The organism is Lacrimispora sp., from assembly GCF_032078915.1.
Classification (GTDB): domain Bacteria; phylum Bacillota; class Clostridia; order Lachnospirales; family Lachnospiraceae; genus Lacrimispora.
Genome location: NZ_DAMAUN010000009.1, coordinates 57,672 through 106,370 on the forward strand (window position 1 = coordinate 57,672; position 48,699 = coordinate 106,370).

45 protein-coding genes (1 of these 45 cut by a window edge) are annotated in these 48,699 nt (G+C 46.7%); 37 read left to right on the forward strand and 8 right to left on the reverse strand.

The genetic code is table 11. The annotated features are described in order from the left end of the window. The 16 genes from RT269_RS05710 to RT269_RS05785 form a co-directional block, all read left to right on the forward strand. A protein-coding gene (locus RT269_RS05710; protein ID WP_313181155.1) for an L-threonylcarbamoyladenylate synthase crosses the window boundary here: on the forward strand, window positions 1-436 show its end. It extends 653 nt beyond the left edge of the window; only the last 436 of its 1,089 coding nucleotides appear in the window; its start codon lies off the left edge, out of view; it ends in the stop codon at window positions 434-436. Between the two features lie 129 nt (window positions 437-565). Further along, on the forward strand, window positions 566-1,060 hold the full coding sequence (locus RT269_RS05715) for a deoxycytidylate deaminase (RefSeq protein WP_313181157.1): 495 nt from the start codon (window positions 566-568) through the stop codon (window positions 1,058-1,060). A 1-nt stretch (window position 1,061) separates the two neighbouring features. After that, the gene (locus RT269_RS05720) at window positions 1,062-2,822 is read left to right on the forward strand and encodes a B12-binding domain-containing radical SAM protein (RefSeq protein ID WP_313181159.1); all 1,761 of its coding nucleotides are present in this window, start codon (window positions 1,062-1,064) and stop codon (window positions 2,820-2,822) included. Further along, the gene (nth, locus tag RT269_RS05725; RefSeq protein WP_313181160.1) at window positions 2,822-3,499 is read left to right on the forward strand and encodes an endonuclease III; all 678 of its coding nucleotides are present in this window, start codon (window positions 2,822-2,824) and stop codon (window positions 3,497-3,499) included. The genes RT269_RS05720 and nth overlap by 1 nt, the downstream gene beginning before the upstream one ends. Window position 3,500: 1 nt before the next feature. Then, a complete protein-coding gene (locus tag RT269_RS05730; protein WP_313181162.1) occupies window positions 3,501-4,208 on the forward strand; it encodes a 3'-5' exonuclease in 708 nt (235 codons plus the stop codon). A 185-nt stretch (window positions 4,209-4,393) separates the two neighbouring features. Then, window positions 4,394-5,884 (forward strand): VanW family protein, encoded by a 1,491-nt coding sequence (locus tag RT269_RS05735; RefSeq protein ID WP_313181164.1) that lies wholly within the window; start codon window positions 4,394-4,396, stop codon window positions 5,882-5,884. Between the two features lie 18 nt (window positions 5,885-5,902). After that, entirely contained in the window at window positions 5,903-6,487 is a 585-nt protein-coding gene (locus RT269_RS05740; RefSeq protein ID WP_313181165.1) for an AIR synthase-related protein, read from the forward strand. A gap of 74 nt (window positions 6,488-6,561) precedes the next feature. After that, entirely contained in the window at window positions 6,562-7,044 is a 483-nt protein-coding gene (locus RT269_RS05745) for an Lrp/AsnC family transcriptional regulator (RefSeq protein WP_025231079.1), read from the forward strand. After that, entirely contained in the window at window positions 7,041-8,210 is a 1,170-nt protein-coding gene (locus RT269_RS05750) for an aminotransferase class I/II-fold pyridoxal phosphate-dependent enzyme (RefSeq protein ID WP_313181166.1), read from the forward strand. Before RT269_RS05745 ends, RT269_RS05750 begins: the two co-directional genes overlap by 4 nt. Window positions 8,211-8,215: 5 nt before the next feature. Then, a complete protein-coding gene (gene trmL, locus RT269_RS05755; protein WP_313181168.1) occupies window positions 8,216-8,710 on the forward strand; it encodes a tRNA (uridine(34)/cytosine(34)/5-carboxymethylaminomethyluridine(34)-2'-O)-methyltransferase TrmL in 495 nt (164 codons plus the stop codon). A gap of 618 nt (window positions 8,711-9,328) precedes the next feature. Beyond that, complete coding sequence (locus tag RT269_RS05760) at window positions 9,329-10,267, forward strand: ABC transporter permease (protein WP_313181169.1); 939 nt, start codon at window positions 9,329-9,331, stop codon at window positions 10,265-10,267. 27 nt (window positions 10,268-10,294) lie between these two features. Then, window positions 10,295-11,164, forward strand: coding sequence for a carbohydrate ABC transporter permease (locus RT269_RS05765; RefSeq protein ID WP_313181170.1), 870 nt, complete (start codon window positions 10,295-10,297; stop codon window positions 11,162-11,164). 132 nt (window positions 11,165-11,296) lie between these two features. After that, window positions 11,297-12,475 (forward strand): Gfo/Idh/MocA family protein, encoded by a 1,179-nt coding sequence (locus tag RT269_RS05770; RefSeq protein ID WP_313181172.1) that lies wholly within the window; start codon window positions 11,297-11,299, stop codon window positions 12,473-12,475. Then, a complete protein-coding gene (locus RT269_RS05775) occupies window positions 12,472-13,554 on the forward strand; it encodes a Gfo/Idh/MocA family protein (protein WP_313181174.1) in 1,083 nt (360 codons plus the stop codon). Before RT269_RS05770 ends, RT269_RS05775 begins: the two co-directional genes overlap by 4 nt. A gap of 17 nt (window positions 13,555-13,571) precedes the next feature. Then, on the forward strand, window positions 13,572-14,396 hold the full coding sequence (locus tag RT269_RS05780; protein WP_313181176.1) for an AraC family transcriptional regulator: 825 nt from the start codon (window positions 13,572-13,574) through the stop codon (window positions 14,394-14,396). 111 nt (window positions 14,397-14,507) lie between these two features. After that, window positions 14,508-16,220, forward strand: a complete 1,713-nt coding sequence (locus RT269_RS05785; RefSeq protein WP_313181177.1) for an extracellular solute-binding protein — start codon at window positions 14,508-14,510, stop codon at window positions 16,218-16,220. Window positions 16,221-16,422: 202 nt separating this feature from the next. On the opposite strand, the gene RT269_RS05790 is transcribed toward RT269_RS05785, so the two are convergent. Beyond that, on the reverse strand, window positions 16,423-17,829 hold the full coding sequence (locus tag RT269_RS05790) for a HAMP domain-containing sensor histidine kinase (protein WP_313181178.1): 1,407 nt from the start codon (window positions 17,827-17,829) through the stop codon (window positions 16,423-16,425). A gap of 305 nt (window positions 17,830-18,134) precedes the next feature. Here RT269_RS05790 and RT269_RS05795 point away from each other — a divergent pair, with 305 nt between their 5' ends. Continuing rightward, entirely contained in the window at window positions 18,135-18,299 is a 165-nt protein-coding gene (locus RT269_RS05795; protein ID WP_313181181.1) for a hypothetical protein, read from the forward strand. Between the two features lie 64 nt (window positions 18,300-18,363). Here RT269_RS05795 and RT269_RS05800 read toward each other — a convergent pair whose 3' ends face one another. Further along, window positions 18,364-19,074, reverse strand: coding sequence for a response regulator transcription factor (locus tag RT269_RS05800; protein ID WP_313181182.1), 711 nt, complete (start codon window positions 19,072-19,074; stop codon window positions 18,364-18,366). Between the two features lie 89 nt (window positions 19,075-19,163). Further along, the gene (locus tag RT269_RS05805; RefSeq protein WP_313181183.1) at window positions 19,164-21,554 is read right to left on the reverse strand and encodes an endonuclease MutS2; all 2,391 of its coding nucleotides are present in this window, start codon (window positions 21,552-21,554) and stop codon (window positions 19,164-19,166) included. Between the two features lie 259 nt (window positions 21,555-21,813). Between RT269_RS05805 and RT269_RS05810 the strand changes: the two genes are divergently transcribed. The 5 genes from RT269_RS05810 (at window position 21,814) to nagA (ending at window position 28,802) form a co-directional block, all read left to right on the forward strand. Beyond that, window positions 21,814-23,121, forward strand: coding sequence for a S1C family serine protease (locus tag RT269_RS05810; protein WP_313181184.1), 1,308 nt, complete (start codon window positions 21,814-21,816; stop codon window positions 23,119-23,121). Window positions 23,122-23,169: 48 nt separating this feature from the next. After that, window positions 23,170-24,114: a 3'-5' exoribonuclease YhaM family protein gene (locus tag RT269_RS05815; RefSeq protein ID WP_313181185.1), complete on the forward strand. Its 945-nt coding sequence runs from the start codon at window positions 23,170-23,172 to the stop codon at window positions 24,112-24,114. 430 nt (window positions 24,115-24,544) lie between these two features. Continuing rightward, the gene (locus tag RT269_RS05820) at window positions 24,545-25,258 is read left to right on the forward strand and encodes a response regulator transcription factor (RefSeq protein ID WP_025231087.1); all 714 of its coding nucleotides are present in this window, start codon (window positions 24,545-24,547) and stop codon (window positions 25,256-25,258) included. Then, window positions 25,230-27,518 (forward strand): sensor histidine kinase, encoded by a 2,289-nt coding sequence (locus tag RT269_RS05825; RefSeq protein WP_313181187.1) that lies wholly within the window; start codon window positions 25,230-25,232, stop codon window positions 27,516-27,518. Before RT269_RS05820 ends, RT269_RS05825 begins: the two co-directional genes overlap by 29 nt. Before the next feature lie 144 nt (window positions 27,519-27,662). Continuing rightward, window positions 27,663-28,802: an N-acetylglucosamine-6-phosphate deacetylase gene (nagA, locus tag RT269_RS05830; protein WP_313181188.1), complete on the forward strand. Its 1,140-nt coding sequence runs from the start codon at window positions 27,663-27,665 to the stop codon at window positions 28,800-28,802. Window positions 28,803-28,997: 195 nt separating this feature from the next. Here nagA and phoU read toward each other — a convergent pair whose 3' ends face one another. From phoU to RT269_RS05855, 5 genes are all read right to left on the reverse strand, one after another. Next, window positions 28,998-29,660, reverse strand: a complete 663-nt coding sequence (gene phoU, locus RT269_RS05835) for a phosphate signaling complex protein PhoU (RefSeq protein ID WP_313181189.1) — start codon at window positions 29,658-29,660, stop codon at window positions 28,998-29,000. Window positions 29,661-29,695: 35 nt separating this feature from the next. Next, window positions 29,696-30,460 carry a phosphate ABC transporter ATP-binding protein PstB gene (gene pstB, locus RT269_RS05840; protein WP_313181191.1) on the reverse strand — a complete coding sequence of 255 codons (765 nt, stop codon included), beginning with the start codon at window positions 30,458-30,460 and terminating at the stop codon, window positions 29,696-29,698. After that, a complete protein-coding gene (gene pstA, locus RT269_RS05845; RefSeq protein ID WP_313181192.1) occupies window positions 30,457-31,365 on the reverse strand; it encodes a phosphate ABC transporter permease PstA in 909 nt (302 codons plus the stop codon). Before pstA ends, pstB begins: the two co-directional genes overlap by 4 nt. Then, window positions 31,355-32,293, reverse strand: a complete 939-nt coding sequence (gene pstC / locus RT269_RS05850) for a phosphate ABC transporter permease subunit PstC (RefSeq protein WP_313181193.1) — start codon at window positions 32,291-32,293, stop codon at window positions 31,355-31,357. Before pstC ends, pstA begins: the two co-directional genes overlap by 11 nt. A 97-nt stretch (window positions 32,294-32,390) precedes the next feature. Further along, window positions 32,391-33,311 carry a phosphate ABC transporter substrate-binding protein gene (locus RT269_RS05855; RefSeq protein ID WP_313181195.1) on the reverse strand — a complete coding sequence of 307 codons (921 nt, stop codon included), beginning with the start codon at window positions 33,309-33,311 and terminating at the stop codon, window positions 32,391-32,393. Window positions 33,312-33,697: 386 nt separating this feature from the next. On the opposite strand from RT269_RS05855, the gene RT269_RS05860 reads away from it, so the two are divergent. From RT269_RS05860 to RT269_RS05930, 15 genes are all read left to right on the forward strand, one after another. Then, window positions 33,698-35,266, forward strand: a complete 1,569-nt coding sequence (locus tag RT269_RS05860; protein WP_313181196.1) for a plasmid pRiA4b ORF-3 family protein — start codon at window positions 33,698-33,700, stop codon at window positions 35,264-35,266. Window positions 35,267-35,397: 131 nt separating this feature from the next. Beyond that, window positions 35,398-36,447, forward strand: coding sequence for a zinc-dependent alcohol dehydrogenase (locus RT269_RS05865; RefSeq protein ID WP_313181197.1), 1,050 nt, complete (start codon window positions 35,398-35,400; stop codon window positions 36,445-36,447). Between the two features lie 14 nt (window positions 36,448-36,461). After that, window positions 36,462-37,448: an SMP-30/gluconolactonase/LRE family protein gene (locus RT269_RS05870; protein ID WP_313181199.1), complete on the forward strand. Its 987-nt coding sequence runs from the start codon at window positions 36,462-36,464 to the stop codon at window positions 37,446-37,448. 10 nt (window positions 37,449-37,458) lie between these two features. Continuing rightward, window positions 37,459-39,018, forward strand: a complete 1,560-nt coding sequence (gene xylB, locus RT269_RS05875; RefSeq protein ID WP_313181201.1) for a xylulokinase — start codon at window positions 37,459-37,461, stop codon at window positions 39,016-39,018. Beyond that, window positions 39,018-39,983 carry a glycoside hydrolase family 88 protein gene (locus RT269_RS05880; protein WP_313181218.1) on the forward strand — a complete coding sequence of 322 codons (966 nt, stop codon included), beginning with the start codon at window positions 39,018-39,020 and terminating at the stop codon, window positions 39,981-39,983. The genes xylB and RT269_RS05880 overlap by 1 nt, the downstream gene beginning before the upstream one ends. After that, a complete protein-coding gene (locus tag RT269_RS05885) occupies window positions 39,970-40,692 on the forward strand; it encodes an SDR family NAD(P)-dependent oxidoreductase (protein WP_313181204.1) in 723 nt (240 codons plus the stop codon). The genes RT269_RS05880 and RT269_RS05885 overlap by 14 nt, the downstream gene beginning before the upstream one ends. A gap of 16 nt (window positions 40,693-40,708) precedes the next feature. Further along, window positions 40,709-41,332 (forward strand): hypothetical protein, encoded by a 624-nt coding sequence (locus RT269_RS05890; RefSeq protein ID WP_313181205.1) that lies wholly within the window; start codon window positions 40,709-40,711, stop codon window positions 41,330-41,332. Next, a complete protein-coding gene (locus RT269_RS05895; protein WP_313181206.1) occupies window positions 41,326-41,967 on the forward strand; it encodes a ThuA domain-containing protein in 642 nt (213 codons plus the stop codon). The genes RT269_RS05890 and RT269_RS05895 overlap by 7 nt, the downstream gene beginning before the upstream one ends. A gap of 1 nt (window position 41,968) precedes the next feature. Continuing rightward, window positions 41,969-43,132 (forward strand): iron-containing alcohol dehydrogenase, encoded by a 1,164-nt coding sequence (locus tag RT269_RS05900; protein ID WP_313181208.1) that lies wholly within the window; start codon window positions 41,969-41,971, stop codon window positions 43,130-43,132. Between the two features lie 12 nt (window positions 43,133-43,144). Continuing rightward, on the forward strand, window positions 43,145-43,840 hold the full coding sequence (deoC, locus tag RT269_RS05905; RefSeq protein ID WP_313181210.1) for a deoxyribose-phosphate aldolase: 696 nt from the start codon (window positions 43,145-43,147) through the stop codon (window positions 43,838-43,840). Window positions 43,841-43,844: 4 nt separating this feature from the next. Next, a complete protein-coding gene (locus tag RT269_RS05910; RefSeq protein ID WP_313181211.1) occupies window positions 43,845-44,645 on the forward strand; it encodes a carbohydrate-binding protein in 801 nt (266 codons plus the stop codon). 149 nt (window positions 44,646-44,794) lie between these two features. Continuing rightward, on the forward strand, window positions 44,795-46,177 hold the full coding sequence (locus RT269_RS05915; RefSeq protein ID WP_313181213.1) for an ABC transporter substrate-binding protein: 1,383 nt from the start codon (window positions 44,795-44,797) through the stop codon (window positions 46,175-46,177). Window positions 46,178-46,258: 81 nt separating this feature from the next. Beyond that, window positions 46,259-47,134, forward strand: a complete 876-nt coding sequence (locus tag RT269_RS05920; RefSeq protein WP_312443990.1) for a carbohydrate ABC transporter permease — start codon at window positions 46,259-46,261, stop codon at window positions 47,132-47,134. A 3-nt stretch (window positions 47,135-47,137) separates the two neighbouring features. Continuing rightward, a complete protein-coding gene (locus RT269_RS05925) occupies window positions 47,138-47,974 on the forward strand; it encodes a carbohydrate ABC transporter permease (RefSeq protein WP_025231108.1) in 837 nt (278 codons plus the stop codon). A 26-nt stretch (window positions 47,975-48,000) separates the two neighbouring features. Further along, the coding region (locus RT269_RS05930) for a hypothetical protein (RefSeq protein WP_313181214.1) at window positions 48,001-48,699 on the forward strand (699 nt) is incomplete at its 3' end.

Below are 48,699 nucleotides of genomic sequence, written 5' to 3' on the forward strand. Positions count from 1 at the left end.
CCCTGCCATTGTCTCAGGGCCTATGAAATCGGATGTGAGGCCAAAGGCCCCTGGAATGAAATATAAGCATTATGCGCCTAAAGCAGAATTAACTCTGGTAGAGGGCGAAACAGAGGATGTAATACGGACCATAAACCGGCTGGCAGAAGAAAAGCTTTCCAAGGGGTTCCGTGTTGGAATTATCTGTACCGAGGAAACGAAAGAGAGATATCCTGAGGGAATGGTACAAAGTATGGGATTACGTGCCAGGGAGGAGACCATTGCCCATAACCTTTACGGAGTGCTGAGGGAATTTGATGATCTGGAAGCGGATTTTATTTTTTCCGAAAGCTTCTCCAGAAACCATTTGGGACAGGCGATTATGAACCGGCTGACCAAGGCGGCAGGATACCATATTTTAAATGCAGGCTGTAAATCAGACTGTGTACATGATTAAGGAGAAAAGCGGATTGCGGATATCCGCTTTTCCAATTCAGAGGAGGAAATACCCTTAGGGTATCCCTGTACACCTGATGAAGCGGGGTGGGCCCTGCCCATAAAGCAAGGGCAAGAAGGAGGAAAACAAATGGCGGGAAAAAGAGAAGATTATATTACATGGGATGAATATTTTATGGGAGTAGCGGCTCTTTCCGCAAGGCGTTCCAAGGATCCCAGCACCCAGGTGGGGGCCTGTATCGTAAGCCGGGATAATAAGATTTTATCCATGGGTTACAATGGTTTTCCCATGGGCTGCTCGGATGATGAATTTCCGTGGGACAAGGAAGATGAGCAGGCGGATCCTTACAATGCCAAATATTTCTATTCCACCCACAGTGAATTAAATGCTATCCTTAACTACAGAGGGGGAAGCTTAGAAGGCAGCAAGCTTTATGTTACCCTGTTTCCCTGCAACGAATGTGCCAAGGCCATCATACAGGCCGGAATAAAAACCATCGTTTATGGTTCGGACAAGTATGACGGTACTCCTGCAGTCAATGCTTCCAAGCGGATGCTCAATGCGGCGGGGGTCCGGTATTACCAGTATCAGCCTACCGGAAGAAAGATAGAGATCGAGGTTTGAGATGAAATTTTTGCTGGTGGCGCTTAACGCCAAATATATTCATTCCAATCCCGCAATTTACAGCTTAAAGGCCTATGCGAAAGCCCATGTAAGAGAACCGGAACTGGAGGATGGAAGGTTTCAGATTGAAACGTTAGAATACACCATTAACAATCAGCCCGATGAAATCTTAAAGGATATTTTCTTAAGGAAACCAGATGCCATTGGGTTTTCCTGTTACATCTGGAACTTTTCCTATGTATTAGAGCTGATCCGGGACCTTCCGAAGGTTCTCCCTCATGTGGAGATCTGGCTGGGAGGTCCCGAGGTTTCTTATGACGCCCCTGAAATCCTTTGCCGGGAACAATCGGTTTATGGAGTCATGATGGGAGAGGGGGAGGAAACCTTTTCTGAAGTGGTGCGATGCTATCTGGAGAAGTGCAGGGGAAACCTTAATGAAAGGAGTTCCTCTTTTCAGGCTATAGATGGTACTGCCGTAAGAGATGAGGCAGGAAATGTGGCAGTGAATCCGCGAAAGACAGCGGTGGACATGAACTTAATTCCCTTCTTCTATAAAGATCTAAAGGATTTTGAGAATCGTATCATTTATTATGAAAGCAGCCGCGGCTGTCCTTTTTCCTGCAGTTACTGCCTCTCTTCTCTGGATAAGTCCGTGAGGCTGCGCGATAGTTCCCTGGTTTTAAAGGAGCTTAATGTGTTCCTTGAAAAACGGGTTCCCCAGGTAAAATTTGTGGACCGGACCTTTAACTGCAGCAGAAAGCATACCATGGAGATCTGGCGCCATATCATAGAACATGATAACGGGGTGACCAATTTTCATTTTGAGATTTCCGCGGATCTTTTAAACGAGGAGGAGTTAGAGCTTATGTCCCGCATGAGGCCGGGACTGATCCAGCTTGAGATCGGAGTCCAGAGCACCAACCGGACAACCATTAAGGAAATCCGCAGGACCATGGATTTGAAGCGTTTAAAAGAAAGGGTTGACAAAATTAACAGCTTTGGAAATATCCATCAGCATCTTGACCTGATCGCCGGGCTTCCGGGAGAAGATTACCAAAGCTTTCGTAATTCCTTTAATGAGGTATACGAGATGAAGCCGGAGCAGCTTCAGCTGGGATTTTTAAAGGTGTTAAAAGGTTCCTATCTGTGGGAAAAGGCAGGAGAATACGGGGTCGAGTTTAAACAGAAGGCGCCCTACGAGGTGCTGTCAACCAGATGGATTGACTACGGCGGGATTTTGAAGCTGAAAGCTTTAGAGGAAATGCTGGAGGTCTATGGAAACAGCGGACAGTTCCGGACCACCTTAAATGAACTTCTTAAAGAGTTTGAAACGCCTTTTGATATGTTTGAGGCATTGGCTGAATATTATGATAAACAGGGGTACTTAAGAATCAGCCATAACCGAATGGCCCGGTATGAGATCCTGGAAGGGTTCATTTACAGCCTGGTACCGGAAAAACGTTCCCTGTACCGGGATCTTCTGGTGTATGATCTTTACCTGAGGGAAAATTTAAAGAGCCGGCCTGTTTTTGCGGCAGACCAGGAGCCATATAAGGACCAGGTAAGGGCATTTTTTGAGGCAGAGGCAGCAGCTTTCCGGTATTTGAAGGAAGGTTACGGCGGTTATGAGGCCAGACAGCTTATTAAGATGGCTCATGTGGAGGTATTCCGGGACGGAAGGGCAGTTCTTTTTGATTACAAAAAACGGGATATCCTGTCTCATAATGCAGCGGCTTATGAAATCGGTGTATGGAGGAAATAATGGCAAAGAGAGAGACAAAAGCGGAACGTCAGGCCAGGGTATTAAAAGTGCTTGAGGCCCTTGACCGGGAATATGGAACGTCATATATATGCTATTTAAACCACGAAAATCCATGGCAGCTTTTAATAGCGGTCATTTTAAGCGCCCAGTGCACCGATGCCAGGGTGAACATGGTGACACCGGACTTATTTAAGAAGTATGATTCCCCTAAGAAATTTGCACAGGCGGATTTAAAGGAATTGGAGAAAGATATCCATTCTCTTGGTTTTTATCATATGAAAGCGAAAAACATCATATCCTGCTGTCAGGACCTGGTGGAAAAATTCGGAGGCGAGGTTCCGCGGACAATGGAGGAACTGACCTCTCTTGCAGGAGTGGGGCGTAAAACAGCCAATGTTATCCGGGGAAACATCTACCATGAGCCAAGCATTGTAGTGGATACCCACGTAAAGCGGATCTCCAGAAAGCTGGGCTTTGCAAAGGAAGAGGATCCGGAGAAAATTGAGTATGAGCTGATGAAGGTACTTCCAAAAGAGCACTGGATCTTATGGAATATTCAGATCATTACTCTTGGCAGATCCATTTGTATTGCAAGAAATCCTAAGTGCAGCCAGTGCTTTTTGGAAAAGCTTTGTCCCAGCGCCGGACTGGAACCAAGTCAGAAGAGGGAGGCTTAATGTGGTATCATCCTATATTGCCGTAGATTTGGAAACTACCGGTCTTGACCCAAAGCAGGATAAGATCATTGAAATCGGAGCGGTGAAGGTTATAGAGGGGCAGGTTACAGAGAGCTACGAAACCTTTGTTAATCCTTACAGGAAGCTGGAGCCTAAGGTAGGCATGCTCACCGGCATTACCAACCGCCAGTTAGAGGCTTCCCGGGGAATCGCAGAGGTGATTGGCGGATTCTTGGATTTTGCAGGAGACTTGCCGATTCTGGGACATCACGTAATATTTGATTACAGTTTTTTAAAGCGTGCGGCAATCAATGAGGGCTATGACTTTGAACGTCGGGGAATCGACACGCTAAAGCTTGCAAGAAGGTTTATGCCCCCTGATGAGAAAAAAAATCTAACAGCAGCCTGCGGATATTTTGGGATCGTTCAAACCTTAAGCCACCGTGCGCTTGCAGATGCAATGGCAGCCCAAAAGCTTTATCAGGAATTGGCAGAGTGGTATGAGAAGGAATCGCCGGAAGCCTTTGGCTCTCAGGCTTTGATTTATAAGGTAAAAAAAGATCAGCCGGCCTCAAAAAGGCAAAAAGAACACTTGCAGGATTTATTAAAATATCATAAAATAGTTTTATCTGTGCAAACAGAATATTTGTCCAGAAATGAAATATCAAGAATCACGGATAAAATCATAGCACAGTATGGAAGAATATAAGAGAGGTGATACGATATGATTAACTTCAATAATAAAAACAACAGAAAATTTTTATCAGTAGTTTTGATCCTAGTAGTTATTTTACTGATTGCTGCTATGGTGCTTCCTATGATGCTTCAGTTTCTATAAGTAATTGTGGGGGTGTATTGGCAGCGTACAGGCACAGCAGAGCATGAGGAATGATTATGAAAAAGAAAACTTTGTCCATGAGCCTGGCAGCGATCGTAATTGCGGCGGGAATTGGATTTCTTTCTCCCGCATATGCCATGGCTGATACTCTTCCAGATGGAATATATGTGGGAGAATATAATCTGGGAGGTATGACAGAAGAAGAAGCCAGCCAAAAGATACAGGACCTGGTGAATGAAATGGAAAACCAAAAGATAACATTGATCGTTGACGGACAGCCGGTGGAAACCATTGCAAAAGATCTTGGCTTCCATTGGAGCAACCCGGAGGCTGTGTCCCAGGCCGCATCTTCCTGGCAGGGAGGCAACTTGATCAAACGGTATCTGAATAAGAAGGATATTGAGCAAAACCATGTGATCATCCCTCTGGAAACAGCTCTTGATGATGGAAGTGTGGCGTCATTTGTGGCAGAAAAGTGTGCACAGGGAGTAATGGAGCCAAAGAATGCGTCCATTACCCGTGATAAGGGGGTATTTGTCGTAACTCCTTCTGCCATTGGAAAAACCGTTGATGTGGCGGCTACAAAGCAGGCTTTAGATGCTGCTCTTGCCAATGGGCTTAAGGAGCCGGTAACAGCCACTGCAGTGGTTGTAGAGGTAAATCCTGCAATTACCACGGATGATTTGATAACCATAAAAGATGTGCTTGGAACCTTTTCCACCAGCTTCTCTTCCAGCGGTGCTTCCAGATCCAAGAATCTGGAAGTAGGCGCGGGCAAGATCAACGGCCACGTACTGATGCCGGGGGAAACTCTGTCTGGTTATGAGTGCATGCATCCCTTTACCGTAGCAAACGGCTATGCAACAGCATCAGCCTATGAGAACGGCCAGGTTGTAGACAGCATTGGCGGAGGAGTCTGCCAGATCGCTACCACCCTTTACAATGCCGTGCTCAGGGCAGAGCTGGAAGTTGCCCAGAGGCAGAACCACTCCATGATAGTTGGCTATGTGAAACCCTCTGAAGATGCAGCCATAGCCGGTACGTATAAGGATATTAAATTTACCAACAATTACAGCACGCCTATTTTTGTTGAGGGCTATACTTCCGGAAAGACCCTTACCTTTACCATCTATGGGAAAGAAACCAGACCTGCAAACAGGACCTTTGATTTTGTTTCTGAGACCTTGAGCGTAACGGATCCTGGTGCGCCAAAGGAAATCGTGGATCCGGCCATGCCTCCTGGAAGCAGAAGCCAGGTCCAGTCTGCTCATAAGGGAATGAAGTCCAGGCTGTGGAAGGTTGTATATGTAGATGGTGTTGAACAGAGCCGGGAGATCCTTCATACGGATACCTATAATCCATCAAAGGCCATTATAAAGGTCGGGCCGGCCGCTCCTGCGGTTGCTGTACCGGCTGAAACTCCTGCAATTCCTGTGGAAACGCCGCCGGTTGTGACCCCGGAGGAGACAGTTCCTGCAGATACCGGAAGCGCAGTACAGGAAGGACCCCAGATACCGGAAGATGCCTCGTTAGAGGCAGGACCGTAAGCGCTGGCAGGTAAGCATATGAGACGGATCGAAAGGGAGAATACCGGAACCGTAAGGCCTGGGCAGGATCTTGTTATTGCAGGATATGCCGGGCTGTCCGGAACGGTGGAAACCGTAAGAAATAAACAGGAAGAATTATATCAATGGTTTTCCAGAGACTATGTAGACCGGATCTTGGAATCCGGGAACATGGAACTGGAAGGAGATTTTGAAAAGTGGAAGGAATTCGGTGCATCTGAATGTGAACCGGCAGGTGAGGGCGGAGTCTTAAAGGCTCTTTGGGATTTATCCGGCGCTTATATGACGGGGATCCGGTTTTCCCTTCTCAGGATTCCGGTGAAACAGGAAACCATCGAAATTTGTGAGCGGTACGATTTAAACCCGTACCGCCTTTTCTCGGCAGGCTGCCTGCTTTTTTCGGCTGATAACGGAGGGGATCTGGTACATGCTTTAAAAGAGCAGGGAATCCATGCAGCTGTGATCGGGAAAGTAACTGGAGGCATCAAACGGATCATTGACCACGGGGAGAGCGTCGGTTATCTTGACCGGCCCACAGAGGATGAACTTTATAAGGTTTTATGTCCAGAAAGCGTGGACAAATAATAAGGAACGCCCTGCGGGCATACCTCTATGTCCAAAATACATGGACAATGAATAAGGAAATCAGGAGGCAGGATATGAGAGAAAAAATATTGGCAATTATTGAAAAAAACAGCAGGATCGATTTAAAGGATCTGGCGATTCTTTTAGGGGAAAATGAGGCCGCCATTGCCAATGAAATCGCTGAAATGGAAAAAGAGCATATCATATGCGGCTACCACACCCTGATTAACTGGGATAATACCAGCGACGAAAAAGTTATGGCTCTGATTGAAGTTAAGGTCACTCCCCAGAGAGGCATGGGTTTTGATAAGATCGCGGAGCGCATTTATCAGTACAGTGAGGTAAATGCCGTTTATCTCATGTCCGGCGCTTTTGACTTTACGGTTTTCATAGAAGGGAAGACCATGAGGCAGGTAGCACAATTTGTATCGGAAAAGCTGTCTCCCATGGAATCGGTACTAAGCACGGCGACCCATTTTGTCTTAAAGAAATACAAAGATCATGGAACCGTTCTTGCCGAAGGGACAACCGATGAAAGGATGTTGATTACGCCGTGAGAAATCCATTATCAGATCGGATCGTAGAGATCCAGCCTTCGGGAATCCGTAAGTTTTTTGATATAGTAAGTGAAATGAAGGATGCTATTTCCCTTGGAGTGGGGGAACCTGATTTTGACACGCCCTGGCATATCCGGGAGGAGGGGATTTATTCCCTGGAAAAAGGCCGTACGTTTTATACCTCCAATGCTGGTCTAAAAGAATTAAAGCAGGAGATATGCAGCTACTTAAGCAGGCGCTTCGCGGTTACATATGATCCCGACCACGAAGTAATAGTGACGGTGGGCGGCAGTGAGGCCATTGATATTGCCCTCCGCGCCATGTTAAATCCCGGGGATGAAGTTTTAATCCCTCAGCCCAGCTACGTTTCCTACGTTCCCTGCACTATTCTGGCAAATGGCGTTCCGGCCATCATTGACCTGGAAGCAAAGGATCAGTTTAAGCTGACAAGTGAAAAGCTGCTGGAGAAGATCACCCCAAAGACCAAGGTACTGGTGCTTCCATTCCCCAATAACCCTACAGGAGCGGTTATGAAGGCGGAGGAGCTGGAGGAGATCGCTAAAATCGTCATAGAGAAGGATCTGTTTGTGATTTCAGATGAGATTTATGCGGAGCTTACCTATGGAAGCGACCATACTACCATTGCTTCTTTTCCCGGAATGAGGGATCGGACCGTACTCATCAACGGCTTTTCAAAGTCCTATGCCATGACCGGCTGGCGCCTTGGCTATGCCGCGGCTCCGAGAGTGATACTGGAGCAGATGTTAAAGATCCATCAGTTTGCCATTATGTGTGCGCCGACTACCAGCCAGTATGCCGCAGTGGCGGCTCTGCGTGACGGAGATAAGGACGTTCAGATGATGAGGGAATCCTATGACCAGAGGCGCCGTTATCTGATCCACGCGTTTAAAGAAATGGGAATGGAGTGTTTTGAGCCTCATGGTGCATTTTATACCTTCCCATCAGTCAGGCGGTTTGGAATGACTTCTGATGAATTTGCTACCAGGCTCCTTCGGGAAGAAAAGGTTGCGGTAGTACCGGGTACGGCTTTCGGAGATTGTGGAGAAGGATATCTTCGTATTTCCTATGCATACGCTCTTAAGAATCTTAAGGAGGCCTTAAGCCGCATGGACCGATTTGTCAAGAAACTGGATGGAAAGGCGTAAGAGGTATGAATATTGTATTATTGGAACCAGAGATGCCGGCCAACACCGGAAATATCGGCCGAACCTGTGTGGCCACAGGGACGAAGCTGCATCTGATCGAGCCTCTGGGCTTTAAACTGAATGACAAACTGATTAAACGGGCCGGGCTGGATTACTGGGACAAGCTTGATGTAAAGGTATACAGCGATTATCAGGATTTTCTGAACCGAAACCCTGGAGCGAAGATCTACATGGCTACCACAAAGGGGCTTCATGTCTATTCCGATGTGGAGTATGAACCCGACTGCTTTCTCATGTTTGGAAAGGAAAGCGCCGGGATTCCGGAAGAGGTCCTGTTGGAGAATCAGGAACAGTGTGTCAGAATCCCTATGTGGGGTGATATCAGGTCTTTAAATCTATCCAACTCTGTATCGATCGTGCTTTATGAGGCGTTGAGACAGAACGGATTCGAACGTATGACCATGACGGGTGAACTTCATCACCTTCAGTGGAAGGAATAAAAAAATACCGGTACAGTTTTTCTTGTCTGTCTAGAGGAAAAATGTATCGGTATTTTTTTATGCACCATTTGTAAGCAAACAAGAAGTCCTTGATCATGGTGATTCCTCTATCACTTTTTTCAATTGCGATTCGACGAAATTCGTCAAGGGAAAGGTTTGGTTCATTAAAATCATCTGCAGTGGATTGGCCCCCAGGTACCTTGATGATTCAATATTTTCATTATTTAAAAGACTCGAAATCGGGCGGGGTCGGCCTGGTTACGAGTCTTTTTAAAACAGAGTTTTCCTATCCCGACTACAGTAAATACTATCGCGATTTAATGTGTGAGCGGATTATGAAGAGTACAAGCTTAATGATTTAGAAATATCAAGAAGATGAAAATGGAAAGCAAAAAGTCACTTTTCGCAATATCCAAGTATGGATAAGAATAGATAAAGAAATAAAGTTTATATATAATTTACATAAAGGTTTCTGGGTAAATGGAGTTTGTATGTAAGATATTACCATATATTCATTTGCACCAGGAAAAACACTATATTATGGTGATGGAGAGATATAGTGGCGGTTACTCCGCAAGTTTTGCAAAACACATAAAAATACATGAGAAGGAGGTTGTTATGACTAAGGAAAGAGTTGTAAGATCGGGGAAAATGTACCTGTATTTAAAAAGGTACTGGGGGCTTTACTTATTGTTGTTATTGCCGATTACATATTTTATCGTTTTTAAATACATACCTATGACTTACATCCAGATCGCTTTCAAAAAGTATAACATTATGCAAAGTGTATGGGAGATGGAAAACGCGAAACAAGGCGGCTTTGAATACTTTATCAAGGCATTTGCCAATCGGGATTTCTTTTATGCGGTGCGCAACACACTGCTCTTGAACTTCCTGGATTTGCTTTGCGGATTTCCGGCGCCGATTATCCTGGCACTTTTGCTAAATGAGCTGGCTTTTAAGAAATTCAAGCGCCTGACGCAGACCGTGGTTTACATGCCGCATTTTCTGTCATGGATTATTATTTCCGGCATAGCACTTCAACTCTTCGCTCCTACTGACGGTCTGGTAAATAATATCATCACCGCCGCAGGAGGCCAGCCGGTCCATTTCCTGGATGATCCTGCCCATTGGGTGGTTATGTACGTGATATTGGGGATCTGGCAGAGCGTAGGCTGGAATACAATCATTTATCTGGCGGCCATCACCGGTGTTAATCCTGAACTGTATGAAGCGGCGTCTATCGACGGTGCGAACCGATTAACGCGGATCTGGCACATTACGCTGCCCAGCATAAAACCAACCATTATTGTACTGTTGATCATGAATTTAGGCCGTATCTTAGGTAGCGAGTTTGACCGTCCCTACGCCTTGGGGAACAATCTGGTGACAAGTGTGGACAATGTAATCGCCACCTTTGTTTATACCAACGGCATACGCGGTTCACAGTTTTCCCTAACCACTGCCGTGGGACTCTTCCAGTCTGTGATCTGTGTCATCTTCCTGCTGGTTTCTAACTCTCTGGCTGAAAAATTCGGTGAGCAAGGGGTATGGTAAAGAGAAACGAAAGGAAGTAAATAAATCATGGTAAAAAGCCAAAAAACAAAATTTATTGATTATCTTATCGCCGCTGTCTGCGGCCTGATTATTATCATCTGCCTGCTTCCGATTATCCATGTGGCGGCGCGTTCGATCAGTTCTCCTGAGGCGCTTATCAGAAAAGAAGTGCTGCTGCTGCCGAAAGGGCTGAATTTTGATGCATACGTCAAGGTCCTGGGCGACTCAAAATACATCTGGTCTCTGTGCTTTACAGCAATCTTGACCATTGTCTGCACCTTTGTGAGTATGTGTATGACAATCTTTTGCGCTTATCCTTTTGTCTACAAGGACTTAAAAGGGCGCAAGGTTTTAAATGCTCTGATTATTTTCACGATGTACTTCAACGCTGGGACCATTCCGAACTATCTGCTTTTAAAAGATATCGGCCTGTTGGAAAATCCGTTGGTATTAATACTTCCGAACTGCCTGAGTGTCTTTAATGTTATTATTATGAAGAGCTTTTTCTATGAAATTCCTGAGAGCTTACGGGAGGCGGCGCAGATAGAGGGGTGCGGAGTGCTGCGCACGCTATGGTATGTATACCTGCCGCTGTCCAAACCGGTCATGGCGACGCTGGCCCTTTTTTACGCCGTGGGCCGCTGGAATGGATTCTCCGATGCCCTGATGTTTATCACCCGCCGCCGGGATCTGTTTCCCATTCAGCTTCTCTTATACAATCTGCTGAAAAATGTGTCATCAATAGAAGCGGTCTCAGAAGGGTTCACGGTGCCAGGGGTCTCTGAGTCTGTGAAGGCTGCCACTGTGATGATCGCCATGGTACCAATCTTAGCGGTCTATCCGTTTTTGCAGAAATACTTCATCGCCGGTGTCACATTAGGAGGCGTGAAGGGTTAATTAAGCAGGAGCTTGTCCCCTGTGTGCTTGTAGGTGCTGTTTCGCCTGCGGGAACGATGGATTCACTCTCGGATTCCGGCGAATAGGCGAAAATTCCCATACAATACTTTATACATAGAGAAGGAGGAAAATATGATTCACATAGCTGTAGTAGGACTGGGCAATATTTCAGGAAAACATCTGCATGGGCTTTTGCTGTTTCCTGAAAGGTGTAAAATCGTCGCTCTTTGTGACATTTATCCCGAAAAAGCCGAATCCGCTAAAGAAAAATATGGATTGAAGGAGGCGCGGGTTTTTGACGACCATATAAAAATGCTCTCTTCTGAGCTGAAAATTGACCTGGTACATATCTGTACCCCGCCCTCGACTCATGCCGAAATCGCCATAAACGCTATGAATGCCGGAGTAAATGTGCTGGTAGAAAAACCCATGGCTCCCGGTCTTAAAGAATGTGACGAGATGCTGGAGGCTGAAAAAAGAAATGGCGTTGTGTTGTCTTGTATCTCTCAGAACCGCTTCCGCAATCCTGTCTGGCGCTTAAAAAAGCTCGTGGACAGTGGTCTGGCTGGAAAGATACTGGCCGCCCATGCGGATTCCTTATGGTATCGTGGACATTGCTACTATGATCTGTGGTGGCGGGGGACCTGGGAAAAAGAAGGCGGCGGTCCTACCCTGAACCACGCAGTACACCAGATAGACATACTTAACTGGATTAAAGGGGAATTGCCCGAAGAAGTGACCTCTTTGCTGGCCAATGTGGCCCACGACAATTCCGAGGTGGAAGATCTTTCATTTTCGGCATTCAAATACGCTGATGGTACGGCGGCGGAGGTTACAGCTTCGGTGGTCCACCACGGCGAGGGTCAGAGCATTGTCCTTCAATGTGAAAAAGCCAGGATCGCTGCACCCTGGAGCATTGTTGCCGATGTTACCCAGGACAACGGATTTCCCGTACCGGGGGGCAATGCTGTTCTCGAAAAAGAATTGAATGAGTATTACGATAAGATAGAGCCCTTAGTTTACGAGGAGCACGATGGAGAAATAGATGATGTGCTTACTGCTTTAGAAAAGGGAACGCGGCCGCTGATTAGTGGTGAAGACGGAAAACGGACGGTGGAACTGATTACCGCCATGTACAAGGCAGGGTTTGAAAAGCGAACAGTCATGATGCCCATTACGCCAGAGGATGGATATTATACCGCCAATGGACTGATGAGGCACGCACCGCATTTTTACGAAAAAAATGCCAGTATTGAGAATTTTTCCTATACTAATATTATTCCTACAGGAGACATGGGGAGGTCAAAATGAGTGTAAATAAAGCGGATGGAATGAATTATGCACCAAAAGGAAAACCGAGTCCCGTAGTAAAAGAGGGGGAGTTTGTCATAGCGGCGATTGCATTAGACCATGGGCATATCTACGGGATGTGCAACGGACTGACAGAGGCGGGAGCTACCCTCAAATGGGTATACGATCCCGATGAAAAAAAGATAGAGGTGTTTTTGGCGGCATTCCCCCAGGCGAAAGCCGCAAGGAGTGAGGAGGAAATCTTTTGTGATCCTGAAGTGAAGCTGATCGCCGGGGCGGCCATTACTTCCAAACGCTGCGAATTGGGCTTGCGGGTACTGGCTGCAGGGAAGGATTATTTTACGGATAAAGCGCCTCTAACCTCACTTTCTCAGTTGGAAGCCGCCAAAAGGGCTGTGGTGGAAAGCGGAAAAAAGTATATGGTCTACTATAGTGAGAGGCTGCATGTGGAATCAGCGGTGTACGCAGGACAGCTCATTGAGCAGGGTGCGGTCGGTGAGGTGGTCCAGGTCATAGGAATGGGACCCCATCGTTTAAATGCCCCCTCCCGCCCGGACTGGTTTTTCTTAAAGGACCAATACGGCGGAATCCTTTGTGACATCGGCTCTCACCAGATTGAACAGTTCCTCTTTTTTTCCGGGGCGAAGGATGCGAGAGTGGTCCGCAGCCAAGTGGGCAATTACGGCAACCGGGAGTATCCGGAGCTGGAAGATTTTGGCGATGCCATGCTGGTGGCCGATAACGGCGCTGTTCATTACTTTCGCGTTGACTGGTTTACGCCGGACGGACTGCGCACCTGGGGAGACGGCCGCACCTTTATTCTCGGTACGAAGGGATATATTGAGATCCGAAAATTCGTCAATGTGGGTACGGATGATGAGGTTGGAAATCACGTCTATTTGGTCAATGAGGAGGGAGAATTTCACTATGCGGTAGAAGGGCAGGTAGGATATCCGTTTTTCGGACAGTTGATCTTAGACTGTGTAAACCGCAGCGAAAACGCCATGACGCAGGCACATGCTTTTAAGGCGGCGGAATTAAGTATACTGGCGGAGCTGAATGCCGAAAAGATCAAGTGACGCAAGGGGAGTTTCCTATGAACAGGATTTATGAGAAGTTTGAAGAAGACTGCAAATGCGATTTTAAGGATATAGTGGCTGTGGAGCGGGCTTACCACAGTCACGACGGCTTTGAGGTCTATTTATTTTTAGACGGTGAGATTAATTATTACATCGAGCAGTATTGCTATCCCTTGATGGGGAGTGAGCTATTGCTCATCAATCCGGGAGAATATCACCGCGCCGTCCTCTTAGATACTGTGAAATACAAGAGAATGACACTGAACGTGAGCGCAGGTATACTAAGAGAGCTCTCGGACTTTGAGACGGATTTGACTGCTTGCTTTTCAAACGCTAAAGGGACAGGAAAGGTCCTGCATTTGAATACCCAGGAGCGGCAAAGCTTCATCTTTGCCGCAAAACAACTGGAGATGGCCCTGAATGGAGGGACTGCTTACGGGCATAGGCTGTTGGCTAAATCCTGTCTGCTTCAAGTTCTTGTGCAGTTAAATCGGCTGTTCTTAATGGCGGGGAAGCAAAAAATTGAGAACACTATGCCTGCGCTGGTGCAGAAAGTTATCGAATACGTTGAGCAAAATTTGACGGATCATATCAAGCTGGACGACATATCAAGCAGCCTTTGCTTTAACTCTGCGTATATAAACCGGCAGTTTAAGAAAATCACAGGGCTTACCATTGGGCAGTATATCCTGTGCAAGAAGGTGGATTTGGCTAAGCGGTATCTGTGTGAAAACCACTCTCTAATGGAGGTTTGTGAACTTTCCGGCTTTAACGATTACTCAAATTTCTCGCGGACTTTTACAAGCAGGGTTGGCTGTTCTCCCAGTGAATATCGAAAATAAGACTTAAGGAATAAATGGAAGGTGACCTGGCGCGCAGCCGCATTTTGCGTGAACGTGCCCGGGGGGAAAGTCCGCTATGGGGGCTGTTTCGTTATAAAAAGGAGGAGCAAAATGAAGAAAAAACAGTGCTTAATGATAGCAGGAGTTGTATTGGCTTTTGCGTTGACCGCATGCAGCAAGGGAGGGGAGAAAACGTCTGGGAATGAACCGGATCCGGCACAGAAGACTGCCGCAGCTATGGACAGCGGCAAGGCAGGGATCCACCAGGAACTGGATGGTGTGCGCATGAAAGAGACGACAAAGATCACCGTGGAGGTCTATGACCGCGCCAATGACGGCGGTTCCAAACCGGAGGATAATTTTTATACCAATTATATCAAAGAAGGAATGCTGCGGGATCATAATATAGAGGTAGAGTTTATACCCGTACCTCGCTGGACGGAGACAGAGCAGATCAACAATCTTTTAGCAGGTGGTTCTGCTCCAGACATCTGTGTATCCTACTCCTATCCGGTGGTTTCCACTTACTCAGCTATGGGTGCAGTCGTGGATATGGCGCCGATCCTTGAAGATTACAAAGATGTTTTACCAAATCTTTGGGAACTTTTGGGTGAAGAAAATTTGTATTATAATAAGGACCCGAAAACCGGCTCCATATACGCAATAGAGTCTCTGCGGGCCAATCAGGCGACTTTATGCACCTTTGTCCGGGCGGATTGGCTCAAAAAGCTGAACATGAAAGAACCGGCATCTCTGGAAGAATTTGAGACTATGCTGTATGCTTTTAGGGACAATGCCGAGATGCTGCTGGGAGCGGATGCAGCAAAGCTGGTATCGCTTGCCTATAGTTTTGACGCCGGATGGCGTGCTCAGCCCTTAGTAGGCTCCTTTGTACCAACTTCCATGACCGAAAAGGATTATTACATCAATAATTTTGCCAGTGACAGACTGATGACCTATCCCAATGTTAAAGAGGGCTACCGGCTGTTGAACAAATGGTATAACGATAGCCTGATATGGAAAGATTTCGCGATTTATCCCACCGGAGACCCCACGGAGGACAATATGATTAAAGCTGGTTATGTAGGCGCTTCCATTGGTCCTAACTGGGATTACCCTTACAGAAACGGCGAAGATTCCATCCAGGCAAACATACGGCGTGCCACCGGAGATGAAGCGGCTGGAATGATCGCTATTGACCCCTTTCAGGATGATACGGGTGCAAGACGCAAATACATCTACAGCCCCGCAGGGACTGACAGAAAAATATTCTTCCCGGCTACAAACAAAGAACCTGTGGCTTCGGCACTCTACTTAGACTGGATCAGCCAAATGGATAATCGTTTATTTTTACAGTTTGGCGAGGAAGGTGTGACCTGTGAGACACAGGGCGACGGTGCGGTCAAAACCTTGTCCGTTACCGGCGAGAAAATCATGAATTCCATAAACAACACTGACTATACTCTTACGATCAACGGGCTGAAGATGAAAGACGAGGAAACAACTCTAAAAACAGTGGCCTTGGGTTATGATACGGTTTCCTCTGATATAATCACAAAAGCTTATTACGCTTCAATGACTGACGGCTTCTTTCCTAAGCACTATAATCTGGGAGATATAGAGGCGGAATCCGGTATAGAGGAATCTCTTAGGGTAAAACGGGATGCTTTCTTAGATCAGGCTGTTTCAGCCTCTGTGGATAAATTTGATGCTATATTTGACAGCGGTTTTGCTGATTACCTGGCAAGCGGTGCTCAGGCCGTCATCGACGAGCGCACTGATAAATGGCAGGAATTTTTTGGAGACAGCACCAACGGAAAGTAATATTCGCCGCTTGAGTTATTGGGTCGAAACAAGCACCTCTATTTTTTAATAGGGGTGCTTGTAATTTCAAAGATCATGATCGAGATTAAGAAAAAAGAGTTAGTACATTAGTTGTCTTGTACGATTTTAACTGTGAGTTCGTATTATCTGCAATTTTTCCTATTGCTGGAGATTACTTCTTTGTACGAATCAATTCCCGATGCTATGGAGCTCCGGCCTTCGGCAGGCTGAAGATGAACTCCGATCCGACCCCTTCCGTACTGACCACATCAATATTTTCTCCGTGGGACTGGATGATCTCCCTGACAATGGCAAGACCAAGTCCGGTGCCCTTCTTATCTTTTCCTCTGGATAAGTCCGATTTATAGAACCGATCCCAGATCTTTTTTAAACTTTCCTTTGGAATGCCGATTCCCGTATCCTTAATGGATACAAAGATCTTCTCATACTTTACGGAAGCCTGAATGTAGATGGTGGAATCTGCATGGCTGAATTTTATGGCGTTGTCTATCAGATTATAGAGTACCTGCTGTATCTTCCCAAGGTCCGCATAAACCATCTGAATGCTTTCAGAAAAGGTCAGATCAAAGGTGATGTTTTTATCACTGCAGGTTCCTTCAAAAGAAGCAGCCGTATCCTTGATGACCCGGTTGATGTCAAAGCTGGCGCGGTTTAAATATCCCTTGCAGTCCAGGGAATTAAGGGTCAGCATTCCCTGGGTCAGCTTGTTTAACCGTTCTGTTTCTGAAATGACCCTGTTTAAATATTTCTCATGCATCTCCGGCGGTATGGTTCCGTCAAGGATGGCTTCCAGATATCCCTTAATGGAGGTTAATGGAGAGCGGAAGTCATGGGAAACGTTGGCGATAAAGGTTTTCTGATATTCCTCCATCTTCCCTAGTTCGGTGGACATATAGTTAAGCGTAGCGGCCAGATAGCCCATTTCATCCCTTGTATTTACCTCAATGTGGTGGGCTAAGTTTCCCTGTGCGTATTCGTTTGCTCCTGCCGTGATTTTTTTAAGAGGAAAATAAACATTCCTGGTAAAAACAAGGAGGATAATCAGGGAGAGGCCAAACACTACCGCTGATGTGACATAAACGATGTTTAAGATCCCGTCCCTCTCCATTTTCAAATAGGACAGAGGCAGGTGAATTATAACATAGCCATACGTGTTATAGTTCCCTGTAATGGGCGCATGGACGCTTAAGACTTCATAGGAGAATTGATGATAGTAATCGCCGATGGTGTAGGACTTGTTGCCCATTGAGGTAGGGTCAAAGTTTTCGATGACCTGTCCCTGCTTGTCGGACTGTGCACTGTCGGATACCACCTTACCCTGCCGGTCTACGATCCAAATCTGTGCATGAAGATAATTGCCTTCTTTCACCAGCTCCGGATAGGAGGAGGTCAGCTTCATGTCCTTTCCCTGGTACATGCCGCTATAGGAGGAAGCGATCTGATTGGCTTCGTCATACAGGGCTTCGGAACGGCGGCCAAGAAGATATTGGTCTGTGATTTCAGAAGAAAAGGTAGCAATGGTAACAAATCCCAGGAGGCCGAACAGCAGGTAGCCCAGGACGAATTTATAATAGAGAGAATGTGTCATTTAGCGTTTCACCTCAAAATCAAAGCATTCCAAATGGATGCCGTATTTATGCATATCAGAGAGGAACAATTTTCTTATTTGACTGTTTTTCGATTGCTTCATAATACCACTCCATCTTATAAATATTTACATCCAGAAATGATTGATATCACCTAAACGTAATCAAATTTAGTATACATCTTTTCTGTAATTAAGTCACTTCTTATTTTCTCCATATGTGATTTTTGTAATCGTTTTCTTGTATCTAAGATAGTAATTGATTAATTTTTTGACTAATCGTCCATACTATCACAGAGGTGATAAACATGAAGAAGAACAAGGAATATGACGAATTTGAGGAATATGAAGAAGACGTGGCGGAGGAAGTAAATACTTTCAACAACCACTGGGGAACAGGGCATTTTCTGGGACCGAACACACTGAGATATAAAGAAAACAGAGACGTTTACGAGGAAAAGGACAGCGAGTAGCTGTCCTTTTCTTTTAAAAACCATCTCTTTTTGGATTGTAATGGTCAGTGGGCGAATAACCGCCTTACCTCTTAACTTCGAATTTATAACCGATCCCCCAAACCGTTGTCAGGGCCCAGCCTGTGTGATCCTTGATTTTTTCACGGAGCCGTTTGATATGGACATCTACGGTTCTGGTATCACCGATGTATTCGTATCCCCAGATGTGGTCCAAAAGCTGCTCTCTTGTAAACACCTGGTTTGGTGAGGCTGCCAGGAAATAAAGAAGCTCCAGTTCCTTGGGCGGCATCTCGATGGAATGCCCCATATAGATAACGGAATAATTCGTCAGGTTGACAATGAGATCCGGATATTCCACATAATCGCCCTGATGGTCCGTATGGAGAGCGGCAGGGACAGGAGTCGTCTGGTAACGTCTTAATACGGCCTTTACACGAGCCACCAGTTCCTTGGAATCAAAGGGTTTGATCATATAGTCGTCAGCGCCCAGCTCCAGGCCCAGAACCTTGTCAAAGACTTCTCCCTTGGCGGACAGCATGATGATGGGGACCTGGGAGGAGGAACGCATCTCCCGGCAGACCTGGTAGCCGTCCATACCGGGAAGCATCAGGTCTAAAAGCACAAGGTGGGGACGGAACTCAGGAAATACCCGGAGTGCCTCCTCTCCGTCGCCTACGATTTCTGTTTCATAGCATTCTTTTAACAAATAGAGGGAAATTAATTCCGCGATGTTGCTGTCATCGTCTACAATTAATATCCGCTGTTTTTCTGCCATAATGGCCCCCTTTCTCAAATGATTCACACAAAGACAGCGAGCCAGGAGAATATACCCGCATATCCATTTGACGGCTGCAACGAAGTATTTTATTTAAATGAAACAATGGTTACGCCGGAATCCCCTTCGCCAAAAGCGCCAAGCCGGAATTCCTTCACATACTTTAACTTCTTTAAGTGCTTGTGCACCGCATTTTTTAAAGCTCCCGTTCCGCGGCCATGTACCACACGCACCTGGGGAAGGTGGGCCAGATAGGCATCGTCTAGGTATTTGTCCAGTTGGGGAATGGCTTCATCCGTTGTCATTCCGATTAAGTTAATCTCCGGAGAGATGGTAAAGGATTTGGACATACGTGTAGAACTGCTTCCGCTTCCTGATTTCCTGGAACCGCCGGAGGCGGGAGTGGAGACAGACTCCTCGTGGAGAAGCTCCAAGTCCGAAAGGTTGACCAATGAACGGAGAATTCCCATCTGTACATACAGATCGCCTTTTGCATTGGGAAGAGAGTTTACAGTCCCGTTTAAGTTCATGCTTAAGACCTTTACACCGTCTCCAAGCTTCAGCTTTTTAGGATCGATCTTCTTTCCTGGCTGCTTTTTTTCGTTTTTCAGGGAAAGGGAAGAATCCACATCCTGAAGCTTGCTTCTTAACTTGCTCCGCTGTTCTTCCAGCTCCTTACTTACGCCGGAGTCTGCGGCCAGCTTGTTAATATTCCGTATGGTCTGGTCTGCCGTATCCTTGGCATCCCGGAGGATCTTCTGTGCTTCCTCTTTGGCTGCCCGTATCATCTGATCCCGGCGTTCGTCAAGCCGTTCTTCCTTCTGGGTCAGCCGGGCTTTTAACTGTTCTACCTCCTGCTTATAGGAGGCGATCTGGATCCGTTCCTTTTCAATGGTGACGCGGTTTTGTTCCAGATGGGTCAAAAGGTCTTCGAAGGTTTCATCCTTTGTCCCAAGGTTGTTTTTTGCATCTTCAATGATATAATCCGGAAGTCCCAGCTTTTTGGAAATGGCAAAGGCGTTACTCTTACCTGGCACGCCGATTAAAATGCGGTAGGTTGGCCTGAGAGTCTCTACGTTAAACTCACAGCAGGCATTTTCCACGCCTGGGGTTGTGAGGGCGAATACCTTTAACTCACTGTAATGGGTGGTAGCCATGGTGCGGCATTTCATATTATGGAGAAATGACAGGATGGAGATGGCAAGGGCTGCTCCTTCCGTTGGATCGGTTCCAGCTCCAAGCTCATCAAACAGGCAGAGAGAATTGCTGTCTGCCTGGCCCAGGATCTGGACAATGTTGGTCATATGGGCGGAAAAAGTACTTAAGCTCTGCTCAATACTCTGTTCATCTCCGATATCTGCGAACACTTCATCAAACACCGCCAGCTGGGAACCGTCAAATGCCGGTATATGAAGGCCGGACTGTCCCATGAGGGTAAATAATCCCACTGTCTTTAAGGAAACTGTTTTTCCTCCGGTATTTGGTCCGGTTACGATTAACAGATCAAAGTCCCGGCCCAGATGGATGCTGATGGGGACCACCTTGGCTGGGTCAAGAAGGGGATGGCGTCCATCCTTAATGTTTATGATCCTCTGTGTGTTAAATTCCGGTTCGCTTGCATTGTAATGTTTGGATAAGGCTGCTTTTGCAAAAATAAAATCCAGCCTGGTCAGAATCTCAAAATTCGTTTCCAGCTCCTCAAGATAGGGAGCCAGCTGGTTGCTTAAATCGGCCAGGATCATTTCGATTTCTTTCTGTTCCTGGATTTCCAGGGCCCTTAAATCATTATTAAGCTTCACGATAGCCATCGGTTCGATAAAGAGTGTGGAACCGGTGGAGGACTGGTCGTGAACCATGCCTGACACCTGGGATTTATGCTCGGATTTCACCGGGAGACAGTAGCGTCCATCCCTCATGGTGATCACCGCGTCCTGCAGATAAGTCCGGTTGGAGTTTAATATGGAGTTTAACTGGGTATGGATCTTATCATTAATAGAACGCATGGAGCGCCTTACATGATGAAGTCCCGGGCTGGCGTCATCGCTGACCTCCTCTTCGGAGAGGATGCATCGTTTGATTTCCGTGTTGACCGGGGTTAAGGGTTCCAGCATCCGGAAGAATTCTTCCAGTGAGTCGTCCGGCAGCTCAGAGTCCTCATGACGACCGTAGGCTTTCGCACGGGCTGAGGCGGTAAGAAGGGAGCTGATGGAAAGAATCTCCACAATTCCCAGGGAGCTTCCAACGTCCAGACGTTTTATGGATGGCCGAATATCTTTCACTCCTCCAAAAGAGATGCCGCCTTTCTGGCGCACTCTTGTGGCGGCATCGGTCGTCTCGCTCTGGGATCTCACGATCTCCTGGTAGTCCGTTGATGGGACCAGATTCCGGCACAGCGCCTTGCCTGAATCGCTGGAAGCGTATTCCGCAAGCTGTGCAATGATTTTATGATATTCTAAAGTTTTTAATGCTTTCTGATTCATATATTATTCCTTGTTTTTTCTGCTTTCTTTGCATTGTGGTCCGGTGATGATGGTATCTGTTACAGTATAGCATATATGGGACAAAAACTGCAATCCTCAGGTTGTTTTTCCTGCTATGGAGATAATTATAATGTTTCTTGATTTCTGGAAATTATTCCTAAGGTTTCCGGATGGAGTCTCTGTTTATGTAGGTTTTTCTTGCATTAAAGGGAGAACAACCTTATAATAGTATTTAGGTCTTCTGCGAAGGAGGGTTAGTATGCCGGAAAATAACGGGCCAGATGATAGAAAGACGGAGCCCCGTCAGTTTATCAATGAAAAGATAGTGAGACAGCCCATGTCAAAAAGGGATATGTTTAAAAGGGCCTTGGGCCTTTTTGCGACTGCGGTTATTTTCGGAATTATTGCAGCTGTTACATTTGCCGTATCCCGACCTGTAGCTGAGCGGTTTTTTGCTAAGGGGTCCACCAGTGAAAGTATTCCTGTGACCATACCAAAGGATGACCCTGAAACTGTGCCTTCCGAGGCTGAGACCGGGTCTGTAGCTGAGACAGAACCGATTGAGGATATTTTAAAATCTGCTATGGAGAAATATCCATTTTCAGTGGATGATTTAAATACTCTTTATGGAAGCCTTAGGACTCTTGTTCAAAAAGCGGACAAGGGAATCGTAACGGTACATTCCGTAAAAACACAGACAGACTGGTTTGATAATCCTGTGGAAAACTCCGGCCTTTTTTCCGGAGTGATTATTGCTTCTGCAAATCAGGAGCTCCTGGTGCTGACACCGGATGGAGCGGTGGAGGATGCGGAGGCGATTCGTGTGGCATTTTCCGACGGAACGGAAGTCCAGGGAACCATCAAACAGACCGATAAGCTTTCCGGAATAGCCATCGTAAGCGTTTCCACGGCAGATCTTGGAAGGGCTTTGTTAGAGGAGATTAAGGCTATCGAGCTGGGAAATTCCTATTCCGTGAAGCAGGGGGATCTGGTTTTGGCCATTGGCGGTCCTGCCGGCATGGTCCATTCCACTGGATACGGATTTATATCGTATATAACGAAAAATGTGCAAATTACCGATGGCATGACACGCATCCTGTATTCCGATGTGAAGGGAAATGCCGGGACCGGCACGTTCCTTATGAATACATCGGGTCAGATCATTGGCTGGGTAACGGATGAACATAAGAATGACAGCAGTAAGGATATGACGGCAGCCATGGCCATATCCGATTATAAGAGCATATTGGAAAAAATGAGCAATGGGGAGGCATTCCCATACTTTGGAATCAAAGGACAGGAAGTAAGCGCTGTCATGAACAGCAACGGTATGCCTCTTGGGGTATATGTGGTTGATGTGAATGCAGACAGCCCTGCCTATAATGCCGGGATCCAGTGCGGCGATATTATAAGGTCCATGGGAAAGGAAACCATTGTTACCATGAAGGACTTTCAGTCAGTTCTCGAAAAGTCCAATTCAGGAGATGTGATTCCTGTGAGTGTTTCCCGCAATGGAAGGGAAGAATATAAAGAGATACAGTATCAGGTAACCATTGGAGCCAGGTAATCGTCCTGGCTTCCGCGTTGCCTGGGGTTAAGAATGTGGAGGAAAACAATGAGGTATGTAGAATCATTCCGTGAGGGAATTCATGTATCAGATGTGTATTTATGCAAAAACAAACAGATTGCCCTTACGAAGTCAGGAAAAGAATATGGAAACCTGATTCTTCAGGATAAGACCGGAACAGTAGATGCCAAGATCTGGGACCTGGGCTCTCCGGGAATCGGGAACTTTGAAACTCTGGATTATGTATACATAGATGCAGATGTGACCGTTTTCCAGAATTCCAACCAGTTGAATATCAAGCGGATCCGGAAAGCGGATGAGGGAGAATATGTTCCCGGTGATTATCTTCCGGTTTCCTCCAAGAATATCGGACTTATGTACGAGGAGTTTCTGGGCTTTATCCGGACAATTAAGAATCCTCATTTAAGAAAGCTCTCGGAAAGCTTTTTTGTGGAGGATGCCGCTTTTGCCAAGGCATTTCAGTTCCACTCTGCGGCAAAAAGTGTTCACCACGGCTTTGTGGGCGGACTTTTGGAGCATACCTTAAGTGTTGTAAAGCTGTGTGATTATTACGCCGGCTACTATCCGTACATTAACCGGGATCTGCTTATAACCGCAGCCATGTTTCATGACATCGGAAAAACCAGGGAACTTTCCACATTTCCGGAAAATGACTATACCGATGACGGGCAGCTTCTGGGCCACATCATCATTGGAACGGAAATGGTGGGAGAGAGAATCCGGTCAATGGAAGGCTTTCCGGAAAAGACAGCTTCCGAACTGAAGCACTGCATTCTGGCCCATCACGGGGAGCTGGAATACGGTTCTCCAAAGAAACCGGCTTTGATCGAGGCGCTTGCGCTGAATTTCGCAGATAATACGGATGCCAAGATGGAGACTATGATCGAGGTGTTAAAGGGCGCAGGAGATAATAACGGATGGCTGGGATATAACCGGCTGATGGAAAGCAATTTACGGAAGACATCAGAATAATATGGCGAATCTGAACTTCCATAGCAAGTGAAGATAAAAGGGCTGCTTTTTAGCATGTCCATTCGATTAGGAAGCATCCTTTTGTTTTCATAATATAGGAAAGGCGCATCAGTGATTTTTTAAATCCTGATGCGCCTTTTTCTTTTTGTGGAAATGATTATGACAGAGGGGGAAGGAAATTTTAGAATTTCTTTCGTTTTCTGTGCCCCTCCATTTAAGATTGCTTTCGTATCCTTTAATTAAAGTAAAAAGAGTGAAAATGTGGTATCATAAATGGGGATACTGCTGACTGCAGATCCAAATCACAAATCAGGTGACAGCCTATGGGGATCCTTTTTTGCCAGATAAACCGGGCAGGAATGGGAAACGCCTTACAGGCATACCTCTATGTCCGGAAAGAATGGACAGAAAAGGGGAAAGGAGAGAGAACATGGAAGCAAACCACATCTTATTGGTAGAGGATGATAAAGAGATCAGAGAGGGAATTGAGATATATTTAAGGAGCCAGGGATACGAGGTGTTCCAGGCGGCAGACGGTGTGGAAGGTCTTAAGGTCTTGGAGCGGGAAGAGATTCATCTGGCGATTGTGGATGTGATGATGCCAAGAATGGATGGCATTACTATGACCGTAAAACTAAGAGAGACCCATGATTTCCCTGTGATCATCTTATCGGCAAAGTCTGAGGAAGTAGATAAAATCATGGGGCTTAATATCGGCGCCGATGATTATGTTTCAAAGCCGTTTACCCCTATGGAGCTGTTAGCAAGGGTGAATTCCCAGCTCAGGCGTTATAAAAAATATATGGATATGCTGGAAGCAAAGGAGCAGAGGGAAAAAAGCAATGTTTATTCCATCGGTGGGCTGGAGCTTAATGAGGATACGGTGGAAGTGACCGTTGACGAAAAACCGGCGAAACTGACTCCCATTGAATTTAAGATACTGGCTCTTCTTATGAAGAATCCTGGAAGGGTGTTCTCCGCAGAAGAGATTTATGAACGGGTCTGGAATGAACGGGCCATTAACACGGATACGATCATGGTTCATGTAAGGAAAATCAGGGAAAAGATCGAGATCAACCCGAAGGAGCCGAAATATTTAAAGGTGGTGTGGGGAGTTGGATATAAAATTGAAAAACAGGCATAGGATCAGCATAATTCTTGCGGTGATCGTAGTTTTATCGGCTGCATCTGTCATGGTAGGGCTTTATCCGTTTTTTAAAAATGAATCAGCCAGATATGAGGAGCCTGTTTATGAACAGGATGCGTTCCTTAACCATCTGGTACTGGGCAATTATGTGCTTTATCTGGAGCAGGCCCAGTATGAACAGGGCAGCGTTATTTCTCCCTTCCAGTTCTATTTCCCTCTGGCAGAGGAAGAATTAAGGAACAGCATGAACAGCCAGACGGCAGCTACGGAAGGAGAAACGGAGATCATAACAGGAGAGGATACAGTCACCGTTGCCGGGGAAGAATCTCATGAATCGACGGTCCAGGAGGATCGCAATGAGTATTTAAAGGACCTGCGCCAAAGCTGTATCCAGGAATACGAATCCTGGAGCCGGAATTTTAACGGCATAAGAAATTACATGGACTATCAGATCCTTGATGAGAGCGGCAGTGTTTTAGCAGATCATGCGGGAGGCCGTTCCATTGGAGGAAGCGGTGAATATAAGTTTAAGGCAGTGCTTCGTTATGACGATCTTGGGCGGATGGAAACAGGGGCTGTAAGCGGAGATAATACGGTCAGGCTTTTAAATACCTTGGGAACACTGGCGAATAAGGACCCTATGAGTGATTATTATTGGGACCAGTATCGATACGAGACGGATTTAAAGCTGAAAAATCCGAGAAATGTTACCTTTGCTTATGGAATGAGGGCCCAGCAGATTGCAGCATATGAAGAGGAGAGAGAAACCGTCTGGAGCTCCTATAATTATTCGGGCAGCGTTTCCAGGATCTTTTTGGGCCTGATCTGCGCCGTAGCGATTGCAGCCTTTTTCTTTTCCTGTTTTGACCCGGATTTTCCGGAGTACAGCAGGATTTTACGAACGCCTTTTGAGATTGTCGCAGGAGTCGGCGCCGGTGCCGTATTATTCGGAACAGGGCTTACAAATCTTGTGGCAATAACGAACCGGGGAGATTTGTATGATGCTCTTATGCGGGCCAATTTCCTGCCTCTGGTGGCGGGGATCATGATAAAGCTTTGGAATTTAATGTGGTGGTCCATCCCCTTTGCAATCGTTTACTGGGCGGTTTTATGTGTGCGTGACGTCATGCACATCGGTCTGAAGCGTTACCTTTACGAACGAACCTTGTGCGGCTTGTTTTGGCAATGGATGAAAAATACTTGCCGCAGAATTTATTTATTTGTAGTGAACATCAACCTGCAGGAACGGTCGGACCGGACTATTTTCCGGATCGTGGGAGTGAATTTTATCATTCTGTCTGTTCTTTGCAGTCTGTGGTTTTTCGGAATCGGCGCTTTGATCCTTTATTCTATTATTTTGTTTATTGTAATGAGGAAATATTATAGGGATTTAAGTGACAAATATCAGATCCTTTTAAGGGCGACAAACCAGATTGCTGAGGGGAATTTAGAGGTTGCCATAGAAGAAGACTTAAGCGTGTTTGAGCCTTTTAAGAAGGAGATACAGAAGATACAAAGCGGGTTTAAGGTTGCTGTGGGGGAAGAGGTGAAAAGCCAGAAGCTTAAGACTGATTTGATCAGCAATATGTCACATGATCTGAAAACTCCTTTGACGGCTATTATTACTTATGTAAACTTGCTGCGGGATGATCATGCGACGCCGGAGCAGAGGAAGGCTTATATTGACATACTGGAACAGAAGTCCATGCGTTTGAAAGCGCTTATAGAGGACTTGTTTGAAATCAGCAAGGCGAACAGCAATAATGTGACGCTGAATTTAGAGGATGTGGATATTGTCAGTCTGTTAAAAGAGGTGAGTCTGGAGCTTAGTGATAAAATAGAGGAATCTACCATTGATTTCAGGTGGAATCTGCCGGATGAAAAGATCGTTCTGCCTTTGGACAGCCAGAAGACTTATCGGATATTTGATAATTTATTGACGAATATTATAAAATATGCAATGCCTCATACCCGGGCTTATATCGATATGAAGAAGGAAGGCGGTTATGTGGTCACTACACTGAAGAATGTTTCGGCTGCAGAGCTTACTTTTAATCCGGATGAAATAACCGAACGGTTTGTCAGAGGAGACCAGGCCCGGAATACGGAGGGCTCCGGTCTTGGAATGGCGATTGCGAAAAGCTTTGTGGAGCTGCAGAACGGAAAGCTTCAAATTGAAGTGGAGGCAGACTTATTCCGGGTGATTATACGGTGGCCGATTTCTCAGGATTTGCAAAACGAGGGAAACTATTCCTAAACTTCTTGAAAACAGGGGAGGAACTGTTTATACTATAGGTAAACGTACCAGTGTAACGGCGGGTGAGGTTTTTATTGTGAAATACATGGATATTTCTTTACGTACGTAAGCTGGGGAGAAAATTAGGAAAGAGAGGTTACGGTTATGATAATACAGAGCAGACGGGTCTGGATTGCCGGACAGTTCATCCCGGCACAGCTTCAGGTGGAAGATGAAAAGATTAAGGCAGTCCTTGAATATGGTGAGATGGCAGCAGATCAGGATTACGGGGATAACAGGATCGTTCCGGGATTTATTGATATTCATACCCATGGAGCTTATGGTTATGATACCAACGATGGAGAACCGGAAGGATTGCGGGAATGGATGAGACGGATACCGGAGGAGGGAGTGACTTCTATCCTTCCGACTACTGTGACCCAGATGCCGGATGTGCTGACTAAGGCGGTTGCAAATGTGGCCGCTGTGGTGGAAGACGGGTATGAAGGAGCAGAGATTCTTGGAATCCATTTTGAAGGGCCTTATCTGGATATGAAGTATAAGGGAGCCCAGCCGCCGGAGGCAATCGCTACTGCCTCTGTTGAGCAGTTTAAAGAGTATCAGGAAGCGGCTAAGGGTATGATTAAATATATTACTCTTGCACCGGAGCATGATGAGGGATTCACCCTGACAAGGTATTGTAAGGATACCGGAGTGGTGGTCAGCATGGGGCACTCGTCTGCTACCTATGAGCAGGCGCTTATGGGGATCGCAAATGGGGCGACTTCTATGACTCATGTTTATAATGGCATGACACCTTATCATCACAGGGATCCGGGGCTGGTAGGAGCTGCGTTTAGGGTGAGGGATATTTATGGCGAGATCATTTGTGATGGATGCCATTCTCATTTGGCGGCGCTTAATAATTATTATGCGATTAAGGGAAGGGATCACGCGATCATGATTACGGATTCTCTTTGTCCAAAGCATTGTCCTGCTGGTATGGATTTCCAGCTGGGAGGGCATAGCATTGAGATCAGGGAGAACGGCCTTGCTTATCTGAAAGGGACGAATACGATTTCGGGTAGTACCCTTAAGGCGAATAATGGGCTGAAGATTCTGGTGGAAGAGGCTATGGTGCCTTTTGATTCGGCACTGAATTCCTGTACGATTAATCCGGCTAAGTGTCTGGGAGTTGATGATAGGAAGGGTAGACTGGTTGCGGGGTATGATGCGGATTTTGTTGTGCTTCGGGATGACTATGATGTGGTTCAGACTTATTGTAGGGGTGGGGCGATGTTGTAGGGTGATGGAGATGGGGGAGAGTAAAAGATTGAGCTTGATTGTGTGGCCCGCTGGTCCGCAGTGCTCAAGCTCGAATCCGCTGCGCTCCTTCTCGCTTGACGGCTGTCAACCTATGTCCTCAAAATCAAAAGAACCCATAAGAATGCTTGCATTCTTATGGGTTCTTTCGTTTTTAAGGACGCACTGCTCGTAGCTTTACAATATCCGTACATTTTTTAAAGCTCCAGTTTTTGAAAACTCTGTCCATTCACAAACATTTACTGCATGATCTCCAATTCGCTCTAAATATTTTGCTACCATTAACAAGTCAATGCACTGATCGATATGTTCGTTGGAATTTTTTAATAGATCAACCACATCATTCTTCACCTTATCGAATAATTCATCAACCACATCATCCTGCTTTTCGATCTGCTTTGCAGTCTCTAAATCCTGGTTAATAAAGGCTTCGATGGAGCTGCGGACCATTTCACGGGCGGCGGAGGCCATGGAGGGGATGTGGCGGACTACATGGTAAACGTGTTCGCCTTTTATGCGTAGGATGAGTTCGGCGATGTCGGAAGCGTGGTCGCCGATACGCTCTAAGTCCGTAACCACTTTAAGGGCGCTGGAGACTACTCTTAAATCTCCGGCAACTGGCTGCTGGCGTAAGATGATGGAGAGGCAGCGAGCCTCGATGGAACGCTCTAAGTCGTTGATGGTGCGGTCTCCTTTTATGATATCCTCTGCTTTTTCAAAATCCTGGTCTTCAAATGCCACAAAACACTGTTCGATGGAGGTTTCGACCATTCGCCCCATTTCTTTTATGTCATGGTTTAAGAGGCTTAACTCATGTTCATAATTAACTCTCGTTGTCATTGCTTGTTCTCCTTTATTGTTCTATATATAATGGATCAGCCGAAGCGTCCTGTGATATAGTCTTCGGTTCTTTTGTCCTTAGGGGCAGTGAACAGCTCGGTTGTGGGAGCGTATTCCACCACCTCTCCCACAAGGAAAAAGGCGGTATAATCTGCGATTCGGGTTGCCTGCTGCATGTTGTGGGTAACGATTGCAACCGTGTACTTTTCTTTCAGCTCATCCATCAGGTCCTCGATTTTCAGGGTTGAGATAGGGTCTAAGGCCGAGGTGGGCTCATCCATAAGCAGTACTTCCGGCTCAACTGCCAGGGCGCGGGCGATGCAAAGTCGCTGCTGCTGGCCGCCGGATAGGCCGAGGGCTGATTTTTTTAAACGGTCAGATACCTCTTCCCAGAGGGCTGCCCCCTTTAAGCTTCTTTCCACGATATCGTCAAGCTCGGATTTATTCTTTATGCCATGGATTCTTGGACCGTAGGCCACATTGTCATAGATACTCATTGGAAACGGGTTCGGCTGCTGAAATACCATGCCGATTTTTTTGCGTAAAAGAGTGGTGTCGACCCGCGGATCATAGATGTTTTCTTCATCTAAAAGAACCTCCCCTTCTATTTTTACGCTTGGAATCAGGTCATTCATTCGGTTTAATGTTTTTAAGTAGGTAGACTTTCCGCATCCGGAAGGACCGATAAAGGCCGTAATTTTATTTGTGAAGAGATTTAGGTTTACATCCTTTAGGGCTTGATTAGTTCCGTAAAATAGATTTAAATGGCTGGTTGAAATTTTTACTGTATTGGTACTCACGATTCTTTCACCTCCGTATTGAATTTATGAGACAGATATTTTGCAAGTCCGTTTATTAACAGCACGATGACCAGAAGGACAACGGCAATTCCGAAGGCCTGGCCGTATTTGGCCTTTTGCATGCATAAGTACAACTGAATCGTTAAGGTACCGCCTGATTCAAATATTTTACCGAAGAAGTCCTTTGGAAGGAGGTAGCCGCTTCCTGCCGTAAAGAGAAGGGCAGCGGACTCTCCCACGATGCGGCCGATGGCCAGGATGATTCCTGTTACAATGCCTGGCATGGCGCTGGGTAGCAGGATGGTCCGGATCATGTACCATTTGGTTGCACCGATACCCAGGGCACCAGAGCGGTAGCTTTCCGGAACGGTTTTTAAGGCTTCCTGAGTGGTTCTGGTAATAAGGGGAAGAACCATGATGGATAAGGTTAAAGCACCGGTGAGGATGGAATAGCCAAGGCCCAGGGTGTTCCCGAAAAACACATAACCAAAGAGTCCGAAAATAATGGAGGGGATACCTGCCAGGGTCTCTGTGGTGAATTCGATGATTCGTACCACTTTTCCGCCCTTTGCATATTCGTTTAAGTAAATGGCTGCGCCAACGCCCAGGGGAGTAGCGATTAACAGGGTAATGACAACGACATATAAGGTGTTTACAATATTTCCGACGATACCAAAGGTTCCCTTAATAGTACTTGGCACAGTGGTGAGAAATTCCAGGCTGATTTCGGGAACGCCGCGAACAAACACATAGCCCATGATTCCGATCAGGACCATAATGGAGATGGAAGCGCATAAGTAAATAAGGACCGTTAAGAAAGAATCGGAGATCCGGTTTTTCCGGTTATAAATGCTGTGTGTTACTGCAGAATCTTTTTGAACGGGAATTACGATATCATTTGTCATGGCCTTCCTCTCCTTTCTTTAACAGGTTGTTAAGTGTAATGTTAATGAGCATGATAAAAGCAAACAGGACAAGACCTATGGTAAAAAGCACCTGTTTGTGGAGCCCGGCGGAATAAGACATCTCTGATACGATCGCAGTAGTAAGGAAACGGACCGAATTAAAGGGTAGAGGCATATTTACCGAACTTCCGGACACCAGGCTGATTGCCATTGCTTCACCGATGGCCCGGCCTGTTCCAAGGACAATTGCGGTAATGATACCGGACTTTGCTGCAGGAAGTACCGCATTGAAAATCGTCTGGATCTTAGTAGCTCCAAGAGCCAGGGAAGCACTTCTAAGGTGCTGCGGAACAGCACGGAGCGCTGATTCACTGATGTTGATAACCGTAGGAAGAATCATTAAGGCCAGCACTAAAACAGCGGAGATCAGATTCGCACCTCCGGTAAACTGGTGGGTGGTGGATCCTGCAAATATTTTTAACTCTATTTTATACATTAATGGGTTTAAAATCAAGATACCAAGCAAACCATAAATAACAGAAGGTATTCCGGCTAACAGCTCTACTGCCGGACGCACGATGTTAGTCAGCCTTTCAGGGGCCACTTCAGCCAGGAAAACGGCAGTCATGACGCCAATGGGAACTCCGATCAGGATTGCCAGAGCAGTTCCTATGATAGAGGTCAAAATGACATAGAGGATACCAAAGCTTGGTGAAGCGGCTGCCGGCATCCAGATGGTTCCGAACAGAATATCCAGAATCCCCACCTTAAAAAGTGCCGGCGTACCGCTTATGATCATGTACAGAGTGATAGAGGCCACAGCCAAAACGGCAAAGAAGCCGCAGACAGTAAAGATTACTTCTGCAGCATGCTCAACACCTGATTTACTTCCGTGGCCACCAAATATGGAATAAGACTTTGGTCGCATATAACAGCTCCTTTCAAAACGGGGACGTAGCATAATCATCCGGCTGCGTCCCCTGTAAATATTATCGTTAGGCAGTATAAGAAGAATTTCTTTACAATTAGTTTGCGGGGATTAAACCAACGGCTTTCACTAAATCTTTTCCTTCATCAGAATAGATGTAGTCAAACAATGCCTTCACCAGATCACTCTGCTCAGATATCTCTCCTTTGGTAGCCATAACGAATGGACGGCTTAAGAAGTAGGAACCTGCCTTGATGTTTTCTGGAGTTGGTTCTATGCTTTCCAGCTTCATGGTCTTGACGGTATCATCAAGAACGTCCAGAGAAACATAGCCAATGGAGCCTGGAGTGGAAGCGGCTTTTGCCATGACTGCGCCGGTACTGTCCAGCTCATTGCTGTATTTGCAGGCATCTTCCAGCTTTAACAGTTCTTCAAAAGCAGTTCTTGTACCGGAACCTGCCTCACGTCCAATCACAACGATCGGCTGATCGGCTCCGCCTAATTCCTTCCAGTTGGAAGTTGTTCCGTTGTAAATGTTGATCAACTGGTCTTTTGTTAAATTGTCAACGGTATTGGCCGGATCAGAGACAACGGCGATACCGTCGATTGCAACGATATTTTCAGCAATACCTTTTGCTTTTTCTTCATCCTTTAGATTACGGGAAGAGTTACCGATATCCGCAGAACCATTGGTAACTGCTTCGATTCCTGCGCCAGAACCTACAAATTCGGCCTGTACGGTAACGCTTGGATATTTTTCCATAAAAACTTCACTTAAAGCGGTTGCGAATTTCTCCATAGAGGTAGAACCAACCATGCTGATAGAACCCTTTAAATTAGAAGCTGTATCTTCTTTTGCGGTTGTCTCGTTAGCGGTTGTCCCACTTGTAGTGCCAGCCTCGGTTTTGGTATCAGGAGCCTGTGTCTCAGCATTATTGCTGCCGCAGCCAGCTAAAGTTCCCATTGTAAGAACTGCCATTCCAGCTAATGCAAGAGTCTTAATAAAATTTTTTTTCATATTTACTTTCTCCTCTTTTCTCTTTAAAATTGCTTTCGCTTACATCATGGAGTATATCAGCCGTAAAACTTTTCTGATATCATATTTTAGTATAGAAAGTGTAAATGTTGTGTAAAGCATTCCGGCTCTCTTTTTTCTTATTAATAGTGTTTGCAGAATGGGAGAATGAAATTCCTTTATTATGGTTAAGAAGCATAGTCAGAATTGAAAAAGCTGTCATAATTACAAAAAACAGCCTTTTGTTTACAAAAATTGACGGGATGGACTGGACAGAATAGGAGGAAATATGGTAAATTGGAACGTGCGCTTATTTTATAGTAGAAATATAAAAAATATTCCGTAATTTAAGAACGGATACAAAGGATACGAGACAGGAGGGCGTTTTCATGGGAGCATATCAACTGAAAGTCACGATCAAAGGCAGCAAGCCGCCGATTTGGAGAAGGGTTCTGATACCGGAGGGGATAACCTTTGGAAAGCTGCACCAAATGATTCAGACAGCATTCTGCTGGTCCGATGAGCACCTGTATGAATTTGAATTCCGTTCTGAAGGGGTTCGTGTAGTTCCGGGTAAAGAGAATTGGTCCCCCAAATTTCAATACCTTTTAAGTGATGAAACCATAGACAGCCTGGTGCCCGGTACCAGCAAATTTACATATACTTACGGTCTAGATAAAACCTGGGAATTAAACATCCAGGTAGAAGATGTAGTTTCTGATTTTAAGGAAAGCTGGGGACAGGTTATAAAATTCAAAGGAGACTGCGTTCCGGAAAACTGCGGAGGCATCGCCGGGTATTATGAACTTTTGGAGTCGGGTTCAAACGATCTGAAGGAATATGACATGTCTGCTGTCAATAAACGTATGGACCAGAGTTCTGATGCTGCATCGGAAGAAGTTCATATAGCAGAAATTTATGATTGCTATGATAAAGGCAGCATCCTTGAGATTGCAAAAAGACATGGCATGAACGGGCTTTCTAAATTTAAAAAGGAAGAACTTGTGGAACGGACGATCGCTCATATTCTGGATCCTAAGGTAATGAGCAGCTATTTCCTTTGTGCCCGTAATTCAGAAATAAGTTTATTTGAGAAGTTGGCATCAGATGATTTTCAGATACCATCTTTTGAATTGGAAGAAATGGACTTTCTTTACGCAGGAGGCTATGTAACCGCAGGACCTGACAATCATTTTATGGTTGCGGAAGAAGTATTAAAAGCATATGAAGCGGTAAATACACCGGAATTTAAGGAAGAGCGTGAACGTCTCAGTAAAATCGGAGATTATCTCTGCGCAGCAAATTCCCTGTATGCCGTCACACCGCCCCAGGTCCTGTTGGAAACCTTTAATAAATATGAAGATAAGAAGCTTTCATTGGAAGATCTCTTACATGCCTATGAACTTCTCCGGATATACCGTCCTTCGGTCAGATTCATTGACGGAAACTTTGTGGATGGGGCCCTGGCAGAACAGAATGGCGTTGAAGAATTTCTGCAGATGCAGAAAAAAATTCCTTATTATATCCCTACACAGATGGAAATCCGTTTCATGGCGGATAATAAGGGCTTTTTAATGACCGGAGAATTAGGTCTGCTGAGCAAATTCCTGACGGATGAAATGAACGTTCCGGATGAAAGGATTCCATATTTACTGCGTCAGGTGCAGGCGGAGATCAGTATGGGCGGACAGCTTCAGGAGGTTGTGGAAGGAATAGAGGCCGCCGGGATCATTTTTGAATCGGAAGAGCATTTGGAAAGGTTCACAAGCATTATCACAGATGTATGGAACCATACCAGGATGGTGTTAAACAGAGGCCACAAGCCATATGAAATGGTGATGAAGGGCTTAGAGACAGTATCTGCCCAGCGCAAGAACCCTCCGAAAATCTATCCAAACGATCCCTGTTCCTGCGGGAGTGGGAAGAAATATAAGAAATGCTGCGGGAAAAAAGGCTGATAAAAAAATAAAACACCAAATAAAAAGAAAGACCGTGTTAGAATTATTGTAAAAAAGGTACAATTATCTCATGAAAATCAGGAGATAATTGTACCTTTTTTATTTGGAGAAGGAAAGAGGAGGAAAACGGGATGAAAGCACTGATTGTAGACGAAACAGGAAAACTGTCCGTAGAGGAGATTGAAAAGCCAGATTATGGTCCGTGTCAGGCACTGGTAAAGCTGGAAAGCTGCGGAGTGTGCAATGGAACGGATATGAAGCTGATTCATGGCACATTTAAAAATTTCCTGTCTTATCCGGCCATTCTGGGTCACGAAGGAGTTGGAAGAGTGGTGGAGACAGGAGCGCAGGTGGAAAATCTGCAAGTAGGAGACCTGGTGCTTCTGCCGCTTCTGGAAAAGGAAACAGGTGGATATACGCCGGGCTGGGGAGCTTATGCAGAATATGCAGTAGTGGGAGATGCCCAGAGCTACATCCGCCATGGCATGGGACCGGGAACTCCGGAATGGAGCGAAGCCTATTTAGCCCAGACGGTCCTCCGTCCTGAGGATCAGGTGGATGCAGTTGGCGCTTCCATGATCATCACCTTTCGTGAGGTTCTAAGTGCGATCCGTCGGTTCGGCTGCCAGCCCAATGAGACAGCTCTGGTGTTTGGGGCAGGGCCCGTAGGGTTATGCTTTACCAGATTTTTAAAGCTGCTGGGGTTAAAGACCGTGATCACCACGGATATTGCAGATGCAAAAGTGGAAGAGGCTAAGCGGATGGGGGCAGATTACAGCTTTAATACGACTGTCTGTGACATCGGGGATGAAGTAAAAAGGCTGATACCGGACGGAGTGGATTATGTGGTAGATGCAGTGGGAATCAATGCCCTCATTAACCAGGCAATGCCCCTGGTAAAATATAACGGAAAAATCTGCTGTTATGGTATATCACCCAAGCTAAATATGGAATTGGACTGGAGCCAGGCACCTTATAACTGGACCCTTCAATTTGTCCAGTGGCCCAGCAAAAAGGAAGAAGGGGAGGCCCATTCCCAGATTATGGCCTGGATCAACCAGGGAGTCCTTGAACCCATGGATTTTATTTCCCATGTGATTTCTTTTGAACGGTGTATGGATGCCTTTCAGCTGGTGGAAGCCAGAGAACCAGGTACTAAAAAGATTGTAATTAAATTTTAAGGAGGAAAAAGCTGATGAGAGAGAGCCGGTTATTTTGTGTACTGCCTGACTATGTGTGTACCCCGGATGGCATGGCCGTAGACCGCCATGGAAATCTGGTGCTTTCCTGCCCCAATTATGCAGAAGATGACATGTCCGGATGTGTAGTGAGGATCGACCGGGAAGGAAATGTGAAAAAGTGGTTTGATGTTCCGGTCCATCCGGAGACTGGAGTTGCCAGGAACATGGGGATTGCCTTTGATGAGGAATGGAATGTGTATCTTTGCGATAACCAGGGCTGGAGTGAACGGGAAGATCTTCTTTACAAAGGCAGGATCTTAAAAGTGGCTGTAGATGAAGAGGGCAATATTTTAAAGACCACGGTGGTGGCAGACCATATGGAGCATCCAAACGGCATCAGAATCAAGGATGGTTTTATGTACGTTACCCAGAGTTATCTTCATCCGGTGAAACGGCCCGATGGGAAGCTGGTAAGCTGCGTATACCGTTTCGGCCTTGAGGAAGAAGGAATACATATAACCAATACACTGGAGGACCGACATATTTTTGCAACCTATATCACCCAGAATCCGGATTGCCAGTACGGAGCGGATGGAATTGTATTTGATAAGGAAGGAAACCTCTATGTGGGTAATTTCGGAGACGGAACTGTTTACCGGATTACCTTTCACGAGGATGGAAGCTTAAAGGAGAACCAGGTATTTGCCCGGAATCCCGCAGAGCTTCAGAGCACAGACGGAATGTTTTTTGACGAAGAGGGGAATCTCTATATCGCTGATTTCAGCGCCAATGCCATAGCAAAGGTGGCGCCTGACGGAAGTGTGGAGAGAATTGCCCAAAGTCCAGACTGCACCGGAGTGGATGGAGGCCTGGACCAGCCGGGAGAGCCGATTGTATGGGAAGGAAAAATCATTGCTTCCTGTTTTGACTTAGTGACAGGTCCTGACAAGGTAAATAAAAAGCATGAGATGCCGGCAACGCTGGTGGAGCTGTCTTTATAAGGAGGAACCTATGAAACAGTATATGTTAGCCCATGACTTGGGGACCAGCGGAAATAAGGCCACCCTTTATCATACGGACGGCAGGATGGCGGCAAGCTGCGTCCATGAATACCCTGCCTATTATCCGGCACCTGGCTGGGTGGAGCAGGATCCGGAGGATTGGTGGAAAGCGGTTTGCAGCTCTACCAGAGAGCTTCTTGAAAAATCCGGAATTTCGGCCGGAGAGATCGAAGCGGTTTCTTTCAGTGCCCAGATGATGGGCTGTCTTCCAGTGGACGTTCAGGGAAAGCCTCTGCGGCCTATGATCATCTGGGCAGATACCAGGGCAGGGAAAGAGGAGGCTTTCATGAAGGAACGGATCGGGATGGGGAGGGGCTATGAAATCACAGGCCACAGGCTCAGCGCCTCCTATTCCGCAGCCAAGCTTCTCTGGATCCGGAATCACGAGCCCCAGGTCTATCATAAATGCAGATGGATGCTGCAGGCCAAAGATTATATTATTTTCCGTCTGACCGGAAATATTGTAACAGATTACAGCGATGCTTCCGGCACAAATTTTTTTGATATCAGGAAAAAATGCTGGTCAGAGGAAATCCTCAGCGCTCTGGATATAGACCCGTCAATTTTGCCGGAACCTCATCCCTCTACCGATATAGGGGGCCGGGTGACACGAGAGGCGGCAGAGCTTACCGGGCTTTTGGAAGGAACTCCGGTGGTGATCGGAGGAGGCGATGGAAGCTGTGCCTGTGCAGGGGCTGGAGTGGTAGAAGAGGGAAGTGCTTATCATGTGCTCGGCTCCTCCTCCTGGATCTCCATGGCTTCCAAATCCCCTTATTTTGATCCGGAGCTTAGAACCTTTAACTGGGTGCACTTAGACCCGGAGCTTTATACCCCGTGCGGAACCATGCAGGCAGCGGGATACTCCTACAACTGGTATAAGAGAACCCTTTGCCAGCTGGAAACAATGGAGGCTGAGGAAGCCTTAATAAGTCCTTATGAACGGATCAACGAAGGAGTTAAGAAGGCTGAACCGGGGGCTGGAGGGGTCATCTATCTGCCTTATATTCTGGGAGAGCGATCGCCCAGATGGGATGCTGACGTCAGAGGGGCTTTTTTAGGTATGTCTGTTACCACTACAAAAGAGGACTTGTCCAGGGCGGTTTTAGAGGGTGTGAGCTATAATTTAAGAATCATTCTGGAAAGCTTAAAACAGGGAAGAGCGATCAATGATTTAAGAGTGATCGGCGGCGGAGCCAAGGGAGAGGCCTGGCTTCAGATATTAGCAGATATTTTCCAGATGCCTTTAAAGGTTCCGGTTTATTTAGAGGAGGCCACCAGCCTGGGCGCGGCGGTCTGTGCCGGAGTCGGCGTTGGCATTTATCCTGATTTTTCAGCAGTAAAGAAGATCAATCCTGTTGTGCGGGAGATTTTGCCTCAAAAATCCCTGGCAGGCCGTTATGATAAATTATATACAATTTTTAACCAGGCTTATGAAGGACTAAAGGAAGTGAACCAGGGATTGGGAGAATACCGGATGGAGATGGAAAGGGAAAAGGAGGCGGATAAGTGATGGTCAGAGCAGAACAGATCAGAAAGGGAGCATTGGTCCTCCTTTCCATGCAGCGTCATTCCTGGGAGCAGGGGACTGCAATGCAGGCCTTTCTGGAAATGGGCGAGATGGAGGTTGTGACAGCCATGTCCAGAGAGGCAGTATACAGAAGGCTGGAGGATGGCCGGGCTGCCACGATCGGAGTAACGGATGGGGTGACAGATCCCTGCTCCGTGGGAGAAGCCCTGCTTGCTGCCTGCCGCTCCTGTGGAGAGCCTCTTCTGAAGGAAGGGCTTTCGGCTCTGCTTTCATGGACTCTTGAGAGAGCGCCCAGAAATGAAGAAGGCATTCTTTACCATCTGACCACCAGCCGCCAGTTCTGGGTGGATTCCATGTATATGCTTCCGCCCTTTCTGGCAGCCGCAGGATATTATGAGGAGGCTTTTAAACAGGCGGAGGGCTACTGGAATGCTCTTTATGATGATAAGGCAGCCCTGATGTGCCATATGTGGGATGATGAAAAAAAGGAATATGTAAGGGCAGCCCACTGGGGCAGCGGAAATGGCTGGGCCATGGCCGGCTTAGCAAGGCTCCTGCATCTGATTCCGGATCGTGGATATGAGCGGCAGCGGGAAATAATAAAAAAACGGGTGAAGAAACTGTTGGATGGAGTGCTTTTCTATGTAAGGGAGGATGGGCTGTTCCATGATGTAGTAGATGATCCTTCTTCCTTTGTGGAAACCAATTTATCCCAGATGACTTCATATACCATCTACCGGGGGCTTAAGGAGGGCTGGCTTTCCGGCCCTGGCTTTAAGGAACAGGCAGACCGCCTTCGGAGAGCGGCAGAAGGGCAGATGGATCCCCAGGGCTTTGTACGGGGCGTCTGCGGCGCACCGGGCTTTGACAGACCAGGCTTTTCTCCGGAAGGGCAGGCATTTTTCCTATTGATGGAGCAGGCTTATATGGATTATGAGAAAGGCTGAGGGAAAGATGAAGACAGTATTCATAACAGGAGCAGACCGGGGACTGGGCTTTGCCCTTTGCGAGGAATTTTTAAAGAAGGACTTTTTTGTACTGGCAGGGCAGTATATGGAGGAATGGCCCTGGCTTTCCCGGTTAAAGGGGGCCTGGCCGGGACGACTGGAGCTTTTGCCTTTGGATATCGGATCGGATGAATCCATTGCCCGGGCATTTGAAGCTGCCGGAAGCCGTACTGCAGTCATAGACTTGCTGATCCATAACGCCGGCGTGGCGTGGCAGGAACAGGATATGGGGAGTGAGGCGGATCTAGTGAAGAACTTAAGAATGTTTAACATTAACAGCCTTGGCCCCTTGTGCCTTACCCGGAGATTCCTTCCGCTTATGGAGGAGGGGATGCGGAAAATATGCTTTGTGTCCTCGGAGGCAGGAAGCATCGGCGTGGCCCATCGTAAAGACATGACAGGCTACTGCATGTCAAAAACAGCTCTCAACATGGCTGGAAGAATCCTTCATAACGATTTGGGAAAACGGGGCTATGGAATCTATTTATACCATCCGGGCTGGATGCGGACCTATATGGAAGGGGCTGAACCTATGAATGGAGAACTGGAACCATCCCAGTCGGCAGAGGCCGCATTTTCCTATTTCACAGGAGAGAAGCCCTCTTGTCTTCAGGTTGTGGATGTATACGGACGGGCATGGTGCTTTTAAACGGAAGGAGGTGGAAATGCTGGGGAAAACAGCATTGATTTGTGGAGAAAATACGGAAGTCTGCCGGGAGGCGGAAGAATGTTTAAATGAAATGGGCTGGCTGGTCTGGCGGCTGGGATACGGAGAGGTCCAGGCAGCAGAGAACCTTTTTAAGAAGGAAGATGGCCTTGATCTGTTGGTATTTGGTGATGATGAGGGAATCTTTCCCCGGACAGGTACCATCTATGAAAACCAGGAACGGCCAGCCGTTTTACAGGCCTATGAGCAGCATGTAAACGGCCCCCTCAAGGCACTGCGCCTCCTTAAGCCTCTTTTGGACCAGGGCGGGGGCAGACGGATCTGCTATATAACCACCAGGGATTCCAGCAACAATATGTGCTTTGATCATGAACGTTACGGAGAACATATGGTACGGGCAGCAAGAAATATGCAGGCAAGGATTCAGATGAACCGCCTGGGTCCGGAAGGTTATACCTTCCGGGTATTCTGCTATGACGGCTCCTGGAAGATGAAAGGGACCGGGCAGCAGGCTGTCCTTTATTTTCTTCAGGACCGGAGCAGGGATGAGCTCTGCCCGGCTCATGAGGATGAAAAAAGGCTGGTCATGAGAGATGAAGGAAGGAGGGAGATTCCATGGTAGAGGCCTTGATGTTTGGAAAATGGGATGCAAGATACCATCCCCTTTATGAACCAGGGGAAAAGGTAAAAGAACTTCTTGCGGAATGCTGTATCACGTTGACAGACCGCCCGGAGGCGTTTGAAAGTGAGGCTATGAAACAGTACCGGCTGTGCATTCTCTACGGGGAATTTGACGAACCGGCTTTTGGGGATGGGGAAACTGCCGGATTATTGTCCTTTGTTTCTATGGGAGGGGGACTTCTGGTTTTACATAACGGGATCTCGGTCCAGAGCCGCAGTGAGTTGGGGCAGATGATCGGTGGGGAATTCTTATCCCATCCGCCCTATGAACAGCTTCCGGTTCTTCATTATAAGGGAAAGGCGGCAGCCCATCCGGTTATGGAGGGCGTCTCCGATTTTTGTGCAGAGGATGAGGCATATCAGTTTCAGCTTGACCCGCTGGCAGATATCCAGATAGTAATGGAGTACCAATATGAAGGAAAGAGCTATCCGGCAGCTTGGGTCCGGAGGTACGGAAAAGGAAGGGTGGCTTACTGTTGTGCAGGACACAATGGTAAGACCTTTAAAAATCCTGAATTTGGAAAATGGATCAGGAACAGTGCGGCATGGCTTTTATCAGAACAGGAGGAAGGATAAAATGATAGATTTTACATGGTATAACCCGACAAGGATTATATTTGGCAGACAGACTCATTTACGGGTGGGTGAGGAGACTTCTGTCTATTCCAAAAAGGCACTGCTTCATTATGGAGGAAAAAGCATCAAGGCTTCCGGAACCTATGACGGAATTGTTAAATCTTTAACGGATGCCGGAGTTTCCTTTGTAGAATTAGGGGGAGTATGCCCAAATCCAAGGCTTTCCCTGGTACGCCAGGGCATTGACCTCTGCCGGAAGGAAGGAGTGGATTTCATTCTGGCGGCAGGAGGAGGAAGCGTCATTGATTCCGCAAAGGCCATTGCGGCAGGAGCGCCCTACAAGGGAGATGTGTGGGATTTTTATACCACAGACCGGAAACCGGAAACCGTCCTGCCCATAGGTGTGGTATTAACGATTCCTGCAGCAGGAAGTGAAAGCAGCGACGGCAGTGTAATTACCAGAGAAGAGGGGCCGGATAAGCGTTCTTTTATTTCCAGCCTTCTCTATCCGCGGTTTGCAATCTTAAATCCTGAGCTTTGCTATACGCTTCCCAAGAATCAGATCGGAGCCGGAGGCGCGGATATCCTTTCTCATGTCATGGAACGGTATTTCTCCCCCAATGAGGAGACAGACCTTTCTGATCGCTTGTGCGAGGCTGCGATGAGGTCCCTGATACATAATCTCCCCAGAGTTCTTGAAAATCCACAGGATTATGATGCCTGGGCCGAAGTGATGTGGACTGGGAACGTAGCCCATAACGGCCTTTTGGGAAAAGGGAGAATGGAAGACTGGGCCAGCCACGGGATTGAACATGAGCTGAGCGCTGTCTATGATATTGCCCATGGCGCCGGGCTTGCCATTGTATTTCCTGCATGGATGAAATATGTGAGCAAATCTCATCCGGGGAAGATGGCCCGCTTTGCCTGCCAGGTATTTGGAATCAGCCCGGAGGATAAAACGGAAGAAGAGGTGATCCGTCTGGGAATCTGCTGCCTGGAAAACTTTTTTAAGAGCCTGGGACTTTCCGTGACCTTAAAGGAGGCGGGGATTGGCAGGGAGGCCTTTGATGTGATGGCCCAAAAGGCGGTTATGAATGGGAAGCTGGGAAGCTTTCAGACCCTTGATGAGAAGGATGTAAAGGCTATTTATGAACTGGCAGAATAAGGAGATAAAGGCATGAACAAAGAATTGTTAAGAAGCATGACACCAGAGAAGCTGGCAGCATATTTTGACCATACCCAGCTTCGGGCCTATGCGGTGCGGAAGGATTTTGAAAAGCTGTGTGAAGAAAGCAGAAGCTACGGATTTAAAATGGTAGCCATCAATCCGGCTCCGGTAGTCCTGTGCAAGGAACTATTAAAGGGAACCGGCGTCCATGTGGGAGCTGCCATTGGATTTCCCTTAGGCCAGACTACAATTGAGAACAAGGCAAATGAAACAGCCAATGCCATAAAAAACGGTGCGGACGAGATTGACTATGTGGTAAATTTAACAGAGCTTAAGGAAAGAAATTACGGCTATGTGGAGAAAGAAATGGCTTCTGTTGTGGAGGAGTGCAGAAGAAATAAGGTGATCTCCAAGGTTATCTTTGAAAACTGTTACTTAACGGAAGAAGAAAAGGAGGCCTTATGCCGGATCGCTCTGGAGGTAAAGCCGGATTTTATCAAGACCTCCACCGGCTTTGGAACTGGAGGAGCCACCTATGAGGACATTCAGCTAATGAAACGCATGGTAGGCGACGAAATTCAGATAAAGGCGGCAGGCGGAGTCCGTAACTTAGAGACAGCCCTTGCCATGATAGAGCTTGGAGTTTCCAGGATCGGATCTACGGCAAGTGTGGGAATCGTAGAAGAACTGAAAAAGGAGCTGTAAGCTGATGAAAGATTTTTTCCGAATCATGGTTTTTGATAAACAGGGAAGAATCAGGCAGCGGCAGGAGGGAGAGGGACGGGCAGAACTTCGGCCTTCTTCTCCCTATGAGCCTGGCGATGTCATCCGGATTGAAAGCCGGCGCCTTCCCTGTCCCCTAAAGGTATCCCTTTCCCCGGCCCTTCCTGAGGCGGAGGTGTGGCTGGAGGATCATGCCATGGAATTTCCGGTTCCTTTTGGAGAGGAGGCCCAGGCCTATTCGGCAGAGGCCTTTGGAGAGGAACGAGGGATCCGGGTGGAGGCGGTGAGCAGCCAGTGTTGGGGAGCTTACCGCAATTTAAGTGAGAATCCGCTGGACCACAGAGGAGAAACCTCCGTTTATCCCCATTGCACTGCCTCTGTGGAAACCCGAGGAGAATCTGTGTTTGCTGCAAGAAATACCATTGACGGACGATGTGAGAATACGTTTCATGGAGAATGGCCTTATACCAGCTGGGGAGATAATGAGGATCCGGAAGCAGAAATAAGAATTGATTTTGGCCGCAGGGTGCTGGCAGACCGGGCGGAAATTTTAATACGCGCAGATTTCCCTCATGACAATTACTGGAAGGAGGCGGCTCTGGAATTCTCCGACGGAACTGCGATACGCCTTTTCATGGAAAAGACCGGGAGCTGGCAAAGCTTTTCCTTTATTCCCAGGACCATTTCCTGGGTAAAGCTGAAGGAACTGAAAAAGTCAGAGGAGAAATCTCCTTTCCCAGCCCTTACCCAGTGGAGGATTTTTGGGAGGGATTGTGAAAAACAATAAAAAATAGTCTACCATTTTGAAAGATTATGTGTTAAATAACTATATTTGAACTGCTATACTGATGGTATAAAATAAAAGAGATGCTTTTGTACGCTTTTATAACAGGATAATTATAAGAAGTGAACAAAAGGAGAATGGAGGAGGCTTATATGAGAAAAAGATTTTTATCAGCCGCAATGGCAGTTGCAATGGCTTGTGCCTTAACGGCCTGCGGAGGAAGCGGTGGCACCAAATCGGAGACAACCGCACCGGCAGCTGAAACAAAGGCAGCAGAAACCAAGGGCCAGAGTGCAGAAACCAAGGGAGAAAAAGCAGGAGATACGGCTGCCGGAGAGGTTACCTTAAAGGTATTTACCAACCTTCCGGACAGAACTTCAGGCCAGGGGCTGGTGGAGCAGACGCTTTTTGACGCTTATATGACGGAGAATCCAAATGTAAAAATCAATGTGGAAGCCCTGGATGATGAAGCCTATAAAACCAAGTTCAAGGCCTACGCAGCAGGAAGCCAGATGCCTGATCTGGTAAGTGTTTGGGGACAGCCGGGATTTATCGATGAGGTGATGGACGCCGGACTTCTGGCAGAATTAAATAAGGATGACTATAAGGACTATGGCTTTATCAATGGATCCCTGGATGGATTTTCACGGAATGGAAAGCTTTATGGCCTGGCCCGGAATACGGATGTTATGTCTTTCTACTATAATAAAGCCATATTTGATGAAAACGGCTGGTCCGTGCCCAAGACCTATGATGAGCTTCTGGCTTTAGGAGAGAAGATTAAGGCCAAGGGAATCATTCCTGTTTCCATGGATGGGGGAGACAAATGGCCTCTTTATATCTATGTGACGGATTTGATGCAGAAGCTGGATGGCAAGGGCGTTATGCAGAAAACACATGATGCCATTGCTTCTAAGGATTTTTCCGATCCCACCTTTAAAAAGGCAACGGAGATTTTAGTGGATACCGCTAAAAAGGGCTTATTCCAGACCGGTTTTGAAACAACAGACTATGGCACAGCCAAGAACCTGTTTGCCAATGGCCAGGCGGCGATGTTCTACATGGGAAGCTGGGAAATGAGCATGGCTACCAATGAGGACATTCCGGCAGAAATCCGCGACAATATCCGGGTGTTCACCATGCCCGTAATTGACGGCGGACAGGGCGGTGAGACTGATATTGCAGCATGGAACGGAGGCGGATACTCCGTAACGGCCGGGGCAGTAAATAAAGAAGAGGCCATTAAGCTCTTAAATTATATGTTCCGTCCGGAGGGCTGGACCAAGGTCGCATGGGAAAACGGAGTTTGTATGTCCGCTCAGGATTTTGCCCAGTTTGCAACTGGTAAAGAAACAGAGCCTCAGAAGCAGTTCATCGACATTGTCAGCCATGCTTCCAACTTATCTGGAACTCCTATAGGTGATATGGGAACTTCTGAATTCAAGACAATCAGTGAGGATCTGGTACAGGAGGCAGCCATTGGAAAGATCACTGCTGAGGAGTATTTAAAGGGCCTGGAAGCTGCATGTAAGTAAGTGAGTCATTCATCATGGCCGCCTGCCGGTAAACGGAGGCGGCCATAGGTTTCCGTGAAAAAATCTCGAAGGAGGAAATATATGCAGAAGGCGTACAGCAATAAAGGGATTATTTTCACCCTGGTCTTTCCGGGGGTGGCCATGTTCGTATTTGCAATACTTGCCCCCATACTTTTAAGTGTTCACTATGGTTTTACGGACTTCAGCGGTCTGGGGGCTTATCATTTCATTGGATTTGCCAATTATAAAGAAATGTTTCAGGAGAAGGCGTTCTGGTATTCCTTGCGTAACTCCCTTCTTCTGGCGGCTGGCTTTGTAGTGATCCAGCATCCCCTTGCTATCATGACAGCAGCGCTTTTAGACCGGCTGGGTCACAGGGCGGAAGGCTTCTTCCGGTGTGTTTATTTCCTTCCTAACGTCATCTCCGTAGCGGTGATCGCCTATTTGTGGAAGTTTATCTACAATCCTAATTTCGGTCTGTTAAACAACATCTCAAAGGCCCTGGGTTTTGGAGGCGATACCAACTGGCTGGGAAGCGGGAGAGCCATTTGGTCGGTTCTGGTGGTTTTAATCTGGCATGGCTTTGGCTGGGGAATGCTCATCTACTATACGGGAATCAAGAACATTGATCCCGGTCTTTATGAGGCGGCGGCCATTGACGGAGCAAACAGCCGTCAGACCTTTTTAAGAATTACCCTGCCTCTTATGAAGCCGGTCATCCAGGTCAATGTGACCCTGGCCATTATCTCCGCTTTAAAACAGATGGAAACCGTGTACCTCCTGACCAATGGAGGTCCGGGCAATGAGACTCAGTTTATGGCAAACTATTTATACAAACAGGCCTTCAGTGCTTTCCGCTATGGCTACGGCAATTCCATCAGCGTGGTGTTTGTGATCATCTGCATACTGGCAACCCAGATTTTAAACCGGCTTTTCCGGGAAGAGAAGGAGGGATAAAGAATGAAGATAAAAAACATAACGGTGGGAGGCCTCTTGTTATGGATCATTCTGGCAGCTGTGGCTGTGATCCAGATATTCCCGCTGGTCTGGCTTTTAGACTTTTCTCTTGCCAGCAGCAATGAGATGTTTACCAATGGACTGCTGATCATTCCCAAGGTGATAAAATGGGATAATTACATAAAGGCGTTTGTAGACGGCCATTTCCTGCTGTATTTTAAGAACAGCCTGCTCATAAACGTGCTGGCAGTCCTTTTGGTTCTGGTAATTTCCGTTATGATGGCCTTTGCCTGTACCAGAATGCACTGGAAGCTGTCCGGCCTGGTAAGGAACTTAATCCTGCTTGGCATGATGATTCCCATCCATGCCACATTGCTTCCTAATTATGTGATTTATGACAAACTCCGCCTAACCGATACCATGTGGGCCCTGTTGATTCCCTATATTGCATTTTCCCTGCCCCAGGGCCTGTTTCTCACCTGCAGCTTTATGGAGAGCATCCCAAGGGAAATTGAGGAGGCGGCCTTAATGGATGGCTGCGGCATCTACCGGATCATTGTGGTAGTCATTACGCCAATGCTGAAATCCTCCCTGGTCACGGTTTCCATCATGACTTTCTTGAACAATTGGAATGAATTTATGATGGCAAGCACCTATTTGAGCAGTCCAAAATGGAAGACCCTTCCCTTTTCCGTGCTGGAATTTACAGGGCTTTACTCCTCCAACTATGCGGTTCAGTTTGCAGTAATGGCTTTGACCGCAGCGCCAATGGTCATTATCTATGTGATTTTAAATAAGTACATCACAAAAGGCGTTGCCATGGGAGCTGTAAAAGGTTAAACTAGAGGAAAAAACGGGGGTGGCCCATGGAAGGAAAGATGAATTCCCTTTCAAAAAGGATTACGAAAAAGCTGATGATACGCCATAAGATGATGTTAGCCATCTACATGGTTTTGGTTCCTGTGGTAATAGCCGGGGCCATATTCCTCTATGGCCGCACCTACCGTACGACCATGGAGGAAAATATCTCTCTTTACCAGCGGTTTACCCAGACCATATGCGACGATATCGTTTACTTACAGCAGGATGTGCAGGATGTTGCCACCTATTTTGCTGTAAATACAGATATTCATAAGGTACTGACCACTCCGGCCATTGAGCTGAAACGGGATCCTTTATTCTGGTCAAAGCAGACTCCAGTCACCTTTCTTCAGGATATGCTGGCAATCAAAAGCCAGATTAAAACAGTGATTCTCTATCCTGAAAACGGGGCGCAGCCTTTTTACATAAGCCGGGACGCCAGTGTTCATAACAAAAACCTTAAGGAAATACGAAAGCTGCCGGTTTATCAGGCTGCCCATGATGCCAAGGGGGATGTGGTATGGCTACGGGAACCTGCGGGAACGGGAGGACTTTACTTAAATAATAAATCCGACAAGGTGGTGGCATGCAGGGCCTTATATGATTTATCAAAACGGCGGCGCCTTGGTTTTCTGGCAGTCGGTATGGAAGCCTCCCGCTATACGGATATTTGCGAAAGCATGCTGAGCGCTCCCAATGAGGGC

Bases quoted from the DNA above. Each gene is read 5' to 3' on its own strand.
- deoC (WP_313181210.1), top strand. From the start codon at position 43,145: ATGAACAAAGAATTGTTAAGAAGCATGACACCAGAGAAGCTGGCAGCA.
- RT269_RS05740 (WP_313181165.1), top strand. From the start codon at position 5,903: ATGAGACGGATCGAAAGGGAGAATACCGGAACCGTAAGGCCTGGGCAG.
- RT269_RS05735 (WP_313181164.1), top strand. From the start codon at position 4,394: ATGAAAAAGAAAACTTTGTCCATGAGCCTGGCAGCGATCGTAATTGCG.
- RT269_RS05745 (WP_025231079.1), top strand. From the start codon at position 6,562: ATGAGAGAAAAAATATTGGCAATTATTGAAAAAAACAGCAGGATCGAT.
- RT269_RS05890 (WP_313181205.1), top strand. From the start codon at position 40,709: ATGCTGGGGAAAACAGCATTGATTTGTGGAGAAAATACGGAAGTCTGC.
- pstC (WP_313181193.1), bottom strand. From the start codon at position 32,293: ATGCGACCAAAGTCTTATTCCATATTTGGTGGCCACGGAAGTAAATCA.
- RT269_RS05785 (WP_313181177.1), top strand. From the start codon at position 14,508: ATGAAGAAAAAACAGTGCTTAATGATAGCAGGAGTTGTATTGGCTTTT.
- RT269_RS05860 (WP_313181196.1), top strand. From the start codon at position 33,698: ATGGGAGCATATCAACTGAAAGTCACGATCAAAGGCAGCAAGCCGCCG.
- RT269_RS05760 (WP_313181169.1), top strand. From the start codon at position 9,329: ATGACTAAGGAAAGAGTTGTAAGATCGGGGAAAATGTACCTGTATTTA.
- RT269_RS05810 (WP_313181184.1), top strand. From the start codon at position 21,814: ATGCCGGAAAATAACGGGCCAGATGATAGAAAGACGGAGCCCCGTCAG.
- RT269_RS05870 (WP_313181199.1), top strand. From the start codon at position 36,462: ATGAGAGAGAGCCGGTTATTTTGTGTACTGCCTGACTATGTGTGTACC.
- xylB (WP_313181201.1), top strand. From the start codon at position 37,459: ATGAAACAGTATATGTTAGCCCATGACTTGGGGACCAGCGGAAATAAG.
- RT269_RS05775 (WP_313181174.1), top strand. From the start codon at position 12,472: ATGAGTGTAAATAAAGCGGATGGAATGAATTATGCACCAAAAGGAAAA.
- RT269_RS05855 (WP_313181195.1), bottom strand. From the start codon at position 33,311: ATGAAAAAAAATTTTATTAAGACTCTTGCATTAGCTGGAATGGCAGTT.
- RT269_RS05795 (WP_313181181.1), top strand. From the start codon at position 18,135: ATGAAGAAGAACAAGGAATATGACGAATTTGAGGAATATGAAGAAGAC.
- RT269_RS05865 (WP_313181197.1), top strand. From the start codon at position 35,398: ATGAAAGCACTGATTGTAGACGAAACAGGAAAACTGTCCGTAGAGGAG.
- RT269_RS05805 (WP_313181183.1), bottom strand. From the start codon at position 21,554: ATGAATCAGAAAGCATTAAAAACTTTAGAATATCATAAAATCATTGCA.
- RT269_RS05900 (WP_313181208.1), top strand. From the start codon at position 41,969: ATGATAGATTTTACATGGTATAACCCGACAAGGATTATATTTGGCAGA.
- RT269_RS05880 (WP_313181218.1), top strand. From the start codon at position 39,018: ATGGTCAGAGCAGAACAGATCAGAAAGGGAGCATTGGTCCTCCTTTCC.
- RT269_RS05920 (WP_312443990.1), top strand. From the start codon at position 46,259: ATGCAGAAGGCGTACAGCAATAAAGGGATTATTTTCACCCTGGTCTTT.
- phoU (WP_313181189.1), bottom strand. From the start codon at position 29,660: ATGACAACGAGAGTTAATTATGAACATGAGTTAAGCCTCTTAAACCAT.
- RT269_RS05765 (WP_313181170.1), top strand. From the start codon at position 10,295: ATGGTAAAAAGCCAAAAAACAAAATTTATTGATTATCTTATCGCCGCT.
- RT269_RS05720 (WP_313181159.1), top strand. From the start codon at position 1,062: ATGAAATTTTTGCTGGTGGCGCTTAACGCCAAATATATTCATTCCAAT.
- RT269_RS05925 (WP_025231108.1), top strand. From the start codon at position 47,138: ATGAAGATAAAAAACATAACGGTGGGAGGCCTCTTGTTATGGATCATT.
- RT269_RS05770 (WP_313181172.1), top strand. From the start codon at position 11,297: ATGATTCACATAGCTGTAGTAGGACTGGGCAATATTTCAGGAAAACAT.
- RT269_RS05820 (WP_025231087.1), top strand. From the start codon at position 24,545: ATGGAAGCAAACCACATCTTATTGGTAGAGGATGATAAAGAGATCAGA.
- pstA (WP_313181192.1), bottom strand. From the start codon at position 31,365: ATGACAAATGATATCGTAATTCCCGTTCAAAAAGATTCTGCAGTAACA.
- RT269_RS05800 (WP_313181182.1), bottom strand. From the start codon at position 19,074: ATGGCAGAAAAACAGCGGATATTAATTGTAGACGATGACAGCAACATC.
- RT269_RS05910 (WP_313181211.1), top strand. From the start codon at position 43,845: ATGAAAGATTTTTTCCGAATCATGGTTTTTGATAAACAGGGAAGAATC.
- RT269_RS05815 (WP_313181185.1), top strand. From the start codon at position 23,170: ATGAGGTATGTAGAATCATTCCGTGAGGGAATTCATGTATCAGATGTG.
- nth (WP_313181160.1), top strand. From the start codon at position 2,822: ATGGCAAAGAGAGAGACAAAAGCGGAACGTCAGGCCAGGGTATTAAAA.
- RT269_RS05790 (WP_313181178.1), bottom strand. From the start codon at position 17,829: ATGACACATTCTCTCTATTATAAATTCGTCCTGGGCTACCTGCTGTTC.
- nagA (WP_313181188.1), top strand. From the start codon at position 27,663: ATGATAATACAGAGCAGACGGGTCTGGATTGCCGGACAGTTCATCCCG.
- RT269_RS05715 (WP_313181157.1), top strand. From the start codon at position 566: ATGGCGGGAAAAAGAGAAGATTATATTACATGGGATGAATATTTTATG.
- RT269_RS05915 (WP_313181213.1), top strand. From the start codon at position 44,795: ATGAGAAAAAGATTTTTATCAGCCGCAATGGCAGTTGCAATGGCTTGT.
- RT269_RS05895 (WP_313181206.1), top strand. From the start codon at position 41,326: ATGGTAGAGGCCTTGATGTTTGGAAAATGGGATGCAAGATACCATCCC.
- RT269_RS05885 (WP_313181204.1), top strand. From the start codon at position 39,970: ATGAGAAAGGCTGAGGGAAAGATGAAGACAGTATTCATAACAGGAGCA.
- trmL (WP_313181168.1), top strand. From the start codon at position 8,216: ATGAATATTGTATTATTGGAACCAGAGATGCCGGCCAACACCGGAAAT.
- RT269_RS05780 (WP_313181176.1), top strand. From the start codon at position 13,572: ATGAACAGGATTTATGAGAAGTTTGAAGAAGACTGCAAATGCGATTTT.